This window comes from Pseudomonas glycinis (assembly GCF_054871425.1).
In genome coordinates, this window is sequence record NZ_JBTYHF010000002.1 from 341,466 (window position 1) to 397,321 (window position 55,856).

Below are 55,856 nucleotides of genomic sequence, written 5' to 3' on the forward strand. Positions count from 1 at the left end.
CCTCGGTGAATTCGGTGAAGTTCGAACGCCCATGAGCGTTGAGTTTGATCTCGGCAAAAATCTGCGTGTTCAGGCCGATCTTCTTGCGATCCAGCAAGGTCACCTGGCCGCGAATGATGCCCTCCTCCTTCATCCGCTGAATCCGCCGCCAGCACGGCGATTGCGACAGGCCCACCTGCTCGGCGATCTGCGCGCTCGACAGCGAAGCGTCTTCCTGGAGCAAGGCGAGAATCTTGCGGTCGTAGGCGTCCAGCTCGGCATGCATAACTATTCCTTAAAAACCGTGTTTTGCGAATTACTGAGCTCGATAAATCGCCCCAAGCGTCGATCATAGCCAAGAAATACCCCGCACCGAATGTAAAAATTTCTCCAGTGATTTTGGAGACTCGCCATGCCGCACCTTGAAGCCGTGAACAGCCCCGCCGCCCGCGCTGATGTCTGGAACGTCAACAACGCCCACTGCCTGGCGCAATACCAAATCCTCGCCGAGGCCGAGCCGGATCTGCTGGTGCGCGTGTTGAATCTGTTCGCCTTGCAATTTCTGACGCCGGAGCAGGTCAAGGTCCAGCGCCAGGACGATCTGCTGTCGATCGATCTGCTCATGAGCGGCCTGAGCTGGCATCGCGCGCAAGTGATCGCGGAGAAACTGCGTAACCTGATCAGCGTCTGCGCAGTGGATCTGCACAACGCCGACGCGGCGTGGCAGGCGCCCGCCCAGGCGGCCGGCTGACAAATCCGGCAACGGCTTCGTCGGGTAGTGGCCCAACGGTCAGCCGGGCCACGACTATCCTTTTGCGCATGACGCTTAAAAAGGAAAGCCGCATGTCCGTTCAATTTGTCACTCAGGACCGCTGGCTGGACCTCAACGATGTGTTACGGGAACTGGTCGCCCAAGGCTTCATCTGCCAGGACGCGGCGGAACAGGCGCTCAATGCCCGCCGTCGCCATGCTGCTCACGGGCAGATGCATCCGCTGGAATTCATCGCCAGCCAGCAACTCGACGACCTCAGCCGTCCGGGCAAACATCTGGATCTGGAAAGCCTGACCCTGTGGCTGGCGCAACAGGCCGGTCAGCCGTATTTGCGCATTGATCCGCTGAAAATCAATGTCGCGGCGATCACGCCGCTGATGTCCTACGCCTTCGCCCAGCGCCACAAGATTCTCGCCGTCGCCGTGGACCGCGACTCGGTCACCGTGGCCAGCGCTCAGCCCTACGTCAGCGGTTGGGAAGCTGACCTGACCCACGTATTGAAGCTGCCGATCAAACGGGTCGTGGCCAACCCGGTCGACATCCAGCGCTTTAGCGTCGAGTTTTTCCGGCTGGCCAAATCGGTCAGCGGTGCCAGCAATGCCGACGCCCAGGGCGGCAATCTCGGCAACTTCGAACAACTGCTGAACCTCGGCGCCAGCGATCAGGAGCCGGACGCCAACGACGCGCACATCGTCAACATCGTCGACTGGCTGTTCCAGTACGCCTTCCAGCAGCGCGCCAGCGATATCCATATCGAACCGCGCCGCGAGCACGGCACCGTGCGCTTTCGCATCGACGGCGTGTTGCACAACGTCTATCAGTTCCCGCCGCAGGTGACGATGGCGATCGTCAGCCGCCTGAAAAGCCTTGGCCGCATGAACGTCGCGGAAAAGCGCAAACCCCAGGATGGCCGGGTCAAGACCAAGACCCCGGACGGCGGCGAAGTGGAGTTGCGGCTGTCGACTTTGCCGACAGCGTTCGGCGAAAAAATGGTCATGCGGATTTTCGATCCGGAAGTGCTGCTGAAGAATTTCGACCAGTTGGGTTTCAGCGCCGAAGACCTGCGCCGCTGGCAGGATATGACCCGCCAGCCCAACGGCATCATTCTGGTCACAGGGCCGACCGGTTCGGGCAAGACCACGACCCTGTACACCACGCTGAAAAAACTGGCGACGCCGGAGGTCAACCTCTGCACCATCGAAGACCCGATCGAAATGGTCGAGCCGGCCTTCAACCAGATGCAGGTGCAGCACAACATTGAGCTGACTTTCGCCGCCGGGGTGCGCGCGCTGATGCGGCAGGACCCGGATATCATCATGATCGGCGAGATCCGCGATCTGGAAACTGCGGAAATGGCGATTCAGGCCGCGCTCACCGGGCACTTGGTCCTGTCCACACTGCACACCAACGATGCACCGAGCGCCATCAGCCGTTTGCTCGAACTCGGTGTGCCGCATTACCTGATCAAAGCCACCGTGCTCGGCGTTATGGCTCAGCGTCTGGTGCGCACGTTATGCCCGCACTGCAAGGCGCCGCTGACGCTCGAAGATGAAGACTGGCAAACCCTGACCCGGCCCTGGCAGGCGCCGCTGCCGAGCAATGCGCAACGGGCGATCGGATGCCTGGAATGCCGCGACACCGGCTATCGCGGCCGCGCCGGCGTGTACGAAATCATGCAGCTGAGCGACAGCCTCAAAGCGCTGATCACCCCGGATACCGACCTCACCGCGATCAGGCGTCAGGCCTTCAAGGAAGGCATGCGCAGCCTGCGCCTGTCCGGTGCGCAGAAAGTTGCGGCGGGGCTGACCACGGTGGAGGAAGTGCTGCGGGTGACACCGCAAAGTGAGTTGAAATAATTCAGCACGGAACTGGATCGGGGATCGGCTATCCAACGCCGTAGTCAATCCCAGGAGTCACCTCATCATGCGTCTCAAACTCGCTGTCGCCACCTTGGCCCTGCTGTCGCTTCCCGTTGGTTCGGCCATGGCGGACAGCTTTTGGCGTAACGTCATCTCCTCCGGTGCCACCACCGGCTCGACCTACCTGACCTTCAAGGATCACAAGCTGATCGTCGCCGCCCAGGACGACGCCGGCAGCTTCGTCGCCAGCGACGGCGGCATCCGTGGCCCGTACCTGGAAGCGGCGATGCAGAAAGTCCGCGCCGACAACCCTGGCCTGCAGGCTTCGGACATGGAACTGGCGAACGCGATTCTGGCGAAGAACGCCGTGGCTTCCGAGTAAGCCTCGCACCCTCAAAAATGCCGCTCGATCGAGCGGCATTTTTTTGCCCGGATTACCGCCTCACCACCATGCCTTGTGGGAGCGAGCCTGCTCGCGAAAGCGGTGAGCCAGTCACCGAAAATGCTGGCTGGACGATTGCTTTCGCGAGCAGGCTCGCTCCCACAGGGACGGTGGTGGATTTAGAGATCAGCGGTAATCCTCCACCGGGACACAGGCGCAATACAGATTGCGATCGCCGTAGACGTTATCCACCCGATTCACCGCCGGCCAATATTTGTGCAAGCGTGTGTGCGCATCCGGGGTGATGGCCTGTTCGACACTGTAGGGTCGCTCCCAGACTCCAGTGACATCGGCCAAGGTATGCGGCGCGCGTTTGAGCGGGTTGTCTTCGCCCGGCCAGTTGCCCTTCTGCACTTCATTGATCTCGGCGCGAATGCTCAGCATCGCCGCGATGAAGCGGTCGAGCTCTGCCTTGGACTCGCTCTCGGTCGGCTCGACCATCAACGTCCCTGGCACCGGGAAGGACATGGTCGGCGCGTGGAAGCCGTAATCCATCAGACGCTTGGCGACGTCCTCCTCGCTGATGCCGGTCTGCGCCTTCAGCGGGCGCAGATCAAGAATGCATTCATGCGCCACACGACCATTGCGCCCGGTGTAGAGCACCGGGAACGCGCCGGATAAATGCTGCGCCAGATAATTCGCCGCCAGAATCGCCACCTCGCTGGCGTCCGCCAGTTGCGGGCCCATCATGGCGATGTACATCCAACTGATCGGCAAAATGCTCGCGCTGCCCCACGGCGCTGCGCTGACTGCGCCGTTCTGTGCCAGCGGTCCGTCAATCGGCACCACCGGATGGTTGGCGACGAACGGCGCCAGATGCGCACGAACGCCGATCGGGCCCATGCCCGGCCCGCCGCCGCCATGGGGAATGCAGAAGGTCTTGTGCAGGTTCATGTGTGAGACGTCGGCGCCAATGTCCGCCGGTCGGGCGAGACCAACCTGGGCATTGAGATTGGCGCCATCCATATACACCTGGCCGCCGTGCTGGTGGATCACTGCGCAGATTTCGCTGATGCCTTCCTCGTAAACGCCGTGGGTCGACGGATAGGTCGCCATCAGGCACGACAACTTATTCCCGGCCTCGGCGGCTTTCATCTGCAAATCGTCCAGATCGACATTGCCCGCCTCATCGCATTCGACAATGACCACACGCATTCCGGCCATCTGCGCCGACGCTGGATTGGTCCCGTGGGCCGAGGATGGGATCAGGCAGATATCCCGTGCGCCTTCGCTCCGGCTCTCGTGATATTTGCGAATCGCCAGAAGCCCGGCGTATTCGCCCTGGGCGCCGGAGTTGGGCTGCATGCAGATCGCATCGAAACCAGTGATCGCGCAGAGCCAACGCTCAAGTTCTTCGATCATCAGTGTGTAACCGACAGCCTGCTCCCTCGGCACGAACGGGTGCAGATGGGCGAACTGCGGCCAGGTAATCGGGATCATCTCGCTGGTGGCGTTGAGCTTCATCGTGCACGAGCCCAGCGGGATCATCGATTGGTTGAGTGCCAGATCCTTGTTTTCCAGTTGCTTGAGGTAACGCAGCATCTCGGTTTCGCTGTGGTGGGCGTTGAACACCGGATGTTGCAGGTACGGCGTACTGCGCTGGAGTTCGTCGGGAATTCCCGAGGCGATGTCCTGCGCATCAAGCGCATCAACGCTCAGGCCGTGATCGGCGCCGAGCAGCACATCGAACAGCTTCGCCACGGTGTGTTCATCACAGGTCTCGTCCAGACTCAGACCGACGCGGCCGCGACCAAGAATGCGCAGGTTGATCTGCGCTGCCTGAGCACTTTCGATGATCGCCGTTTGCGCACCGCCGACCTCCAGGGTCAGGGTGTCGAAGAACTGCCTGTTGAGCCGTTTGATGCCGTTGCGCTCGAGTCCGGCGGCGAGGATACAGGTCAGGCGATGCACGCGCTGGGCGATACGCTTCAAACCCTCGGGGCCGTGATACACCGCGTAGCAACTGGCGATATTGGCCAGCAGCACCTGCGCGGTGCAGATGTTCGAATTGGCTTTCTCGCGGCGGATGTGTTGCTCGCGGGTTTGCAGGGCCATGCGCAGCGCGACGTTGCCGCGAGCATCTTTCGACACACCGATGATCCGCCCCGGAATCGCTCGTTTGTATTCCTCGCGGCTGGCGAAGAACGCCGCGTGCGGGCCGCCATAACCCATCGGCACACCGAAACGCTGGGACGAACCGAACACCACATCGGCACCCAACTCACCCGGCGGCGTCAGCACCAGCAGGCTGAGCAAATCGGTGGCGACGCAGGCCAGGGCCTGTTGTGCGTGCAGGTGGTTGATCAAGGGTTTGAGGTCGCGGATTTCGCCGTGGGTGTCGGGGTATTGCAGCAGCGCGCCGAACACCTCGTGCTGCGCCAGGTTATCCACCGCGTCGACGATCAGCTCGAAGCCGAAACCTTCGGCGCGGGTCTGTACCACGGAGAGGGTTTGCGGATGGCAATTTTCATCCAAAAAAAACAGATTGCTCTTTGACTTCGCCACGCGCTTGGCCAAAGCCATGGCTTCGGCCGCTGCGGTAGCCTCATCGAGCAGCGAGGCGTTGGCCAGTTCCAGGCCGGTAAGGTCGATGGTCAGTTGCTGAAAATTCAGCAGGGCTTCGAGCCGGCCCTGGGCGATCTCTGGTTGATATGGGGTGTACGCGGTGTACCAGCCGGGATTTTCCAGCACGTTGCGCAAGATGACGGTCGGCGTGACGGTGCCGTGATAGCCCATGCCGATCAGGCTGGTGAACAGCTGATTCTGCTCGGCATAACCGCGCAGCTTCGCCAGTGCAGCCTGTTCGTCGAGGGCCGGCGGCAGATCCAGTGCGCGATTGAAGCGAATGCCCGGCGGCACGGTCTGCTCGATCAGCTCGGCGCGACTGCCCAGGCCCAGGCTGTCGAGCATCGCCTGCTGCTCGGCGGCATCCGGGCCGAGGTGGCGGCGCAGAAAGGCTTCGGGATCGCGTAACTGGCTCAGGGACGGCGACTGGGACATGACGGGCTCTCCTGGCTGGCGCTTGGCGTCAATCGACACGGTCAAACCAGCATAGCAGGCGAATTTTCAAGATCACGCCGCCCCTGTGGGAGCGAGCCTGCTCGCGAAAGGGGTGTTTCAGAAACCTTGGCATTGACTGATATGGCGCTTTCGCGAGCAGGCTCACTCCCACAAAGGGATATTCGTCGCCCATAAAAAAGCCCCGACGAATCGGGGCTTTGGGTCATACCGGCAAGTTACTCGCCGATGGCAGCCTTGTAAGCCGCCGCATCCAGCAGCTTGTCCAGCTCGGCCTTGTCGCTTGGCTTGAGCTTGAAGATCCACGCGCCGTACGGGTCGGAGTTCAGCAGCTCAGGCGAGCCACCCAGCTCTTCGTTGATCGCGATGACTTCGCCACTGACCGGGGCGTAGATGTCGGAGGCGGCTTTCACCGACTCGACCACGCCGGATTGATCACCGGCGGCGAACACCTTGCCGACTTCGGTCAGCTCGACGAACACCACGTCGCCCAGCGCTTCCTGCGCGTGATCGCTGATGCCCACGGTGACAGTGCCGTCAGCTTCCAGACGCGCCCATTCATGACTTTCGGCAAAACGCAGTTCGGCAGGGATATCGCTCATCTTCGGTTCCTCGGAAATTGGTCAGCGGTCATGCCCGCCAGAAAAGGTTAGATCAAGGTTTTGCCATGGCGTACGAAGGTCGGTTTGACCACCCGTACCGGGTACCACTTGCCACGGATTTCCACTTCGGCGCGGTCGGCGGTTGCCATCGGAACACGCGCCAGGGCAATCGATTTGCTCAGCGTAGGAGAGAAACTACCACTGGTGATCTCCCCTTCGCCAACATCGGCGATGCGAACCACCTGGTGAGCACGCAAAACACCGCGTTCTTCCAGCACCAGACCGACCAGTTTGTGCGCCACACCGGCGGCTTTTTCCGCCTCCAGCGCCGCGCGGCCGATGAACTGCCGCGAGGCCGGCTCCCAAGCGATGCTCCAGGCCATGTTCGAGGCCAGCGGTGAAACGTCCTGATGAATGTCCTGACCGTACAGGTTCATTCCGGCCTCGACACGCAAGGTGTCGCGAGCACCGAGGCCAATCGGCGAAATGCCGGCGCCGACGAGGTCGTTGAAGAAACCCGGCGCCTGATTCGCGGGCAGGCAGATTTCCAGGCCATCCTCGCCGGTGTACCCGGTGCGCGCAATGAACCAGTCGCCGTCGATGGCGCCTTCGAAAGGTTTGAGTTGCTGGATCAGCGTGGCGCGGGACTGGGTGACCAGTTCGGCAATCTTGTGCCGGGCCTGCGGGCCCTGGATGGCGAGCATCGCCAGCTCGGCGCGCTCGTGCAGTTGCACGTCGTAGGCGCCGAGCTGGGCGTTCATCCAGGCCAGATCCTGATCGCGGGTCGAGGCGTTGAACACCAGCCGGTACGCGTCGTCGAGGCGATAGACGATCATGTCGTCGACGATGCCACCGCGCTCATTGAGCATGGTGCTGTACAACGCCCGGCCGGGGCGGTGCAGACGTTCGACGTCGTTGGCCAGCAAATGCTGGAGCCAGGCTTTGGCCTGGGCGCCGTTGACATCGATCACGGTCATATGGGAAACATCGAACACCCCGCAATCGCGGCGCACTTCGTGGTGCTCCTCGACCTGCGAGCCGTAATGCAGTGGCATGTCCCAACCGCCAAAATCGACCATCTTCGCGCCGAGCGCGAGGTGCAGGTCATACAGAGGCGTACGCTGTCCCATGGGTTTCTCCTTCCGGGCGTGGCGAGGGTGCGGACCGCCGCTATACGGCTGAAAGCCTTGATGAATAAGGCTTGCAGCCGATTCCAGCGCACGGGTCTGTCAGACGAACCGCACCGAATGCCGCGCATTGTAGCCGCATGATGTAGGACTCACTACTACGGGGGCGTTCTCAATTGGTTTCCCCACCGCGTTGTCGCCTAAAAGCGAGCCAGGCAAGGCGCAGGCCGCTGGGAATGGTATTCCCTTTTCAAGGCCTGCAACGCAGGCTGGCTCGCTTTTAGGCACAACCCGGAGGGCCCGGCCTGCTGTTGTGCAGGGCTGCGTTGCTCGAAGCTTATTTGGAACAACCAAACCACGCTTCTCGCGTCTTGCCCTGCACAACAGCAGACCCGGCGCGGTGTGGAAACCAATCGAGAACGCCCCCTAGTTTCGGTGCGCCGAACGTCGGATTAGGCCGATAACCGGCAACAGCCCGACCAGCACCAGGGTCAATGCCGGCAATGAGGCGCGCGCCCATTCGCCTTCACTGGTCATTTCAAAGATGCGCACCGCCAGCGTGTCCCAGCCAAACGGGCGCATCAGCAGGGTCGCGGGCATTTCCTTGAGCACATCGACGAACACCAGCAACGCGGCGCTCAAGGTGCCGGGCAGCAGCAGCGGCAGATACACTTTGAAAAACAGTCGCGGCCCACTGACACCCAGGCTACGTGCCGCTTCGGGCAAAGAGGGCCGTATACGCGCCAGACTGCTTTCCAGCGGCCCGTAGGCGACGGCAATGAAGCGCACCAAATAGGCCATCAGCAACGCCGCGAGGCTGCCGAGCAGCAACGGTTTGCCGGCACCACCGAGCCAGGCGGAGAGCGGAATCACCAGTTCACGATCCAGATAACTGAAGGCAAGCATGATCGACACCGCCAGCACCGAACCGGGCAAGGCGTAGCCGAGATTGGCCAGACCGACGCCGGAGTTGATGGCTGGGGTCGGCGCCAGACGCCGGGCAAATGCCAGCAACAGCGCAACGCTGACGGTGATAAGCGCCGCCATCGCGCCCAAGTACAGCGTGTGCAGAATCAGTCCGGCGTAGCGCTCATCCAGATCGAAGCGTCCGCGCTGCCAGAACCAGACGATCAGTTGCAGCACCGGGATAACGAAGGCGCAGGCGAACACAAATCCACACCAGCCTGTCGCCGCCAACGCCTTGAGCCCGCGCAGGTGATACAGCGCTTTCACCCGTGGCCGCTCGTTGCTGGCCCGATTCGCCCCGCGTGCCCGGCGCTCGCCGTACAGCACCAGCATCACTACCAGCAGCAACAGACTGGCCAGTTGCGCAGCGCTGGGCAGGCTGAAGAAGCCGTACCAGGTTTTGTAGATGGCCGTGGTGAAGGTGTCGAAGTTGAACACCGACACTGCGCCAAAATCGGCGAGGGTTTCCATCAGCGCCAGCGCCACGCCCGCGCCGATCGCCGGACGCGCCATCGGCAACGCGACCCGCCAGAACGCCTGCCACGGCGATTGCCCGAGCACCCGCGCCGCTTCCATCAGGCCTTTGCCCTGAGCCAGGAATGCGGTGCGCGCCAGCAGATAAACGTAGGGATAAAAAACCAGCACCAGCACCACGATCACCCCGCCGGTGGAACGCACTCGCGGCAGGCGCAGACCCGTGCCGAACCATTCGCGCAGCAGGGTTTGCACGGGGCCGGCGAAATCGAGCAGGCCGACGAAAACGAACGCCAGTACATACGCTGGAATGGCGAAGGGCAGCATCAGCGCCCAGTCGAGCCAGCGCCGACCGGGGAATTCACAGAGGCTGGTCAGCCACGCCAGGCTGACACCCAGCAGGGTCACGCCGACACCGACGCCGAGGATCAGCGTCAGGGTATTGCCGAGCAGTCGCTGCATCTGGGTTTGCCACAGATGCGACCAGATCTGCTGATCGATGGTCTGCCACGACAACAACAGCACGCTCAGCGGCAACAACACCAGCGCGGCGATGGCGAAGACGATGGGGTACCAGCGGCGTTGGGCGGGGTGGGCCACTTTTGGGTCTCTGGAGGGATTGGGGTGTTCTTGGATTGCGTATTTCAGGTTGGGATTGCTGCCCTCACCCTAGCCCTCTCCCGGAGGGAGAGGGAACTGACCGAGGTGCTCATGCAAACTACATCGACCTGAGATATTGAGTCGAACTCAAGTTTCGAAAGCAACACAAGTTGGCTCCCTCTCCCTCCGGGAGAGGGCTGGGGTGAGGGAGCGATCTTGAAAGATCAACAGTTACACGAAACGCCTCAGTTCCACCCCGCCCGATCCATCATCCGGATCGCCTCGGCCTGACGTTTGCCCGCCACTTCTACCGGCAAGGTATCAGCAATGAACTTTCCCCACGCCGCCACTTCTTCCGATGGCGCCACCGCCGGGTTGGCCGGGAATTCCTGGTTCACGTCGGCAAAAATCTTCTGTGCCTCAGGCGTGGTCATCCATTCGACCAGAGCCTTGGCCGCTTCCGGGTGCGGCGCATGTTTGGTCAGGCCGATGCCCGACAGGTTCACATGCACACCGCGATCGGCCTGATTCGGCCAGAACAGCTTCACCGGCAATTCAGGCTTCTGCTTGTGCAGGCGACCGTAGTAGTAGGTGTTGACGATGCCAACATCACACTGCCCGGCGTTGATCGCTTCCAGCACCGCAACGTCATCGGAGAACACGTCGGTGGACAGGTTGTTGACCCAGCCCTTGAGGATTTTCTCGGTCTTCTCGGCGCCGTGCACTTCGATCATGGTCGCGGTCAGCGACTGGTTGTAGACCTTCTTCGCCGTGCGCAGGCACAGGCGGCCTTCCCAGTTCTTGTCGGCCAGCGCTTCGTAGGTGGTCAGTTCGCCTGGCTTCACCCGCTCGGTGGAATAGGCGATGGTCCGCGCGCGCAGGCTCAGGCCGGTCCAGGCGTGGGTGGACGAGCGATATTGCAGGGGGATGTTGGTGTCGATGGTTTTCGAGGTGAATGGCTGGAGGATGCCCATCTGCTCGGCCTGCCACAGGTTGCCGGCATCGACCGTGAGCAGCAGATCGGCGGTGGCGTTTTCACCTTCGGCCTTGATGCGCTGCATCAGCGGCGCTTCCTTGTCGGTGATGAACTTGATCTTCACCCCGGTCTTGGCGGTGTAGGCATCGAATACCGGTTTGATCAGCTCATCGATACGCGACGAGTAAACCACCACCTCATCGGCGGCCTGGGCAGTGGTGCTGCCGATCAGGGTCAAGGCCAGTGCGGTCAGAAGACGCTTGGGTGCCAACATGGGAGTGGTCTCACGGTCGGGAAAGGTGGGCCAAATGATAAGGACTCACATTTACCTTCTCAATCGAACACTGGGGGAAGGCGTTACCAGATGTTGCACGACTCAAAACTGCGGTAAGTGGGCGGACGCTTTCGCGAGCAGGCTCGCTCCCACATTGAAATGCATCTCAACTGTGGGAGCGAGCCTGCTCGCGAAGCGGCCATCAGCCTCAATGAGGCGGTCAGGGCTTTGCCAGAGCTGGAAGATCCCCGGTCAGCCCCAGCGCCTCGCGCACAAACAACGCCTTCGCCTCGGGCATCTGCTCAACCAGTTTCAACCCGGCATTGCGCAACCAGCGCAGTGGCAGCGGGTCGGACTGGAACAACCGCTCGAAGCCCTCCATCGCCGCCATCAGCGCCAGATTGTGCGGCATACGCCGACGCTCGTAGCGGCTCAGCACCTTCACGTCTGCCAGTCGCTCACCGCGCTCATGCGCTTGCAGCAACACTTCCGCCAGCACCGCTGCATCGAGGAAACCAAGGTTCACACCCTGCCCCGCCAACGGGTGAATGGTGTGTGCCGCATCACCGATCAACGCCAGGCCTTCAGCGACATAACGTTTGGCGTGACGCTGACGCAGCGGCACGCACAGACGCGGGTCGGCGCTGATCACGTCACCGAGGCGCCCTTCAAACGCTCGCTCCAGCTCAGCGCAAAACGCAGCCTCTTCCAGCGCCATCAAGCGCTCGGCTTCAGCCGGTGTGGTCGACCAGACGATCGAGCACCAGTCCTGCTGACCATCACGTTCCAGCGGCAGAAACGCCAATGGCCCGTGATCGGTAAAGCGCTGCCAGGCGGTTTTGCGGTGCGGCTGGCTGCAGCGCACGCTGGTGACGATGGCGTGATGCAGATAATCCCACTCGCGAGTCGCCACCCCAGTGAGACGGCGCACCGCTGAATTGGCGCCATCGGCCGCGATCACCAGCGGCGCGCGCAAGGTGCGGCCATCAGCCAGGGTCAGCAGCCAGTCGTCGCCGGAGCGACGCATCTGCTCCAGCCGCGCATTGGCCAGCATGCCCAGGTTGCAATCATGCAAACGCTCGAGCAAAGCATCCTGCACCACGCGGTTTTCGACGATGTGGCCGAGCACATCGGCATGTACGCTGCTCGCCGAGAAATGAATCTGCCCGGTGCCGCTGCCGTCCCAGACATGCATGTCGGTGTACGGGCTGCTGCGCCGCTGGGCGATGCCGTCCCAGACACCGAGGCGCTCGAGAATGCGCTGGCTCGCCGCCGACAATGCGCTGACGCGCGGTTCGAACGCCGCTTCGGCATCGAACGGCTTCACGCTCAACGGGCTGCCGTCGAGCAACAGCACTTCCAGCCCACTGTCCTGTAGCGCCAGCGCCAGGGCGCTGCCGACCATTCCGGCTCCGACAATCAGCAGATCTGCGCGCATTTCCATGCTTTAGGCCTGTCTCGCTTGCGGCTTGAGCCGCACGTAAAGGGTTTTACCGACCCGCGCCACGAGGTTGCCGGCGCCGTCATGAATGTCGACCTGCAACTGCGGCAGGTATTTATCGCCGTTGGCGGTCTGCCGGCGGATCTCGTCGAGCAGAGTCTGGTCGATGTTGAACCGGGCGAACACCGGGCCTTTGCCCGGCGCAATGAAATCGATGTCGGCGGCCTTGTCCCAGACGATGTATTTCGGGCCGAGGTTTTCCATGAGCATCAACATGAAGAACGGGTCGACCATCGAATACAGACTGCCGCCAAACTGGGTGCCGACGTAGTTGCGGTTGTACCAGCCCAAACCCATGGACACCTGCACATCGCGAAAGTCGTCACTGATGTGCCGAACGCGCACTCCGGCGCCGAGATACGGCGGGTAGAAGGTCATTACCCAGCGCATCAATCGTGCCTTGCCGAATTTTTTGCTCAGCCACTCAAGCATCCGGACGGGTTCCCAGGCCCATCGCCTGCCGGGCGAACCAGCGTTTGGCTGGCGGCAGCAGGTCGAGGCCGAGCAGGCCGAGATTGCGCCCCAGCGACACCAGCGGCTGGGTGCTGCCGAACAGGCGCGTGACCTGATCGGAGAAGCCCACGGTCAGGTCCTGATCGAGGCGCTGCCGCTCGCGATAAGCCTGCAATGTGGCGAAGTCGCCCAGCGGCTTGTCGCTGGCCAGCAGCGCGGCAGCCAAGGCGTCGGCGTCACGCAGCGACAGGTTGAAGCCCTGGCCGGCGATCGGGTGCAGGCTGTGTGCAGCGTTGCCGAGCACGGCCAGATGCGAGCGCACCTGTTCTTCAGCCTCGATCAGTGACAGCGGATAAAGATGCCGTGCGCCGACCTGTTTCAAAGTGCCGAGGCGGTAACCGAACACGCCTTGCAGCTCGCTGAGAAAATCACGCTCGCTCAATTCAGTCAGACGCTGCGCATCCATGCCCAGCCGCGTCCACACCAGTGCGCAGCGATTGTCCGGCAACGGCAGCAGGGCCATCGGCCCCTCATCGGTAAAGCGCTCGAAGGCCATGCCGTTGTGCGCTTCACTCGGGGTGATGTTGGCGATCAGTGCGCTCTGGTTGTAAGGGCGCGTGCGCACGTTGATGCCCAACTGTTCGCGCAGCCCGGAACGGCCGCCATCGGCGAGCACCGCGAGGTCGCATTCAAGGGTGGTTTCATCGTTGAGGGTCAGACGATAGCCATCGGCCAACGGCTCCATGCGCGTGACTTCCGCCGGGCAGCGCCACGTGATCACGTCTTTGTCGAGGTGTTGCCACAGGCACTGGCCGAGCCAGGCGTTTTCCACCACGTAACCGAGCGCTGGCACACCCTCTTCCATCGCCGACAAGCGCGCGGTGGAGAAGCGGCCACGGTCGGAGACATGAATCTGTTTGATCGGCTCGGCGCGGCGGGAAATTTCCTGCCACACGCCCAGGCGCTGATAAATCTGCCGCGAGCCGAACGAAAGGGCTGAGGAGCGGGCGTCGTAGCTCGGTTGCCAGCTGTCGCCGGGGGCGAACGGTTCGATCAGGACGATCTTCCAGCCCTGCGCCTTGGCCCCGGCCTGCAACGCCAACGCCAGACTGGCGCCGACCAGACCGCCACCGATGATTGCCAGATTGACTCGACTCATGCTGCGTGTGTCCTTGCTTGTGCCATCAGCGCTTCGATCTCGGCGACGGTTTTCGGCACGCCGCTGGTGAGGATTTCACAACCGGATCGGGTCACGACCACGTCATCCTCGATACGCACGCCAATACCGCGCCATTTCTTCGCCACGTTCTGATTGTCCGCGGCGATGTAGATGCCCGGCTCCACGGTCAGCGCCATGCCGATCTCCAGCACGCGCCATTCGCCGCCGACCTTGTACTCGCCGACGTCATGCACATCCATGCCCAGCCAGTGGCCGGCACGGTGCATATAAAAAGCCTTGTAGGCTTCGCTGGCGATCAACTCGTCAACCTCGCCTTTTAGCAAACCGAGTTTCACCAGCCCTGTGGTAATCACTCGAACCGTGGCTTCGTGCGCCTGATTCCAGTGCTTGTCCGGGGCGATTTCAGCGAACGCCGCTTCCTGCGAAGCCAGCACCAACTCGTAGATCGCCTTCTGCTCCGGCGAAAACTTGCCGTTGACCGGCCACGTGCGGGTGATGTCGCTGGCGTAGCAGTCGATCTCGCAACCGGCGTCGATCAACACCAGATCGCCGTCCTTGAGCAACGCGTCATTCTGCTGGTAATGCAGGATGCAGCTGTTGCGCCCGGCGGCGACAATCGAACCGTAGGCCGGCATCTTCGCCCCGCCCTTGCGGAATTCGTAATCCAGCTCGGCTTCGAGGCTGTATTCATACAGCCCCGGACGACTGGCCTGCATCGCGCGGATATGCGCCTGCGCCGAAATCCGCGCGGCTTCGCGCATCACCTTCACTTCTGCCGCCGATTTATACAGGCGCATGTCGTGCAGCAGATGATCCAGGGCAACGAATTCATTCGGCGGCTGCGCGCCGAGGTGCGCCTTGGAGCGGATCACGTTGATCCAGTCCATCAGGTGCCGATCGAATTCGGGATTGCTGCCCATCGCCGAATACACCCGGTCGCGGCCTTCGATCAGGCCCGGGAGGATGTCGTCGATGTCGGTAATTGGAAAAGCATCGTCGGCGCCATATTCGCGGATCGCGCCTTCCTGCCCTGCGCGCAGGCCATCCCACAATTCGCGTTCGGCGTTGCGTTCACGGCAGAACAGGATGTACTCACCGTGCTCGCGACCGGGCATCAGGACGATGACGGCTTGTGGCTCGGGAAAACCGCTGAGGTACTGGAAGTCGCTGTCCTGACGATAGACATGCTCGACGTCGCGGTTGCGGATGGCCACCGCGGCGGCGGGCAGGATCGCGATGCTGTTGGGTTCCATCTGCGCCATCAGGGCCTTGCGGCGACGGCTGTATTCCGCTTTGGGGATGTGGGTCATGGGCAGATGGCTTTCCCTGGCACGCGATTAATGCAGCGAAGGTTTGGCCGCTGGCGGCACATCGGCTTTTTTGGTTTCCGAGAACAGCAGCAACGGCGCAACGCGCAGGTATTCCATGACTTCCATGTAGTCGGATTCGCCGTCTTCGGATTCTTCCAGCGCGTCCTGCACCTGAGCGATGGCGGCCAGATCCCGCAGCACTTCGTTGGCTTCGTCACTCAGTGCATAAGCACGGCGGGTCAGACCGAAACCGCTGAGGAAGCCCTGGCACCACTCGCCCAGTGCGGCGGCGCGCTCGGCCAGCGGTGCATCGTCGGTCGGCAGCAGCAGCACGACGGTGATGTCGGCGCCGGTCAGCTCGCCTTTGACCATCTCCTGCAGGCCGATCAGGGCGTTGCGGACGTTGTCCTGGATGTCGCCTTCGAGCAGTTCGGCGGCGTCGATCAGCCAGCCTTCGTGATCGAAGCCGGCCCCGGCGCAACTGCGCCCGAGCAGCACGCCGTGCAGTTCGGCAGGCGAGACGTTGTGGCCGCTGGCAGTCAGCAGGGTGGCAAAGGCTTGGTACGGGGAATTCGCAATGGTCATGGGCAGCTAGGCGCCAGACGGCGCTATGTCTAGAATGAAGGCCTTGTATCCTACATCGACAGCCCCGCCAAGACCATTAAAGGCTGTCCGCCAGTTACCACCCATCAGACGAACACGTGGACCCAATGGAAGACACCGACCTGCAAGCGCTGATGGCCAGACTCGAACTGCTGATTGGCCGAGTCGAGCAACTTAAGAGTCAAAACGCACTCTTACTAGCTCAGGAAAAAACCTGGCGCGAGGAACGCGCTCACCTCATTGAAAAAAACGAAATCGCCCGGCGTAAGGTCGAATCGATGATTTCGCGCCTCAAGGCCCTGGAGCAAGACTCATGAGTTCAAGCAATAGCGTTACCGTGCAGATCCTCGACAAAGAGTATTCGATCATCTGCCCGCCGGAAGAACGCAGCAATCTGGTCAGTGCCGCCCGCTACCTGGACGGCAAGATGCGCGAGATCCGCAGCAGCGGCAAAGTCATCGGCGCCGACCGCATTGCCGTGATGGCCGCGCTGAACATCACCCACGACCTGTTGCACAAAGAAGAGCGCCCGGACATCCAGGCCAGCGGTTCGACCCGCGAACAGGTACGCGACTTGCTCGATCGTGTCGATTTGGTCCTGGCCGACGATCAGAACACCGCCAAGGGCTGATTCGACTGACAGCTTGAGGTATACTCGCGGCACTCCCTGGGGTGCTTGCCAGTTGACGATGTCCCGGAGCCGATTCGCACTACCCTGGAAGTTGCACGTTGGGCTGGTGTGCATGTCCGCTAGACGGAAAGCCTTAAAGTCTACTGCTTCTTCCACCTTGAACTTTCGGGTTCAAGGGCTGAGTTGACAGCGGTTCATCCGGGGAGCCTGATTCGAATCCGATGTCGGTGTATGCCGACATCGGATTTTTTATGCGTACGTTTTTGCATCCACCTGCCGAAGCCGAACCATGACCGAACCCGCGCTGCTGCCCCGCCCGCAACTCCGCCGCCTGCTGCGCAAGGCGCGCCGTGCGCTGACGCCGGGCGAACAACGCCAGGCGGCCAAAGGCCTGTTCCGGCAATTGGCGCAAGACCCGCACTTTCGCCGGGCGAAACATATCTCCCTGTACTTGCCCACCGACGGTGAAATCGATCCGCGCCTGCTCCTGCGCGAAGCCCAGCGCCGCGGCAAGGCGACTTATCTGCCGGTACTCAGCGCCTGGCCACGAACGAAAATGGTCTTCCAGCGCATCCGCCCCGGCGAAAAGCTCACGCCCAATCGCTTCCGCATCCTCGAGCCCCGGGCCAATCTGGCTCGGCAACGCAAGGTCTGGGCGCTGGATCTGGTGTTGTTGCCGCTGGTGGGGTTTGACGATGTCGGCGGGCGCCTGGGCATGGGCGGGGGTTTCTATGATCGCAGCCTCGCCTATCTGGCCCGGCGCAAGAACTGGCGCAAGCCGACGCTGCTGGGCCTGGCCCATGAGTGTCAGAAGGTCGAGCGTCTGGCGCAGGCGAGCTGGGATGTGCCGTTACAAGGCACGGTCACCGACAAGGCGTGGTATTTCGCAGAGTAGACGCCGCATGGAACAGCGGCGTCGAAGAGACAGGTTCAGCGTTTGAAAGCGGTCGACTGTTGCACCTGTTGCGCCACTTCAATCGGCGCGTCGGTCTTGTTCGCCCAAAGGCTCTGCGCGTAACCGGTGGTTACCACGCCCAGGCCAAACAAAATTACCAAAGTCCATAGCAAATCCGGTTTGCGTTTCATCGATTGCCCCCCTCAAGGCACATCATCACGATGACAGCAGCGGTTTCCGTTCGTAGGCCGTGCAGCAGCGTCAAGCTTTAAAGGCCGGCATTTTGCGGCAACGTGAACCTGTGCGCAAACGCTGACGTCAACCGACTGTCGGTTTGTCATAAAATTGCCCGACAACCTGCCCAATGACCGCTTCAGGAGCACACGACATGGCCTACTGGCTGATGAAATCAGAGCCCGACGAACTCTCGATCAAGGGCCTGGAAAAGCTCGGCAAGGCGCGCTGGGACGGGGTTCGCAACTATCAGGCACGCAACTTCCTGCGGGCGATGGCGGTCGGTGACGAGTTCTTTTTCTACCATTCCAGCTGCCCCGAGCCGGGGATTGCCGGGATTGGCAAAATTATCGAAGCAGCGTATCCCGATCCGACGGCGCTGGAGCCGGACAGCCACTACTTCGATCCGAAGGCTACAGCAGAAAAAAATGCCTGGAGCGCGATTGATGTCGAGCATGTCGAGACGTTCAAACGGGTGTTGAAGCTGGATTATTTGAAACAGCAGACGGCCTTGGCGGAGCTGCCGCTGGTGCAGAAGGGCTCACGGTTGTCGGTTATGCCGGTTACACCAGAACAGTGGACGGCGGTTATCGGGCTCAAACCCTGATTCATTTATGCCGGATAAATAGCTTTCGCGAGCAGGCTCGCTCCCACAGGAACATGCAGTCCAATGTGGGAGCGAGCCTGCTCGCGAAGAGGCCAGCCCGGACAGCGAATGACTTACTGAATGATCAGGTTGTTGAACAACAGATCCTCAACCACCGGCTTGCCGGTCTCATCATTCATCACCTGCTGGGTCTGCTTCAACGCTTCCTGACGCAGCTTTTCCTTGCCTTCGATGCTGCCCATCGCCTCGGTGGTCTGCTGAGTGAACAGCGCCACCAGCTGATTGCGGATCAGCGGCTCGTTGGCCTTGACCAGTTTGGTCGCCTCTTCGCCGGTTACGCGCAGGGCCACATCGGCCTTGTAGACCTTGAGTTTGGCGGTGCCGTCGAGGCCATAGTTGCCGACGAACGGCGGGCTCAGGGTGATGTAATTGACTTTCGGCGCCTCGCCTTCTTTGGCTTCTTCGGCCAGTGCTGCCACAGGCAGAGACAGGGCCAGCAACAACATGATCCACGCTTTCACAATTCGCTCCTTATCCGGTTTGCGGCCTAGCATAACGACCCGCCGCGCAAGCACAAGCTTATGGCTGACTATCAGGGCCGGGCATGCTCGTTGACCCGTTGATTCACACACCTACACTTATCGGCCATCACTCCCAAAGGAATAGCCCTGATGAAAGCCGTGCTGTGCAAAGCCTTCGGCCCTGCCGAATCGCTGGTGCTGGAAGACGTCGCCAGCCCCGCCCTGAAGAAGAATGAAATCCTGCTGGACGTGCACGCCGCCGGAGTCAATTTCCCGGACACGCTGATCATCGAGGGCAAATACCAGTTCAAACCGCCCTTCCCGTTTTCGCCAGGCGGTGAAGCGGCGGGCGTGGTGCGCGAAGTCGGGGAAAAGGTCAGCCATCTGAAAGTCGGCGACCGGGTCATGGCGTTGACCGGTTGGGGCAGTTTTGCCGAGCAGGTGGCGGTGCCGGGCTACAACGTCCTGCCGATTCCGCCGTCGATGGACTTCAACATTGCCGCTGCATTCAGCATGACCTACGGCACCTCGATGCACGCGCTCAAGCAACGCGCCAACCTGCAACCGGGCGAAACCCTGCTGGTGCTCGGCGCGTCGGGCGGCGTCGGCCTCGCCGCGGTGGAGATCGGCAAAGCCATGGGCGCCCGCGTGATCGCCGCCGCCAGCAGCGCCGAGAAACTCGCGGTGGCCAAAGCTGCCGGCGCCGATGAGCTGATCAATTACAGCGAAGCCAGCCTCAAGGAGGAGATCAAGCGCCTCACCGACGGCCAGGGCGCCGACGTGATCTACGACCCGGTCGGCGGCGACCTGTTCGACCAAGCCATCCGCGCCATCGCCTGGAACGGCCGCCTGCTGGTGGTCGGCTTCGCCAGCGGACGCATCCCGGAACTGCCGGTCAACCTCGCCCTGCTCAAAGGCGCGGCGGTGCTCGGCGTGTTCTGGGGCTCCTTTGCCCAACGCCAGCCCCAGGACAACGCAGCCAACTTCCAGCAGCTGTTCAGCTGGTTTGCCGAGGGCAAACTCAACCCGCTGGTATCGCAGGTGTATCCGCTGAGCAATGCCGCGCAGGCGATCGATGATCTCGGCCAGCGCAAGGCTGTGGGCAAGGTTGTCGTTCAGGTTCGTTAACAACATGGAGCGATCCGGAGCAACCATCCGGATCGCTTTACCGTTGAGGTCTGCCTCTTCCATACGTCAAACCGCAGAAACCCACCCGAGCCACCATCCCCTCAGCGCCGCCTTCTTATCTCAGAGCGACATGTTCATAAAGGAACGCTCATCTGCCCAAATTTCCGCTGTTTTGCCGACGTGAAGCGATGCTATTTTCGGTAACGAAACTGTAACATTCGCATCCGCAGTCAAAACAAGAAAACTGGAGCTCTTGAATGTTTGCTTTCTTTCGTCCTGCCGCACATCAGGCTCCATTGCCTGAAGAAAAAATAGACAGCACCTACCGCCGCCTGCGCTGGCAGATCTTCGCCGGTATCTTTATCGGCTACGCCGGTTACTACCTGCTGCGCAAGAACTTCTCCCTGGCCATGCCGTACCTGATCGACGAAGGCTACAGCCGTGGCGACCTCGGCTTGGCGATGTCGGCGATCGCCATTGCTTACGGTCTGTCGAAGTTTCTCATGGGCCTGGTGTCCGACCGTTCCAACCCGCGCTTCTTCCTGCCGTTCGGTCTGCTGGTCTCGGCCGGGGTGATGTTCATTTTCGGTTTCGCGCCGTGGGCAACGTCCAGCGTGACGATGATGTTCATTCTCCTGTTCATCAACGGCTGGGCGCAGGGCATGGGCTGGCCGCCGAGCGGGCGGACCATGGTCCACTGGTGGTCGCAGAAGGAACGCGGCGGCGTGGTGTCGGTGTGGAACGTAGCGCATAACGTCGGCGGCGGTCTGATCGGCCCGCTGTTCCTGATCGGCATGGGCCTGTTCAATGACTGGCATGCGGCGTTCTACGTCCCGGCAGCGGTCGCGCTGGGCGTGGCGGTGTTCGCCTTCATCACCATGCGTGACACCCCGCAATCGGTCGGCCTGCCGCCGATCGAGCAGTACAAGAACGACTACCCGGAAGGCTACGACGCCAGCCACGAAGACGAATTCAGCGCCAAGGAAATCTTCGTCAAATACGTGCTGCGCAACAAAATGCTCTGGTACATCGCTCTGGCCAACGTTTTCGTCTACTTGCTGCGCTACGGCGTGCTGGACTGGGCGCCGACGTATCTGAAGGAAGCCAAGGGCTTCACCGTGGATAAAACCTCGTGGGCCTATTTCTTCTACGAGTGGGCGGGCATTCCGGGCACGCTGCTGTGCGGCTGGATGTCGGACAAGATCTTCCGTGGCAACCGTGGCCTGACCGGCATGGTGTTCATGGCCCTGGTGACTGTCGCGACCCTGGTTTACTGGCTCAATCCGGCCGGCAATCCGATGGTCGACATGATCGCCCTGCTGTCGATCGGCTTCCTGATCTACGGCCCGGTGATGCTGATCGGCCTGCAAGCGCTGGAACTGGCGCCGAAGAAAGCCGCCGGTACTGCAGCGGGCTTCACCGGTCTGTTCGGTTATCTGGGGGGTTCGGTCGCGGCCAGTGCGGCGATGGGCTACACCGTTGACCACTTCGGCTGGGATGGCGGTTTCGTGCTGCTGGTCGGCGCTTGCCTGCTGGCGATGGCCTTCCTTGCGCCAACGCTGTGGCACAAGCAAGTCGCCAGTCAGAGCCGTGAAGCGGTCGCCTGATCGCTGTGTGATTTACAGCGCTTGAGCCGCGCCTCCAGATTTCGATCCGGCATGGCGTGGCTGCGCAGGGCATGCGCGGTCTGCTCGACATAATCGCGAGTGGTGCCGTAGCGCCCGCTGGCGCTGGCGAACACCTGGCTGAGCACATGGTCCGGCAGGTTGCCGGCATAGCTCGGCAGGTGACGCTCCAGAACGAATCCCAAGGCCTGCACCTGAGAGCCATCTTCGAGCCGGCAATTGAGCCAGTGTGGGCGATACGAGGGAAACGGCATCTCGCGTTTCCACAGGGCATACAGCGCGGTGTCAAGATTGTCTTCCGGCAAGCGATAGGCAAAGCCACTGCATGAGCCGCCGCGATCCAGACCGAACACCAGGCCGGGCATTTCCGGCGTACCCCGATGCTCGTGGGACCACAGGTACAAGCCGCGATGGTAGCCATGCACGCGACCGCGCATGCGCTCGACTGCCGTGCATTCCGGGCGCCAGATCAGCGAACCATACGCGAACAGCCACACCGGCCCGCCCTTGTGGCGCGCCATGGTCGATTGCATGGAAGCGAGAAGTTGTTCGTGCGTCAGCTGCGGCCCAAGATCGAGCCGCGGAGGGTAAGCCAGGTTCAGAATTGCGTTTTCAATGGCGCTCATGGCGAATAGCGTTCAGCTCCCCGCGGGTGAAGAATTACTTAATAGAACGCACCGCTGTAACAATAAGGCACATATGCTTTAAGGCAAATTAAGTGCCACTGCTTAATTGCCTGATTGATATATAACCTAGCGGTATTTGCCTAATTAGATAAATACCGATCGGCTATATGCCAAGTTATAAGTATCAGGAGCGCGGCGCGTAGGCGAACACATCGGCGCGCATCTGATGCGCATCCATGCCCGCCTCGACCAGCGCGTCCAAGGTGCCGTAAACCATCGCTGGCGAACCGCTGGCATAGACGTGCAGCGCCTTCAGATCAGGGAAATCTTCGCAAACCGCCTCGTGCAGCATCCCGCAACGCCCTTCCCAGCCGCACTGGTCGCTGACCACTTTGTGCAGGAACAGATTGGGCAGCTTCAGCCATTCGTCCCAGTGCTCGATCTGATAAAAATCTTCCGGGCGGCGTACGCCCCAATACAGATGCACTGGATGCTTGAAGCCTTCGGCGCGGCAATGTTCGATCAGACTGTGAATCTGGCCCATGCCGGTGCCGGCGGCGATCAACACCAGCGGACCGTCGGGCAGCTCCGCAAGATGGGTGTCGCCAAAGGGCAGCTCGACACGCACCATCGGGTTGCGTTGCAGCTGCTCGATCAGGCTCAACGCACTGGTTTCGCGCGCCAGCACATGGATTTCCAGATCACGTCCGCCGTGGGGTGCCGAAGCCATGGAGAACGCCGACTTCTCACCGCTCTCGCGCTCGATCATCAAATATTGCCCGGCGTGATAGCGCGGCGGCTTGCCTGCTGGCGCACGCAGACGCACGCGCCAGGTGTCGCCGCCGACCTCGCGACACTCGATGACCTGACACGACAGGCTGCGCACCGGCAGTTCACCCAGCGCGAGCACGCCATCCCACAGCAGCACGCAGTCTTCCAGCGGTGCGGCGATGCAGGTGTAGAACTCGCCATGATCGCGGACTTTGCCGGCCTGCTCGACGCGGCCTTCGACCAGCAGCGCTGCACACACGTGGCAATTGCCGTTGCGGCAGCTTTGCGGGCAGTCATAGCCCAGGCGCCGCGCACCGTCGAGAATCCGCTCACCGGGCTGGATCTCGAGCACGGCTCCGGAAGGCTGCAGGGTTACACGCATCAATCTATTCCTAACTGATTCCAGATGGCATCGATCCGTTGGGTGACGGCGTCGTCCTTGACGATAACTCGGCCCCACTCGCGGGTGGTTTCACCCGGCCACTTATGGGTGGCATCCAGGCCCATTTTCGAGCCCAGGCCGGAGATCGGCGAGGCGAAGTCGAGGTAGTCGATCGGCGTGTTGTCGATCATCACCGTGTCGCGCTTGGGGTCCATGCGCGTGGTGATGGCCCAGATCACGTCGTTCCAGTCGCGGGCGTTGATATCGTCGTCAGTGACGATAACGAACTTGGTGTACATGAACTGTCGTAAAAACGACCAGACGCCGAGCATCACGCGCTTGGCATGCCCCGGATACGACTTCTTCATCGTCACCACGGCCATGCGGTACGAGCAGCCTTCCGGCGGCAGGTAGAAGTCGGTGATCTCCGGGAACTGCTTCTGCAGGATCGGCACGAACACTTCGTTCAGCGCCACGCCGAGAATCGCCGGCTCATCCGGCGGGCGGCCGGTGTAAGTGCTGTGATAGATCGGCTTTATCCGGTGGGTGATGCGCTCGACGGTGAACACCGGGAAGCTGTCGACTTCGTTGTAGTAACCGGTGTGGTCGCCATACGGGCCTTCGTCGGCCATTTCGCCGGGATGGATCACGCCTTCGAGGATGATTTCGGCGGTGGCCGGCACTTGCAGATCGTTGCCACGGCACTTGACCAGCTCGGTGCGGTTACCGCGCAAGAGCCCTGCAAAAGCATATTCCGAGAGGCTGTCCGGTACCGGCGTCACGGCACCGAGAATCGTTGCCGGATCAGCGCCAAGGGCTACGGACACCGGGAAAGGCTGACCCGGATGCTTCTCGCACCACTCGCGGAAGTCGAGAGCACCGCCACGATGGCTGAGCCAGCGCATGATCACCTTGTTGCGGCCAATCACTTGCTGGCGGTAGATACCGAGGTTCTGGCGTTCCTTGTTCGGGCCTTTGGTGACCGTCAGTCCCCAAGTGATCAGTGGGCCGACGTCGCCGGGCCAGCAGGTCTGCACCGGCAACATCGCCAGATCGACGTCGTCGCCTTCGATGACCACTTCCTGACACACCGCGTCTTTGACCACTTTCGGCGCCATCGAAATGATCTTGCGGAAGATCGGCAGTTTCGACCAGGCGTCCTTCAAGCCCTTCGGCGGCTCCGGCTCCTTGAGAAAGGCCAGCAGCTTGCCGATTTCGCGCAGTTCGCTGACCGACTCGGCGCCCATGCCCATGGCCACGCGCTCGGGGGTGCCGAACAGGTTGCCGAGCACCGGAATGTCGTAACCGGTGGGCTTCTCGAACAACAATGCCGGGCCTTTGGCCCGCAGCGTGCGGTCGCACACCTCAGTCATCTCCAGCACCGGCGAGACGGGAATCTGGATGCGTTTCAACTCTCCGCGCTGCTCAAGCTGCTGCACGAAATCCCGAAGATCCTTGAATTTCATTGACGATGGCACCCTCAAAATAGGCGTACATCCTACCTGCTCTGAGGAGCAAACAGCAGCCCGTCATTGCTCGATTGTGGCCCCCGCGCTGCGGCGAAGGCGCAGGCCTCGAACTCGGGAGTGCGCTGCCGACGCCGCAAAATCGGCCCATCAACAGATATCCGTGATGGGCGCGAGATTTTTCGGGGCAAAAAAAACGCCCCCTTGCGGGAGCGTCCTTTGTTGAAACGCCAGCGTATTACTTGCGTTTCATCGACAAGAAGAACTCGTCGTTGGTCTTGGTCGTCTTCAGCTTGTCGACCAGGAACTCGATGGCGGCCACTTCGTCCATCGGGTGCAGCAGCTTGCGCAGAATCCACATGCGCTGCAGTTCGTCGTCGGCGGTCAGCAACTCTTCGCGGCGGGTGCCGGAGCGGTTGATGTTGATGGCCGGGAACACACGCTTCTCGGCGATCTTGCGATCCAGAGGCAGTTCCATGTTGCCGGTACCCTTGAACTCTTCGTAGATCACTTCGTCCATCTTCGAACCGGTTTCAACCAGCGCGGTGGCGATAATGGTCAGCGAGCCGCCTTCTTCGATGTTACGCGCGGCACCGAAGAAACGCTTCGGCTTCTCGAGGGCGTGGGCATCGACACCACCGGTCAATACCTTGCCGGAGCTCGGGATCACGGTGTTGTAGGCACGAGCCAGACGGGTGATGGAATCGAGCAGGATCACCACGTCTTTCTTGTGCTCGACCAGGCGCTTGGCCTTCTCGATCACCATTTCAGCAACCTGCACGTGACGGGTCGGCGGCTCGTCGAAGGTCGAGGCAACCACTTCGCCGCGCACGGTGCGCTGCATTTCGGTCACTTCTTCCGGACGCTCGTCGATCAACAGCACGATCAGGTGAACTTCAGGATTGTTACGGGCGATGTTCGCTGCGATGTTCTGCAGCATGATGGTTTTACCGGCTTTCGGCGGTGCGACGATCAGACCACGCTGGCCTTTGCCGATCGGTGCGCACAGGTCGATCACGCGACCGGTCAAATCTTCGGTGGAACCGTTACCGGCTTCCATCTTCATGCGCACGGTCGGGAACAGCGGCGTCAGGTTCTCGAAGAGAATCTTGTTTTTCGCGTTCTCCGGACGATCGAAGTTGATCGTGTCGACCTTGAGCAGGGCGAAATACCGCTCGCCTTCCTTCGGAGGGCGGATCTTGCCAACGATGGTGTCACCGGTGCGCAAGTTGAAGCGGCGGATCTGGCTCGGCGAGACGTAGATGTCGTCAGGGCCGGCGAGGTAGGAAGCGTCTGCGGAGCGCAGGAAGCCGAAGCCGTCCTGGAGAATCTCCAGCACGCCATCACCGGAGATTTCCTCGCCGCTTTTCGCGTGCTTTTTCAGCAGGGAGAAAATCACGTCCTGCTTGCGCGAACGGGCCATATTTTCTATGCCCATCTGTTCGGCCAATTCGAGCAGTTCGGTAATCGGCTTTTGCTTGAGTTCAGTCAGATTCATATAGGAATGACGTAATCATTTATGGAGGGGGGGAAATTAAGCTTTTGGCTTAATGAGGCCGCGCCGCGGAGAAGGCGACAGGATCGCGAACTAATTCGAAAAGGAGTGCGTCGGCGACGGCTAGCAGGGGGCATTGGAGAAACCAGTGCGGGGCCGAATGTACCACCTGAGTTTCGGAGCGTCTAGCCCTGAATACGCAAAAAGCCCCGCGATTTGCGGGGCTTTTTTTCAGCGTTTTACTGCGACGCTCAGATGTTGGCGTCGAGGAAAGCCGCCAGTTGCGACTTCGACAGTGCGCCGACCTTGGTCGCTTCAACGTTGCCGTTCTTGAACAGCATCAGCGTCGGGATACCACGCACGCCATGCTTGGCCGGGGTTTCCTGGTTTTCGTCGATGTTCAGTTTGGCGACGGTCAGCTTGCCTTTGTAAGTCTCGGCAATCTCGTCCAGAACCGGTGCGATCATTTTGCAAGGGCCGCACCATTCAGCCCAGTAGTCGACCAGGACAGCGCCTTCGGCCTTGAGTACGTCGGCTTCGAAGCTAGCGTCGCTAACGTGTTTGATCAGATCGCTGCTCATGGAATTCTCCAGGTTGTAAGCAAAAAAACGTGGCCCATCATAGCCGCCCTTCCCTTGTTCAGGAAGCCGCAGATGATTGAGTGTTGCTATGGCCCTTGATGAGTTTGGGTATAGCTCAAGTCACGCCGTGGCGGGAGCAATGAAGGCGATTCCGGTACGCAGGGCGGCGTTGCGCACATGTTCCTGCATGGCTTTTTGCGCTGCTCCCGACGCACGGCGGGCCAGGGCACGGAGGATCTTGCGGTGTTCCTGCCAGGTTTCCATGGCGCGTTCGGCGCGGATGAACGGCAGTTTCTGGCTCTCGAGAAAAATCTCGGCGCTGGCGGTGAGGATGCTCAGCATCGCCTGATTGCCGCTGGCGAGGAGGATGCGCCGGTGAAATTCGAAGTCGAGTTTCGCCGCTGCCTCAAAGTCGCCGAGCTTCAATCGCTCGCGCATGGCCGCAACGTTGTCTTCCAGCGCATCCAGATCGAACGTGCTCAACGTCACCGCCGCCAACCCTGCTGCAAACCCTTCGAGCGCATAGCGCAATTGAAAGATATCCAGCGGCGATGCCTGCGCCGCAAACGACCAGCCTGGCGCGTTGTCGCCGCGCGACAATTCGACCGGTGACTGCACGAACACGCCTTTGCCCGGCTGAATGCTGACCACGCCCAGTGCACTGAGCGACGACAGCGCTTCACGCAACGATGCCCGACTGACGCCCAGTTGCAGCGCCAGATCCCGTTGCGACGGCAACGCATCGCCAGCGCCGAAGCCCTGTTCGGTGATCAGTTTGCGGATCGCTTGCAGCGCCACTTCGGGTACGGCGCGGGAGATCGAATTCATGATGTGCGGACGCGTCAGGGCCAAGGTGCGGCTAGTTGTAAAGCTATTCGCCGAGTCCGGCAAGTCGTGCCCCAGCGGGGTTCGGCGCGTGCAGCCGATGCGCCATCGCAGTGCGAAAACCGAGTTGACTGTTCAGACCAGTAAGACCGAACGAAGCCGCTGCTACTGCGGCCTGCCGGGGCGAAATCCGCCTGTTGGCACGGCCCATGCTCTGTCCGATCGCAGCAACCACTTCCCGCCGATCCGGAGATTGTCCATGACCCAGCGTTACAGCGCCCTCCTCGCTTCCCTGTTTGCCGGCCTGCTGCTGTGCCAGGCCCCCGCTCACGCCGACGGTCTGGACGACGTGGTCAAACGCGGCACGCTGAAAGTCGCCGTGCCCCAAGACTTCCCGCCATTCGGCTCGGTCGGCCCGGACATGAAGCCGCGCGGCCTGGATATCGACACGGCGAAACTGCTCGCTGACCAACTCAAGGTCAAACTCGAACTGACCCCGGTCAACAGCACCAACCGCATCCCGTTCCTCACCACCGGCAAGGTCGATCTGGTGATCTCCAGCCTCGGCAAAAACGCCGAGCGCGAGAAGGTCATCGACTTCTCCCGCGCCTATGCGCCGTTCTACCTCGCCGTGTTCGGTCCGCCAGACGCTGCGATCACCAGCCTCGACGACCTCAAGGGCAAGACCATCAGCGTCACCCGTGGCGCCATCGAAGACATCGAGCTGAGCAAAGTCGCCCCCGAAGGCGTGACCATCAAACGCTTCGAAGACAACAACTCGACCATCGCCGCTTACCTGGCAGGCCAGGTCGATCTGATCGCCAGCGGCAACGTGGTGATGGTGGCCATCAGCGAGAAGAACCCCAAGCGTGTACCGGCGCTGAAAGTGAAGCTCAAGGATTCCCCGGTCTACGTCGGTGTGAACAAGAACGAAGCGGCGTTGCTGGCCAAGGTCAACGACATCCTCAACACCGCCAAGGCTGACGGCGCACTGGAAAAGAACTCGCAGACCTGGCTGAAAGAGCCGCTGCCGGCCGATCTCTGATCGACTGCGCGGGAGACCTTCATGGCTTATCAGTTCGATTTTTTGCCGGTGGTGGAAAACACCGACCTGCTGCTGCGTGGCGCGCTGTTCACCCTTGAGCTGACCGCCATCGGCGCGCTGCTCGGGGTCGGCGTGGGCATTGTCGGGGCGCTGGTGCGGGCGTGGCAGATTCGCCCGTTCTCGGCGATCTTCGGCGTCTACGTCGAGTTGATCCGCAACACGCCGTTTCTGGTGCAACTGTTCTTCATCTTCTTCGGCCTGCCGTCGCTCGGCATGCAGATCTCCGAGTGGCAGGCGGCGGTGCTGGCGATGGTGATCAACCTTGGCGCCTATTCGACCGAAATCATCCGCGCCGGCATCCAGGCGATTCCGCGCGGGCAACTGGAAGCGGCTGCGGCACTGGCGATGACCCGCTTCGAAGCGTTCCGCCACGTCGTCCTGCTGCCAGCGCTGGGCAAGGTCTGGCCGGCGCTGAGCAGCCAGATCATCATCGTCATGCTCGGTTCGGCGGTGTGTTCGCAGATCGCCACGGAAGAATTGAGCTTCGCCGCCAACTTCATTCAGTCACGCAACTTCCGCGCCTTTGAAACCTACGCGCTGACAACCCTGATCTACCTGTGCATGGCGCTGCTGATCCGCCAATTGCTCAACTGGTTCGGCCGGCGGTTCATTGCGAGGAGCAGCCAATGAGCGATTTCACTTTCTGGGACATCCTGCGCAACCTGCTCACCGGTCTGCAATGGACGCTGGCGCTGTCGCTGGTGGCGTTCATTGGCGGCGGCCTCGTCGGCCTGCTGATTCTGGTGATGCGCATCTCCAAGAACACACTGCCCAGCAGCATCGCCCGCACTTGGATCGAGCTGTTTCAGGGCACGCCGCTGTTGATGCAGCTGTTTCTGGTGTTCTTCGGTGGGGCGCTGGCCGGGATCGAGATTTCGCCGTGGATGGCCGCCGCGATCGCTTTGACCTTGTTCACCAGCGCCTATCTGGCAGAGATCTGGCGCGGCTGCGTCGAGGCCATTCCCCACGGGCAGTGGGAAGCTTCGTCGAGCCTGGCGCTCAATCCGCTGGAGCAATTGCGCTACGTGATCCTGCCGCAAGCGCTGCGCATCGCCGTGGCGCCGACCGTGGGCTTCTCGGTGCAAGTGGTCAAAGGCACAGCGGTGACCTCGATCATCGGCTTCACCGAACTGACCAAGACCGGCGGCATGCTCGCCAACGCCACCTTCGAACCGTTCATGGTCTACGGCCTCGTCGCCCTCGGCTACTTCCTGCTCTGCTACCCCTTGTCCCTCAGTGCGCGCTACCTGGAAAGGAGACTGCATGCCTCTGCTTAGAATTTCCGCCCTGCATAAATACTACGGCGATCACCACGTACTCAAAGGCATCGACCTCAGCGTCGAGGAAGGCCAGGTCGTGGCGATCATCGGCCGCAGCGGCTCGGGCAAATCGACTCTGTTGCGCACACTCAACGGCCTGGAGTCGATCAACGACGGCGTGATCGAAGTCGACGGCGAATACCTCGACGCCGCCCGCGCTGATCTGCGCAGCCTGCGACAGAAGGTCGGCATGGTCTTCCAGCAGTTCAACCTGTTCCCGCACCTGACCGTCGGGGAGAACGTCATGCTCGCGCCGCAAGTGGTGCAGAAAGTACCCAAGGCCAAGGCTGCCGAACTGGCGCGGGAAATGCTCGAGCGAGTCGGGCTCGGGGAAAAATTCGATGCCTTCCCGGATCGCCTGTCCGGCGGGCAGCAACAGCGGGTGGCGATTGCCCGGGCTTTGGCGATGTCGCCGAAGGTGCTGCTGTGCGATGAAATCACTTCGGCACTGGACCCGGAACTGGTCAATGAAGTGCTCAGCGTGGTGCGGCAGTTGGCCAAGGAAGGCATGACGCTGATCATGGTCACCCACGAGATGCGCTTTGCCCGAGAGGTGGGCGACAAACTGGTGTTCATGCACCATGGCAAGGTGCATGAGGTGGGCGATCCGAAGGTATTGTTTGCCAATCCGCAGACGGCGGAGCTGGCGAACTTTATTGGCACGGTGGAGGCGACAGCCTGAAGCAGCCTCATGATCATTCCCACGCTCCGCGTCGGAATGCCTCACCGGACGCTCTGCGTCCGCTTTTGGGACGCGGAGCGTCCCGGGCTGCATTCCCACGCAGAGCGCAGGAACGATCAGGTTTGAACCATGCGCGTTGGCGCCAGCGTTTGATCGTGGCACGATGTCGGGGTTATCGACCGAGACCCCCTGACCATGCCGCAATCCCAAGCCAAGAATCTGTCCCTGATCGCCGCAATCGACCTGGGCTCCAACAGCTTTCACATGGTCGTGGCCAAGGCCCAGAACGGCGAAATCCGCATCCTTGAGCGCCTCGGCGAGAAGGTGCAACTGGCCGCCGGCATCGACGACGCGCGCCAGCTCAACGAAGAATCGATGCAGCGCGGCCTCGATTGCCTCAAGCGCTTTGCCCAACTGATCAACGGTATGCCGCTCGGTGCCGTGCGCATCGTCGGCACCAACGCCCTGCGTGAAGCGCGCAACCGTGGCGAGTTCATCCGCCGCGCCGAGGAAATTCTCGGCCACACGGTAGAAGTCATCTCCGGCCGTGAAGAAGCGCGCCTGATCTATCTCGGCGTTTCGCACACACTCGCCGATACCCCGGGCAAACGTTTGGTCGCCGACATCGGCGGCGGCAGTACTGAATTCATCATCGGCCAGCGCTTCGAGCCGTTGCTGCGCGAAAGCCTGCAAATGGGCTGCGTGAGTTTCACCCAGCGCTATTTCAAGGACGGCAAGATCACTCCGGCCCGCTACGCCCAGGCTTACACGGCGGCGCGCCTGGAAATCATGAGCATCGAGCACGCCCTGCATCGCCTGACCTGGGATGAAGCCATCGGCTCCTCCGGTACGATTCGCGCCATCGGCCTGGCCCTGAAGGCTGGCGGCCACGGCAGCGGCGAGGTCAACGCCGAAGGCCTGGCGTGGCTCAAGCGCAAACTGTTCAAGCTGGGCGACGCCGACAAGATCGATTTCGAAGGCATCAAGCCTGACCGCCGGGCGATCTTCCCGGCGGGCCTGGCGATTCTCGAAGCGATCTTCGACGCCCTCGAACTGCAACGTATGGATCATTGTGAAGGCGCGCTGCGTGAAGGTGTGCTCTACGACCTGCTCGGCCGCCATCATCACGAAGACGTGCGCGAACGCACCCTGACCTCGCTGATGGAGCGCTATCACGTCGATCTGGAACAGGCGGCGCGGGTCGAGCGCAAGGCCCTGCACGCGTTCGATCAGGTCGCCGTCGACTGGGAACTGGATGACGGCATCTGGCGCGAACTGCTCGGCTGGGCGGCGAAAGTCCACGAAGTCGGCCTCGACATCGCTCACTATCACTACCACAAGCACGGTGCCTACCTGATCGAGCACTCCGATCTGGCCGGCTTCTCCCGCGAGGATCAGCAGATGCTCGCGCTATTGGTACGCGGGCACCGGCGCAATATTCCCAAGGACAAGTTCGCCGAATTCGGCGATGACGGAATCAAGCTGATTCGCCTGTGCGTGCTGCTGCGGTTCGCCATTCTGTTCCATCACATTCGCGGAACCCAGGCGATGCCGCAGGTGGCGCTGCATGCGAGTGGCGATCATCTCGATGTGGAATTCCCGGAGAACTGGCTGGATGAAAATCAGCTGACCCAGGCGGATTTCGGGCTTGAGGCGGACTGGTTGACGCGGGTGGGGATTGTTCTCACGGTGCATTGACACTGATTGTGGCGAGGGGACTTATCCCCGCTGGCCTGCGCAGCAGGCCCGATTTTGACTCAAGGGGTCGCTTCGCGCCCAACGGGGATAAATCCCCTCGCCACAGGTCGGAATCAGTGTAGGTACAAAAAAGGCGATCCCGAGGGATCGCCTTTTTATTGGGCTGAAGGTCAGCTGCTCACCGGCAATATCGGGCTGCCCAACCGCTCCAGCAACGTCGCCTGCGCACTGCGCGGGTTCTGGTTGCCGGTTGGCGTGTTGCGAATGTAGCGGCCGTCCGACTGCAGGCTCCAGCTGTGGGTGTTGTCGGTCAGGTACAGCTCCAGCTCCTTCTTGACGCGGGTCAGCAGCTTCTTGCCTTCCACCGGGAAGCAAGTCTCGACGCGCTTGTCGAGGTTGCGCTCCATCCAGTCGGCGCTGGAAAGGAACATCTGCTCGTCGCCGCCGTTGAGGAAGTAGAACACCCGCGTGTGCTCGAGGAAGCGGCCAATGATCGAGCGCACATGAATGTTGTGCGAGACCCCGGCGATGCCCGGACGCAGGCAGCACATGCCGCGCACCACCAGATCGATGCGCACGCCGGACTGGCTGGCCTTGTACAGGGCGCGGATGATCTTCGGATCGGTCAGCGAGTTGAACTTGGCGATGATGTGCGCCGGTTTGCCTTCGAGGGCGAACTGGGTTTCGCGGGCAATCATGTCGAGCATGCCCTTCTTCAGGGTGAACGGCGCATGCAGCAGCTTTTTCATGCGCAGCGTCTTGCCCATGCCGATCAACTGGCTGAACAGTTTGCCGACGTCCTCGCACAAGGCGTCGTCGGAGGTCAGCAGGCTGTAGTCGGTGTAGAGCTTGGCATTACCGGCGTGGTAGTTGCCGGTACCGAGATGCGCATAACGGACGATCTCGCCAGCCTCACGGCGCAGGATCAGCATCATCTTGGCGTGGGTCTTGAAGCCGACCACGCCGTAGATCACCACCGCACCGGCCGCTTGCAGACGGCTGGCCAGTTGCAGGTTGGATTCCTCGTCAAAGCGCGCACGCAGCTCGATCACTGCAGTGACTTCCTTGCCGTTACGCGCGGCATCCACCAGCGCATCGACGATCTCGGAGTTGGCGCCGGAGCGGTACAGGGTTTGCCGTACGGCCAACACATGCGGGTCTTTCGCGGCCTGACGCAGCAGGTCGACCACCGGGGTGAACGACTCGAACGGGTGCAGCAGGAGGATGTCCTGCTTGCTGACCACACTGAAGATGTTTTCGCTGTTTTGCAGCAGTTTCGGGATCTGCGGGGTGAACGGCGTGTATTGCAGCTCCGGATGGCTGTCCAGACCGGTGATGCTGAACAGGCGCGTCAGGTTGACCGGGCCGTTGACCTGATACAGCTCGGTCTCGCTCAGGTTGAACTGCTTGAGCAGGTAGTCCGAGAGGTGTTTCGGGCAAGTGTCGGCGACTTCCAGACGCACCGCGTCACCGTAGCGCCGCGAGAACAACTCGCCACGCAGAGCGCGGGCCAGGTCTTCGACGTCTTCGGAATCGAGCGCCAGGTCGGCATTTCGGGTCAGACGGAACTGGTAGCAGCCTTTTACCTTCATGCCCTGGAACAGGTCATCGGCGTGGGCGTGGATCATCGACGACAGGAACACATAGTTGTCGCCGGCACCGCCGACTTCTTCCGGGACCTTGATGATCCGGGGCAGCAGACGCGGCGCCGGGATGATCGCCAGACCGGAGTCGCGCCCGAAGGCGTCGATGCCTTCGAGCTCGACGATGAAGTTCAGGCTCTTGTTCACCAGCAGCGGGAACGGGTGCGTCGGGTCGAGGCCGATCGGGGTGATGATCGGCGCGATCTCGTCGCGGAAATAGCGGCGGACCCAGGTCTTGAGCTTGGTCGTCCAGTTGCGCCGACGGATGAAGCGCACCTGATGCTTTTCCAGCTCCGGCAGAAGGATGTCGTTGAGAATCGCGTACTGGCGGTCAACGTGACCGTGGACCAGTTCGCTGATCCGCGCCAGCGCCTGATGCGGCTGCAAGCCGTCAGCGCCGGCCTGTTCGCGGGCAAAAGTGATCTGCTTTTTCAGCCCGGCGACGCGGATCTCGAAGAATTCGTCGAGGTTGCTGGAGAAGATCAGCAGGAACTTCAGACGCTCCAGCAACGGGTAGGACTCGTCCAGCGCCTGTTCCAGCACGCGGATGTTGAACTGCAATTGCGAAAGCTCGCGGTGGATGTACAGGCTGCTGTCATCCAGGCCGGGAATGGCGATCGCCGGTACCGCCACAGCGGTTTCGGCAACCGGCGCGGGTGGCGCAGGCTCCAGTTCCGGCGGGGTTTCGGTGATTTGCTCGACCACCGGCTGAGCTTCTTTTACGGCAACTTCAGTGAGTCCTTCGGTATTCATGGAATGTTCCTGGGAGGGCTATTTCTGCTCTCGTAACAATTGAGCGGCACGAACGGCAAAGTAAGTCAGGATGCCATCTGCACCGGCACGTTTAAAGGCGGTCAGTGACTCGAGGATCACCGTTTCGCTCAACCAGCCATTCTGGATAGCGGCCATGTGCATGGCGTATTCGCCACTGACCTGATAGACGAAGGTCGGCACCTTGAAGGCATCTTTGACGCGAAAAAGAATGTCCAGGTAGGGCATGCCCGGCTTGACCATGACCATGTCCGCACCTTCGGACAAGTCGGCACCGACTTCGTGCAGCGCTTCGTCACTGTTGGCCGGGTCCATCTGATAAGAAGCCTTGTTCGCCTTGCCCAGGTTCGACGCCGAACCCACAGCATCGCGGAATGGGCCGTAGTAGGCGCTGGCATACTTGGCCGAGTAGGCCATGATGCGCACGTTGACGTGACCGGCAATTTCCAGCGCCTCACGAATCGCCTGGATGCGACCGTCCATCATGTCCGATGGCGCCACCACCTGCGCGCCGGCTTCGGCGTGGGACAGCGCCTGACGCACCAGCGCATCGACAGTGATGTCGTTCTGCACGTAGCCGTCTTCGTCGAGAATGCCGTCCTGACCGTGGGTGGTGAACGGATCCAGCGCGACGTCAGTGATCACGCCCAGCTCCGGGAACCGCTCGCGCAGGGCGCGAGTGGCGCGCTGGGCGATGCCTTCGGGATTCCACGCTTCGGCAGCATCGAGGGATTTCAGCTCAGGCGGGGTGACCGGGAACAGCGCCAGCGCCGGAATGCCCAGCTCGACCCATTTCGCCGCTTCTTCAAGCAGCAGATCAATGGTCAGTCGCTCGACGCCCGGCATCGAGGCCACGGCTTCGCGGCGGTTTTCGCCGTCGAGCACGAACACCGGCAGAATCAGGTCATCGACCGTCAATACGTTTTCACGCACCAGCCGCCGCGAAAAATCATCACGACGATTGCGGCGCAGACGAGTGGCAGGGAACAGACGATTGGCGGGGGTAAAGCTCACGGCAGACTCCTGAGCCCGGGCAAACGGGCGAGCGTGACAGTTATAGACAGCCATTATGACCAACAGATGACAGTTATGTGTGCTCTGTGACAGGTAGCCGCAATCCATTGTCGATGTAGGAAATGTTCACGTCGAGACACATTTGGACACTTTCATGAATGTGCCCGAAGGGTTAGGCTGCGCGTTCATTTCGCCAGCACCCAGACAATGCTCCAACAATTTCTGCACGACTTTGGCTACTTTGCCTTGTTTCTCGGCACGTTCTTCGAAGGCGAAACCATCCTGGTGCTCGCAGGCTTCCTCGCGTTCCGTGGATACATGGACATCAACCTGGTTGTGGTCGTGGCGTTCTTCGGCAGTTATGCCGGCGATCAGCTGTGGTACTTCCTGGGCCGCAAGCACGGGCGCAAATTGCTCGCGCGCAAACCCCGCTGGCAGATGATGGGCGACCGCGCACTGGAGCACATCCGCAAACATCCGGACATCTGGGTCCTGAGCTTCCGCTTCGTTTATGGCCTGCGCACCGTGATGCCGGTGGCGATCGGCCTGTCCGGTTATCCACCGGGACGTTACCTGCTGCTCAACGGCATCGGCGCGGCGATCTGGGCCACCGCCCTGGCTGCGGCGGCTTACCACTTCGGCGCAGTGCTGGAAGGCATGCTCGGCAGCATCAAGAAGTACGAGCTGTGGGTGCTCGGCGCCTTGCTGATCCTCGGCCTGGGCCTGTGGCTGCGGCGCCGCTTCAAGAATGCGCAACTGGCGAAGAAAATCTATCAGGACGAGCTGCTCGCCAAGGCCGCCGAGGCAGAGCAGTTGCGCCAGGCCGAAGCGACCCCTCCTGCCGGGCCGAAAACGCCAGCCGAATAAGCCATTCGCTGGCGGCTGCCACGCGCAGTCCAGGCAAATAATGAACACCCCGCCGCCGTTGCGATCCATTGAGAGAGCGCTCTGTTCCCGCGCGCGTCAGCCATGCCCCTATGGCCACGCGCGACGATTTGAGGGACATTGAGCGCCATGAATCTGGAGAGAAGCCCATGAGCAAAAAAGTTGCAGTGATCCTGTCCGGCAGTGGCGTGTACGACGGCGCCGAAATCCAGGAAAGTGTCATCACCCTGCTGCGCCTCGACCAGCGCGGCGCGCAGGTGCAGTGCTTCGCGCCAAACATCGCGCAATTGCATGTGATCAACCACCTGACCGGCGAAGAAATGCCGGAATCGCGCAACGTGCTGGTGGAATCGGCGCGGATTGCCCGGGGCAACGTCACGGATATCCGCGACGCCGACGTCGAAGACTTCGATGCGCTGATCGTGCCCGGCGGTTTCGGCGCGGCGAAGAACCTGTCGAACTTCGCCATCGAAGGCGCTGGCTGCACTGTGCAACCTGAAGTGCTGGCCCTTGCCGAAGCATTTGCCGAAGCGGGCAAACCGGTCGGGCTGATCTGCATCTCCCCGGCGCTGGCAGCGAAAATCTATGGCCCGGGCGTGACCTGCACCATCGGCAACGACGCCGACACCGCTGCGGCCATGAACAAGATGGGCGCCACCCACGAAGAATGCGCCGTCACCGAAATCGTCGAAGACAAAGCGCGCAAACTGGTCACCACCCCGGCGTACATGCTGGCGCAGACCATCAGTGAAGCGGCTTCGGGGATCAACAAACTGGTCGACCGCGTGCTCGAACTGACCCACGAAAACGACGCTTGATCCCTAGCCGTAGATGAAACCAAATGTGGGAGCGAGCCTGCTCGCGAATGCGTTGTATCAGCCAACATCAGGTTGTATGACACACAGATTTCGCGAGCAGGCTCGCTCCCACAGCGATTGTGCAAGACTCAGGGCTTGCGGGTGAGCCGGGTCAGAATCCGGTCCAGCGCATTGGCAAACGCCTGCTTCTCGCGCTCGCCAAAGGGTGCCGGGCCGCCGCTCATCTGGCCCTGCTCCCTGAGATCGGTGAACAGGTTACGCACCGCCAGGCGTTCGCCCATGTTCTGCGCATCGAACTCCTTGCCGCGCGGATCCAGCGCCGCCACGCCCTTCTTTACCAGCCGATCGGCCAGCGGAATATCGCTGCAGATCACCAGTTCGCCCGGCACGGCGTGCTCGACCAGATAATCATCTGCCGCATCCGGCCCGCTCGGCACCACGATCAATTTGACGATCGCCAGCCCCGGCTTGATCTGTGGCTGCCCGGCCACCAGCACTACTTCGAACTGGCGCTTTAACGCGAATTTCACCACCAGATCCTTCGCCGCCCGTGGACAGGCGTCGGCATCGATCCATACACGCATGTTCTTGCCTCCAAAAAATTCGCGAGCAGACTCGCTCCCACAGGATACATACCGAACCTGTGGGAGCGAGCCTGCTCGCGAATATGAGCGCAGCGAATGCCTTTATGCAGCCGACACCCGACGCTTCTCCGCCACCCAACTACGCCCATACAGCACAGCAATCGCCACAATCGCCACCACCTGCGCGGTCAGCGAATAGGCATCGGCATGGATCCCCAGCCAGTCGAATTCAAAGAACGCGACCGGCCGTGTGCCGAAGATTCCCGCCTCCTGCAAGGCCTTGACGCCATGCCCGGCAAATACCACCGACAACGCGCACAACAGCGCGGCGTTGATGCTGAAGAACAGCGTCAGCGGCAGTTTCGCCGAGCCGCGCAGAATCACCCACGCCAGGCCAACCAGCAGCACCAGCGCCGTCGCACCGCCAGCCAGCACGGCGTTGTGCCCGGCAGGCCCGGCCTGCAGCCACAGGGTTTCGTAGAACAGGATCACTTCAAACAACTCGCGATAGACCGAGAAGAACGCCAGGATCGCAAAACCGAAACGACCACCGCCACCGACCAGGCTGCTCTTGATGTAATCCTGCCAGGCCGCCGCGTGACGGCGGTCATGCATCCACACGCCGAGCCATAGCACCATGACGCTGGCAAACAGCGCAGTAGCGCCTTCCAGCAACTCACGCTGCGAACCGCTGACGTCGATCACATACGCCGCCAGCGCCCAGGTGCCCAGACCTGCCAGCAGTGCCAGACCCCAGCCAACGTTGACACTGCGTACCGCTGACTGCTGACCGGTGTTGCGCAAGAAGGCGAGGATCGCCGCCAGCACCAGAATCGCTTCCAGGCCTTCACGCAAAAGAATCAACAGACCAGAGATGTAGCTCAGCGACCAGCTCAGACCATCGCTGCCCAGCAGGCCAGCAGATTCCTTGAGTTTGGCCTTGGCCGCGTCCAGACGCTGCTCGGCCTGTTCGACCGGCAGACCGTCCTGCAGCGACTGCCGGTAAGCCATCAGCGATTTTTCGGTGTCCTTGCGCACGTTGGCATCGACGTTGTCCAGCGAGCTTTCGACCAGCTCGAAGCCTTCCAGATACGCCGCTACCGACAGGTCATAGGCCTGATCATGTTCCCCGGCGCGGTAGGCCGCGAGGCTCTTGTCCAGCGTGGCGGCGGTGTAATCGAGCAACTGCGCCGGCCCGCGCTTGACCTGCGGTGGTTGCGCGCGCTGGGCACGGAACGTCGCCGCGACCTCTGCGCCCTCCGCCGCCTGTACTTCGGCCGGGGTCTGCCGGGCCAGGTCGGCGATGTTGTAGACCTTGTCGGACTTGGCGGCCGCCGCATCGGCACTGAAGCCGGCGATGTAGGTGGCCAGATCCCAGCGCTGGCGATCATCGAGCTGATCGGCAAACGCCGGCATGTCGGTGCCTTCGACGCCTTGGCCGAGGGTGCTGTAGATCGCGTACAGGCTCAAGTGATCCATGCGCACAGCGTCGCGCAGGTTGGCTGGCGCAGGGGTCAGACCTAGGCCGGCCGGGCCGTCGCCAGCGCCAGTGTCGCCGTGGCACACCGAGCAGTTCTGCGCATACAACGGCGCGCCGCGTGTCGGGTCCGGGGTGATGATCGGCGCCTGGCTGACTTCATAAGCCACCGCCAGTTTGGCCCCCAGCTGTCGGGCCTGACGGGCGACATCAACACCGTCCTGCTTCGCAGTGATGGCGGCGTGCAAAGACTCCACGCCCTGTTCCAGCGCGGCTTTTTCCGGTTTGGCCGGTAATGCAGTGATCAAGCCTTGCAGAACCTGAGTGAATTCCAGCTGCTCGCGGTATTCGCCATCGTCGATGACTTTGCCTGCCGCGACCGTTGGCGGGTAATCGGCACTGATGTAATCGAGCAGGTGCAACGCTTGCGGCGCGCCTTCCACGGTATCGGCCAGCAGCGGCAGGCTGCTCAGGGACAATAACGGGAACAGCAGCCAGGCCAGCAATCGGGACGAGGCAGTCATGAACGAATCTCAAATGGAAATGCGAAGTTACATATTGTTCACTTCGAAGACATTTCTCTCAAGCTTTGTCGGCGTTTCGCTTTGATTGGCGGGAAATACCCGGCAGACGGCATCAGCGTTTATCGCCGAGTATTGCCGCACTATCCGCTGCCGATTGAGCCTCGACACGTTCGATCAAGATCACAGCCATTTGCCATCATCCACTTTATACTGCCCGCCCCAGAGCATTTGCGCGCAAGGAATCAACCTCAATGCGGAGTCTTCCGTTCGTTTTGCTGCTTTGCGTTGCTGTTCAGTTGAGCGGTTGTGCCGCCTATCGCAACTACGATCTTGAAATGCAGCAGACCACCGAGCAAATGACCCGGGGCAATCTGACCGGGGCTCTGGCACTGGTGGAAATGAACAACCCGTGGGAAGACAAGGATCTGCTGTATTACCTGGAAAAAGGCGCGATCCTCAGCGCTGGCAGTGCCCTGCCCGACAGCCAGGACGCCTGGCGCAATGCCGACCGGATGATCTTCCAGCGCGAGGAAGCCAACCCGTCCGGCGCGATGAAATTACTGGCGCGTTTCGGTGATGAAATGGGCACGATGCTGGTCAACGACAAGCTGCGGCGCTATGAAGGCTACGATTACGAAAAGGTCATGTTGACTACGCAAATGGCCTTGAACCAGCTATCCGTCAATGACTTTGCCGGCGCCCGCGCAGACATCAGGAAAACCCACGAACGCGAAGCACTGATCGCCCGCCAGCGTGAAAAGCAATACGAAGCGGCCGAGGAACAGGCAAAAGCTCAGGGCAAGATTCCCCATTACAAAGAACTGGAAGGCTACCCGGTCGCCTTGCTTGATGCGCCGCAGGTCGTTGAGCTGAAAAACGGCTACCAAAGTGCGTTCAGCCACTATCTGGCCGGATTCACCTATGAAGCCCTCGGCGAGCGCGCCCTCGCGGCGGCCGGTTATCGTCAGGCGATCGAACTGCGGCCGGACATGCCCTTGCTGCAAAAGGCCCTGCGCAATCTCGACAAACCGCCAGCGAACGCCGATGAAAGCGATGTGTTGCTGATTATCCAGAGTGGCCTGGCCCCGGCTCGCAGCTCAGTGCAAGTGCCGATCCCGGTTCGTCTGAACGAAACGCTGGTCATCATTGCGCCCATTTCATTCCCGGTGATGGTGCCGGACGCGGTCACGCCCAACTTCAGCCATATCACCGTAGACGGTCGCAAACAGCCGTTGGTAGTGATCAACAGCGTGACTGACATGTCCATGCGCACACTGCGCGACGACATGCCGCAAATCATCTCGCGGGCGATGTTCCGCGCCAACATGGCCGCCATCGGTCAAGCGCAGGAAAACGAGCGCAACCCGGCGAAAGCCTCGTTGATCGTCACTCAGCATGATCCGTTCGAAGAAGCCGACACCCGCACATGGCGAGCGTTGCCGGACAAGACGCTGGTCGCCCGCCTGCGCTTGAAGAAAGGCCTGCATACCTTCCGTTTTACGCCTGCGTCCATCGAAATGCGCGTCGACCAGGACCGCCAGATACTGCACCTGCGGGTATTCCGGGATCAGGTCTATACCGTCGGATCAGCCTTTGTACCGAATCAAAAACCCGCGTCGCATAAACCCGCTACTGCGGAGAAGTGATGGCACCACATCTGAAAATGCACCCAAAAAGCTATTACATAGCCATCACCCCACGTTTATAATGCCGCGCCCTCGCCCAGCGAGCCGGCATCAAAAGCTCCTCACCCACGAGGAATTGGCAGGAGGCCAGCGCCGCCGTCGATAGGTCACACCAGCCCGACCAGCACACGCGGCTGCAAGTTTTGTTACTCAGGGAAGAAGTACCCATGGCATTCCGCGCTCCCATGCTGCTCGCGCTCAGCGCTGTCACGCTGTTGTCCGGCTGCGCTGCGTTTCGCAACTACGATTCCGAACTGGCCCAGACCAATCAGCAACTGGCATCCGGCAACGTCGACGCGGCGCTGACCCTGCTGGAAAAGAACAACACCGGCACCGACAAAGACCTGCTCTATTACTTCGAGAAAGGTGAACTGCTGCGCGCCAAGGGCGACCTGTCGGGCAGCCAGAACGCCTGGGGCAATGCCGATCAGGTGGTCGGTCAGTGGGAAGACGCAGTCAAGCTCGACTCGGCCAAGTACCTGGCACAGTTCGGCAGCTTCATCGTCAACGACAAGGTGCGTCGCTACGAAGGCTATGACTACGAAAAAGTCATGCTGACCACGCAGATGGCCCTGAACCTGTTGGCGGTCAACGATTTCGATGGCGCCCGCACGGCGATCAAAAAGACCCACGAACGCGAAGCGGTGATCGCCGACCTGCGCGACAAGGAATACCTCAAGAGCGAAGAAGAGGCAGAGAAAGAAGGCATCAAGACCCAGTACAAGGATTTGCAGGGTTATCCGGTGGCCAGCCTCGACGCGCCGGAAGTGGTCGGCCTGAAGAACAGCTACCAGAGTGCGTTCAGTCATTACCTGGCCGGTTTCGTTTACGAAGCTTTGGGCGAGAAGGATCTGGCCGCGCCGGGTTATCGCAAGGCTGCCGAACTGCGCCCGAACACGCCGTTGCTCGAGCAGGCGCTGGTCAATCTCGACAAGCCTTCCAAATCCGATGACAGCGACATTCTCATCGTCGTGCAGAGCGGCCTGGCCCCGGCCCGCGACTCGATTCGCGTGCCGCTGCCGCTGCCGATTTCCAACAACGTGGTGATCACTCCGCTGTCGTTCCCGATCATCAAACCGGATACCTCCACCGCGCCTTTCGCGCAGATCGGCGTCGACGGCAAGCAGGTCGACCTGACCGCGCTGAACAGCACCACCGCCATGTCCCGCCGCGCTCTGCGCGATGACATGCCGGGGATCATCGTGCGCACCACCGTGCGCGCAATCACCAAAGGCGTGGCGCAAAAGCAGATCAACGAAACCAACCCGCTGGCCGGTCTCGCCGTGGGGATTTCTTCAGCGGTGCTTGAAGGTGCCGATACCCGTACATGGCGCACCCTGCCGGACAACACCCAAGTGGTGCGTCTGCGCCTGAAAAAAGGTGAGCATCAGGTTACCCTGCCGAGCGCCGTCGGCGGCTCGGTGGTCAAGGTCACCGTCGACCAGCGTTACCAAGTGATCAGCCTGCGTGCCGTGGGCAACCAGGTATTCGCTGGCGGCATCGCTGCTCACGTAATGCCGAGCGCTGCCGCGACCAACGTCGCCAGCCTCAAACAACCTTAAGAACGGAGTCTTTGCAATGCGCTTGAAGATCATCGCCGTCGCCGCCCTCGCCTTGCTGGCCGGCTGCGCCACGCCGCCACCGCCGGAGCCGGGCAGCGCCGCGAGCAAAGTCGTGGCCATGGGCCCGCAGAAACACATCGTCGTCGGCGCCATGCGCGTGGCTCGTGAAAACGGCTTCATGACCGTCAACGTGCAGTTGAGCAACACCCTCAACAGCAACAAGATTTTCTACTACCGCTTCGCCTGGCTTGGCGCCGAAGGTTTCCCGGTTGCCGAAGAAGAAGTGTGGAAAAGCCAGATGATGTACGGCGCCCAGACCAGCTTCATTCAGGCCATCGCGCCAACTCCGAAAGCCGTGGATTTCCGTCTGGAAATCAAGACACCGTAAACCCGCCACCCTATTTCTGATTGAGAGAGCTTCTCATGTTTGCACGCTTTTCCTGCATCGCCGTCATCGCCCTGCTCGCCTCCGGTTGCGCCAACACCTCGCCGACCCTGGGCAGCAAGAACATCAGCTACGGCGACACCAAAGCGGTTGAAACCGTGACCAACGAATTCGGTTCGACCGACCTGCAAATGATCGCCGAGTCGATGACCCGCTCGCTGGCCCAGTCCGGCATCCTGCAGGGTCGTCCGGTGGTTCAGGTCTACGATGTGAAGAACAAGACCAGCGAGTACATCGATACCCGCGAAATCACCACCAGCATCAAGACTCAGTTGATGAAGACCGGTGTTGCGCGCTTCGCCAGCGACAACAATGCGATGCAGAGCCAGGTTGACCAGCTCAAGCTGCAAAACCAGAGCGGCCTGTACAAGAAAAGCACCGTGGCCAAGACCGGCAACATGGTTGCCGCCAAGTACCGCATCGAAGGCTCGATCAGCTCGATCGTCAAGCGCAGCAGCGACTACAAGGACGTCTTCTACAAATTCAGCCTGCAGTTGATCGACGTCGAAAGCGGTCTGGCCGAGTGGATGGATGAAAAAGAGATCCGCAAAACCACGGAGCGTTGATCGATGCGCACATGGATTGGCATGATGGCCCTGGCTTGCGCGTTCAGCGCGCAGGCGGCCCCGAAAGTGGCGGTGACGGATCTGGCGTATCAGGAGCGCGTGGAGCAATACATCCACATCGTTTCGGCGCAGAGCAATCACCGCGAGAGTTACTACAGCGCCAGCGGTTCTTCGAGCTACAACGAGATCGAAGCGACCACCAGCTATATCGAACAGGGCGAGTTGCGCAAATTCACCGGCGACATCAAGGGTGAAATCCTGCGTACCGGCATGTTCCAGCTGGTGCAGGGCACGCCTTATACCGCCTCATCCAAAGGCGATGTGTATGACGTGATCAAGCGCATCAAGGCCGGCAACTTCAAAGGCGCCGACTACGTGCTGTTCGGCACCGTGTCCGATATCGACTTCACCCAGGACATCAACGAGCTGGCGCACACCGACAGCTACTCGGCGGTGCTGGGCCTGACGCTGGTGGCGGATTTCAGCCTGATCAACACCAAGACCTACGAGATCACCTCGGCCTTCACGGCGATGGGCGAAGCGCAGGACACCAAACTGGTGAACCATCGCGACATCAAGATCTCGCTGAACCGTCCGCGGGTGGTGCGTGAGGTGTCCAAGGCCTTGGGCGAAGACGTGGCCGGGCAGCTGAGCATGCAGCTCGGTGGTGACGGTTATGAACAACCGCGTGAGGCGCCGCAGCGCAACAATCTGCCGCGTGATACGGCACCGGTGATTTTACGCTGAGCCGGATCTGAGGACTTTTGTGGCGAAGGGCTCTGTGGCGAGGGGATTTATCCCCGTTGGGTCGCGAAGCGGCCCTCGCTATTGATTCAAGACGATTGGGACTGCTGCGCAGTCCAACGGGGATAGATCCCCTCGCCACAAAAGCTCGCTTGCCCCGATGTCTCGGTAGAAATGAAAAAAGCGACCTCTTGAGGTCGCCTTTTTTGTGCCCGAGCGTTTTACGCCGCCGCTTTGCGCAATGTCGCCATGAACGCCGCCGCGCCAATGAACAGCCCGGCAAAGGTGCGGTTCATGCGTTTCTGCTGCTTGGGCGTGCGCAACAGGCGCAGCACCTTCGACGCCAGTCCGGTGTAACCGGCCATGACAATCAGGTCGACGAACACCATGGTCACGCCGATCACCAGATACTGAATCAGCAGCGGCGCATGGGGATTGATGAACTGCGGCAACACCGCGAGCATGAACACCAACGCCTTGGGGTTGCTGATGTTCACCAGAAAGCCGCGAAACACCAAAGCCAGCGGCTTGCCGATCGGCCGCACTGCGGCGTCATCGCTCATGTCCATGGGCAGCGCGCGCCATTGCTTGATCGCCAGGTAAACCAGATAGGCGACACCGAACCATTTGATCGCATGGAACGCTGTGGCCGAAGCGGTGAGCACAGCGCCAACACCCGCGCCGACAATCGCGATCTGCACCGCCAGACCGATCTGCAGGCCCAGTGCGTTCCAGTAGCCGCGCCAGAATCCGTATTGCAGACCGCTGGACATCGACGCGATGGCGCCCGCGCCCGGGGACAGGCTGATCACCCAGCAGGCGGCAAAAAATGCCAGCCATGTTTGAAGCTCCATCGCACACCTCGGCTGATGCTTGTGACAAGTCGTCAAAACTAATGCTGTTTGGGGCTAAAAGCAAAAGATCGCAGCCTTCGGCAGCTCCTACAGGGATCGTATTCCAAATGTAGGAGCTGCCGAAGACTGCGATCTTGCTGAAAAAGCTACTTCTCGAACCCGCTGGAAGGAAACACATCCGTCCCGCGCCAACGCCGCACCGATCGCTGGAAGAACAGACTGTTCGGCACCTGCACCATGGCGCTGCCGGTGCCGAGTTCTTCGGCCTCGACCAGCGTGGTGTAGAGCAGATTGATTGCGATCACCCGGCCTTTGACGCCAGGCTTGTCGGTGGTGTCGACCAGTTCGACCACGTCGCCGAGGCGGAACGGCCCGACGGTGAAGATGAGAATGGCGCAGAGCAGGTTCGACAGCACGCTCCACATAGCGAAGAACGCCACCGCCGCCACTGCGACAAATCCCGACAGCGCAGTCCACAGCACCGTGGCCGAAACGCCGAGGCGCTCGAGCACGAAGAGCAGCGCGCTGCCCATGATCAGCCAGCGCAACACGCCACGCAGCGGCATCAGCAACTGCGGCGGAAACGGATAGCGCTCACCGAGGCGAGTGAGGCCTTTGGCAACGAAACGCTGGGTCAGGTAACCGGCCAGCAGAATCAGCAGAATCTGCGCGGTGAACCAGAGCGGTTCGACCCACACCGCCGCAAAGGGCAGCTTGAAGGCTTCCATCAGGACAACGCCTCCAGCTCCGCCTGCATGCTTTCCAGGGTTTCCAGCGCTTCCATCCAGGCTTCTTCCAGCTCGGCTTCACGCACCTTCAATTTCGCCTGTTCGGCGAGCAGATCACGCAATTCATTTTTGCGTGCCGGCTCGTAGATATCGCTGTCACCGAGGCTGGCATCGACCTTGGCCAGTTTCTCGTGAAGCTTGCCCAGCTCGGCTTCAAGCTTGTCAGCCTCGCGCTTGTGCGGCGCCAGTTGCTGACGCAACGCTGCCGCCGCTTGGCGTTGCGCTTTCTTGTCGGTCTTGTCCGGGTTGACCGGCGTGTTGCTGACCGGCGCATTGCGCTGACGGTATTCCACCAGCCAACGTGCGTAGTCTTCGAGATCGCCATCGAACTCTTCGACCTTGCCGTCGGCAACCAGATAGAAGTTGTCGGTGGTGCTCTTGAGCAAGTGCCGATCGTGAGAAACCACCAGCACCGCACCGCTGAATTCCTGCAGGGCCATGGTCAGCGCCAGACGCATTTCCAGGTCGAGGTGGTTGGTCGGTTCGTCGAGCAGCAACAGGTTCGGCCGCTCCCAGGCGATCAGCGCGAGGGCAAGACGGGCCTTCTCGCCACCGGAGAAATTCAGCACCGGCTCATCGATGCGTGCGCCCCGGAAGTCGAAGCCGCCGAGGAAGTCGCGCAGGGTCTGCTCGCGCTCACCCGGCGCCAAACGCTGCAAGTGCAGCAACGGACTGGCCTTGGAATCCAGCGAGTCGAGCTGATGCTGGGCAAAGTAGCCGACCACGGTGTTTTCGCCACGGGTCAGGCGCCCGGCCAGCGGTTCGAGCTCGCCGGCGAGGTTCTTGATCAGCGTCGATTTACCCGCACCGTTCGGCCCAAGCAGACCGATCCGCGCACCCGGGGTCAGTTGCAGCTTGACCTTCTCGAGGATGGTCTTGTCGCCATAACCCAGGCGCGCATCGGACAGGTCGATCAGCGGACTGGAGATCTTGGTCGACTCGCGGAAGACGAAGTCGAACGGCGAATCGACGTGGGCCGCCGACAATTCTTCCATGCGCTCCAGCGCCTTGATCCGGCTCTGCGCCTGACGGGCCTTGGTCGCTTGCGCCTTGAAGCGGGCGATATAGCTTTCCATGTGCGCACGCTGCGCCTGCTGCTTCTCGTAGGCCTGTTGCTGCTGGGCCAGACGCTCGGCGCGGGCGCGTTCGAACGCGGTGTAGCCGCCCCGGTAGAGGGTCAGTTTGCGCTGATCGACATGGGCGACGTGATCGACCACTTCGTCGAGGAAATCCCGGTCGTGGGAAATCAGCAACAAGGTGCCCGGATAACTTTTCAGCCACTCTTCGAGCCAGATGATCGCGTCGAGATCCAAGTGGTTGGTCGGTTCATCGAGCAGCAGCAGATCCGACGGGCACATCAGTGCCTGCGCCAGATTCAGACGCATCCGCCAGCCACCGGAGAAATCGCCTACCTGACGGTCCATCTGCTCATTGGTGAACCCAAGACCGGCGAGCAGCTTGCGCGCCCGCGCATCGGCGGTGTAACCGTCGGCGCTGTCGAGTTCGGCGTGCAGGCGCGCCAGTGCGGTGCCGTCATGGGCCTCCTCGGCGGCGGCCAGCTCGCGTTGCACCTCGCGCAGACGCAGGTCGCCATCGAGCACATAATCGACCGCCAGGCGCTCGAGGGTGTCGACCTCCTGGCGCATGTGCGCGATGCGCCAGTCGGCCGGCAGCAGGCAGTCGCCCGAATCCGGGTGCAACTCGCCGCGCAGCAACGCGAACAGGCTGGATTTGCCGGCACCGTTGGCGCCGATAAGGCCGGCTTTGTGGCCGGCGTGCAGGGTCAGCTCGGCGTCTTCTAGCAGACGTTGCGGGCCACGCTGTAAAGTCAGGTTCTGAAGTCGGATCATAATGGCGGCGGAGTCTACCAGCTTCGCTCACAACTGGCGCGAGTAGCACGATGTCCTCTGACCTGTGGAGCTTTGCCCTTGATGTCTACGCCCGGCCGGGCGTGGAAGATGCCTGCCTGCAATTGCAAACGGCGGGCGCCAATGTCTGCCTGCTGCTCTGCGGTTTATGGCTGGAGCAGCGCGCGGTGGCGTGCGATGAACCGCGCGTACGTCTGCTCAAGGCCTTGACCGCGCCGTGGGATATCGACGTGGTGCAGCCGCTGCGAACCCTGCGCCTGCAATGGAAAACGCGGGCCGTCGACGATGCGGTGGTGGCCGGCATGCGCGAGCAGATCAAATCACTGGAGCTTGAAGCTGAGCGCACCTTGCTGTCACGGCTCGAAGGTGTGGCGCAGGAGTGGACGCGCAACGATGCAGGTTCGGTGACCTGGCTTGAGGGCTTGGCCGGCAATGCCACCAGCCTGAACCGCGACGCGCTGCAAGTGCTGCGCGTCGCGGCAACCGGCACTTAGGAAGCGCTGGTCGGGGTGCTGCTGACGTTCGACGAAGCGGCTGGCGCTGGCGCAGTCGAAGGGGTCGAGTGAGTGGCGGACGACGGTGCCGATGCAGCTGGAGCAGCCGGGGTAGCGGCAGTGGCAGGCTTGGCTGCTGGAGCGGTAGCCGGTTTGGTCGCGGCTGGCTTGGCAGCTGCAGGCTTTTTCACCGCTGGTTTTGCGGCTGGCTTGGCGGCCGGCTTTGCAGCAGCGGTCGCAGGCTTGGCAGCAGCGGGTTTCGCAGCTGGCTTGGCGGCCGGTTTCGCAGCGGTTTTTGCCGCAGGTTTTGCTGCCGATGTTGCGGCTGGTTTGGCAGCCGGTTTTACCGCCACTTTCGCAGCAGGTTTGGCGGCGGCCGGCTTGGCCGCAGTCTTGGCAGCAGGCTTCGCAGCGGCGGTCTTCGCAGCAGGTTTTGCTGCTGGTTTCGCTGCTGCTTTGGCAGCAGGTTTGGCGGCTGCGGTTTTCGCCGGTGCAGCTTTGCTCGCGGCCGGTTTTGCAGCGGCTTTGGCAGGGGTGGCTTTCACTGCTGGCTTGGCTGCAGCAGGTTTGGCTGCGGTGGTTTTAGCCGCCGGTTTTGCCGCGCTCGCCACCGGCTTCTTCGCTGCAGTTTTCGCCGCTGGTTTGGCAGCCGCTTTCACTGGCGCCTTGGCCGCTGGTTTGGCGGCGGTTTTCGCGACAGCAGGTTTCGCCGCAGCGGTCTTCGCCGGGGCTTTGCTTGCAGCAGGTTTGGCAGCGACTTTCTTCGCTGGTGCTGCTGCCGGTTTGGCCGAACGCGACGACAGAACCTTGCCCACTGCTTCCTGCACGCGGCCAACACCCTGGGCCAGTTTCAGGCTTTCCTGGGCATCGCGCTTGAGTTGCAAAATGTAGCTGCGGGTTTCGGACTGACGATCTTTCAAAGCGTCGAGCAGGTCTTCGAGTTCTTTCACGGCAGCCTTGGCTTTGTTCTGTGCCTTGGCTTTGCCGGCGGTGGCGGCGTCCTGCAATTTGGTGCGCGATTTGTGCAGTTTTTCCTGCGCCTTGCCGCGCTGCTTTTCCAGCTTGGCGAGCAGTTTTTCAGCATCAGCCAAGGCTTGCGAGCAAGCGTTTTCCAAATGCTCGAGCAGGCTGCCCGACAACTGTTGGAGTAAGTGCAACGGAGTATTTACAGGCTTCTTGGTGGCCGACATGGTTTACCTCCTGGCTGACGTGAGTGCGGCTCATACTAGACCTCTGCTGATACCGCCGCTAGGGCATGTTGACAGTATCTGCACCGTTGCGTTGCACCGAAGCCGAAATGTTCTGCGCGCGGGAAAAAGCAGTTCACCGATGCAGACGTTTGCACTGGCATAATCCCCCGCATCCCAGGTCGGAGAGTGCCCATGTCGCGCTACTTTATTTTGTCCCTCTGCGTGTTTTTTTCGGCGGCGTATGCCGATGAAAAAAACACGGCGAACGATGCTCATGATCTGGCTTACAGCCTCGGTGCCAGCCTCGGCGAACGGCTGCGTCAGGAGGTACCACAGTTGCAGATCCAGGCGCTGATCGAAGGTCTGCAACAGGCGTATCAGGGCAAGCCGCTGGCGCTGAGTGAAGCGCGTATCGAACAGATTCTGGCCGACCACGAATCGCGCAATGCCGAGCAGGCATCACGGCAATCGAGCGACGCGGCGATGGAAAACGAGCAACGCTTTCTCAGTGCGGAAAAAGCCAAACCAGGGGTGAAGGAACTGGCCGATGGCATCCTTCTGACTGAACTGGTTCCGGGCACTGGCGCCAAGGCCGGCCCGGACGGCAAAGTGCAGGTGCTGTATATCGGCAAGCTGCCGGATGGCACCGTGTTCGATCAGAACACCCAGCCGCAATGGTTCAACCTCGACAGCGTGATCGCCGGTTGGCGCACCGCCTTGCAGAACATGCCGGTGGGGGCGAAATGGCGGCTGGTGATTCCATCGGATCAAGCCTATGGCGCCGACGGTGCCGGCGACCTGATCGCGCCGTTCACGCCTCTGGTTTTCGAAGTGGAGTTGCGTGGCGCGACGAGCTGATCAGGCATAAAAAAACGGTGCGCTTTCGGGCGCACCGTTTTTCATGAAGGACGTGGATCAAGCCTGAACCGGATCTTCTGCCTTGTGTGCCGTGTGCAGCACTTCGATCAGGCAATCTTCAAGTTCAAAGCGCTCGTGCAACAAGCCGCCCAACTCCTTGAATTTCTCCGCAACGCATTTGCCTTCGTCGCACAGGTCGTTGAACGCGAGCAGCTTCTCGGTAATGACGTCGATGCGCGGATAGATGGTCTCGGCGAGTTCCAGACCGCGCTTGTCGTTGAACGCCTTGGCTTCGCCAGTCAGCTGTTCATAGATTTCGAAGTGCCCCGCCGATACGTAATCGACCAGCACGCCGCAGAATTCCTGCAAAGGCTTGCGGCTCTCGGACAGCGACTCAGGCTGCGCACCGAGCTTGTCGTAGGCGCCGATCAGCTCTTCACGCTCCTGCAACCAGCGGTCGATCAGCAGATGAACCCCACCCCAACGTTCCTGAGCATTCTGACAACTTTCGAGCATGGCGATCTCTCTTCCCTTGTGGGTCATGCTGCTCTACACCCGCGCCCCTGTTCTGATTTGACTGGTGGACGATCGGGCAGAGCGTCATCGAGCAACATAAATCCAATGACACGTGCCGGCCAGATTATGCCCGCACGCCTATGGCTTCAAGGTACGCAGGAGATAAAGTTCATACAAGTGTTTAATCCCTGACCAGCAGGTGGTGCGACGCTTCGTCGCTGACCGGTCGTTGCAGAGCGCTCCAGATCAGACGCAACAACTGATAAACCGCAAGGATCGACACGCCGACAAAAAACAGCAGGCTCCATTCCGGGATGCTCAAATCGAACAGTGTCCAGGAGATGTCCGCACAATCGGCGCCGCCGTTGAACATCCGTTGCAAGGCGCAGATCCACGGCAGGTCGCTGAACAGTGACTCCACGGTTGGCGAGCATTTGACCAGTTGCAGCATCGAATCACTCTGGATCAACACCTGCCGCCACGCAGCGGTGGTTCCCCCCAGACTGGCGCCGAGTGCAAACAGCCAGTACCACCATAAGCCAACGCGCCGGGGGCCATGCACCGCCGCCACGCCGCAGCCGATGCACAGCAATGTGAGGAACAATCGCTGCACCAGGCACAGACTGCAAGGCGTCAGGCCGACCGCGTATTCGAGGTAATAGGAAGCTCCCAGAGCAAAGGCCCCCGCAATGAAAGCCATGAAGAACAAGGAGCGTGAGCAGGCCAACGACATGGCTTTTCCGTAACAGTAGAGACAGACGGTTACGGTAGAGGAAAGCGTGTCAGCCTTTCAAGGCAAGGGCCTGCCGACAGTTCACCGCAGGTGTAGGGAAAACCCGACAGGCTCGATAGGAAACGGTGAAGCGCTCTGTAGGACTTTGTCTCCAGAGCGCGAAGAAGGGGAATTTTCGGTCATCGAAGTTCGCGAGGGAGCAAACGCCCTCGCCATTCATACCTTCGCCGCAACCGGCAAAGGCGCCGCCAGCAAGCGTTCATCCAGCAGCCCCAGACCTTCCTGGAACAACTGATTGCTGCGCTCGGTATCGCCAAGCTGTGCAAGCAGGCGGGCCAGTTCCGCACAGGTCTCCGGATTGCGCTGCACGCGCAAACTGCTTTCCAGATAGTCGCGAGCCTTGCCCCACAGACTGGTTTGCAGACACAACCGCCCGAGGGTCAGCAGCAGACTCGGGTCGGCCGGGTGCTCCTTGAGCCAGCCTTCGGCATTCTGCAACTGACGCGCAGGATCACTGCCACGAACCAGACCATAGAGCCGCGCCAGATGGCTGTCGTACTTGCGCTTGAGCGCTGTTCGCAGGACCTCTTCGGCTTCGACCTGAGCACCAAGCTGGCGCAATTGCTCGGCATAGGCCAGTACCAAAGGTGCTTCCTGACGCTGCGCCGAAGTCAGCTGTTCCCACGCCCGCTTGAGCGATTGCAGACCCACCGTACCGTCTTCTTCGCGATGCGCTGCCAAGGACAGGTTCTCACCCCAGGCGCGGCGCTCGAGTTCGGCCAGTTCCGCCGGCGGCAGGACCTTGTCCTTGCGCAACTCTGGCAGCAGACGAATCACCGCCGGCCATTCGCCACGCTGCTGATGCAGACGTTGCAATTGACGCAATGTCTGCGCGCTGCGCGGATGCCGTTCATGCATTGCCTGCAAGGTCACCAGCGCACCGTCGGTGTCGCCACGATCAGTCTGCAATTGTGCGTGACTCAGGGCGATCGCCAATTCGGCTTGCGGCTGACGCTCCAGCGCGCGTTCGAGCAAACGATCACTTTCTTCGTACTGACCTTGCTCGTTCGCCGCACGGGCGGCGCCGAGGTAATACAGCAGTGGCTGACGCTCGGCTTCCGCTGCGCGGGTCAAGTGCCGTTGCGCACTGGCCCAGCGCCCTTCAGCCAGATCCAGCTGCCCGTGTTCGATCGCCACTTGCACGCGGCGGCTGCGATTGCGCCGCGACCACGGATTGACCACGCCGGTGGAGGTCATCACCAGCTCGACCAGCACCTTGATGCCCCAGAACAGCAGCCACAGCACCGCGATCACCGCCAGGGTCGCCCACAGGCTCGATTCGTAGCGGAAGCTCTTGTACGCCACCAGCACGTAACCGGAATGCTCGGCAATCGCCAGGCCCAGCGCTGCCGTCGCGGCGATGACCAGAAACACGATTACATAGAGGCGCTTCATGGGGTCGCCTCCTGCGCAGCATTGGCGGCAGGCTTGGCGAACGGTTTCACCGATTCCTCGGCATTGACGTTACGTCGCTCCAGATATCCCTGCACCGCACTCAAGGTGCCGGCCAGATCCGGCGTCTTGACGGTGACCGGTTCCTTGCTCAGCTCGGCGACCTGTTCCAGCATGACTTTGCTTTGCGGATTGTCCGGGTTGAAATTGCCTTTGAGCACATCGCGTGCCTCGGCCAGCGCCTGGGTGTACACCGCCGCCTGACCGTTGAGCGCGGCCCACTGCGCCTGCTCCAGCGCCAGGCTCAGGGCCAGGCGCACCTGGCTCAGGCTCTGTCCGGCCAGCAGCGGTTTGACGTTTTTGTCAGCATTGAAATCGATGCGGATATAGCGCGACACCTTGTCCCACCACTGCGCCCAGCGACTGGCGCCATCGCCATCGTTGGTCAGGCCCAGCAGCGACTCGCCGCGATCCTTGTACTCCGGCGCAAGCTCCGTGAGGTCGATAACCTGATCGCGCAGCGCGCCAAGGCGCAGGAACAGCCCGGTGCGATCCGGCTGTTCGGTGCTGCGCAAGGCGACCAGGGTTTTCGCCACTTGCTCGCGCGCGGCGAAGGAGCCCGGATCGTTCTGTTCACGGAGAATCTCATCGGCGCCTTGCACCAATGCCTGGGCGCTGCTGACGTCCTGCAACGCTGAAAGGCGCAGACTAGCCAGACGCAGCAAGTGTTCGGCCTCGGCCAGACGCCAGTCCTTGCGGCTGGCGCCAAGGACGGTTTCCAGACGTTGATTGAGGCGCTGTTGATCGCCCTGCAGTTGCGTGACCAGACGCTGGCGCTCGGCGAGTTCGTCCGCACCGGGCAACTGTGCAAGACGCTCGGTCAGACGCTGTTCGTTGAGCTTCAGACTCTGCGCCTGATCGTTCAAAGCCTGCACCTGACTCGACTGTTGCTGCGTGTTGTTCTGCAGGTGGCGCACCTGCCAGACACCCCAACCACCGATGGCGACACCGGCGGCGCCGAGCAGCAGGGCGACAATCGCCAGTCCATTGCCTCGGCGCGGCTCTTTGGCCGGTGGTGGAGTTTCAACCTGGGCATCGAGCGCAGGCTGGACGTCATCTTTTGGCAAGGCTGTTTCGCTCACGTATCCATCCTTTGCATTAGAAAACGGCATGGGACATTCCCGTAACGCCGTCAGCAAAGCCGCGGCACTCGCGCCGCGGCAATCCACAACTGTTTGAGCCCCGGCGGCACGTGCCAGCTCGGCGACCCTCGGGCTCGGTACAAACAACGGCAACTGCGCGATCTTCGGCCAGGCATCGCCGGCCATCTGCCGCAGGTGCTCGAAACCCTGTCCACTGCTGACCACCAGCCCGTTCAAGCGTTCCGCTTCGATCCGCCGTGGCAGCTCGTTTGGCGGGTAGGCTGGCAGATCGCGGCGATACAACTCCAGATACTCGACACTAGCACCAAGCGCGCGCAGGCGCTCGGCGAGCAGTTCACGACCGCCCTCGCCGCGCAGGATCATCACCTGCGCGCCGGACTGGTCGAGCGCCTCGCGCAGACGCGGCAATCGCAGCAGGGCTTCACTGTCATCGCCGTCAGCCGGGAAGCTGACATCGAGACCATGCTCGCGAAGAATGCCTGCGGTCGCCGCGCC

The 55,856-nt window shown here is 61.3% G+C and carries 54 protein-coding genes, 1 other RNA gene and 1 pseudogene (2 of these 56 cut by a window edge); 24 read left to right on the forward strand and 32 right to left on the reverse strand.

The window, feature by feature from the left end:
• Positions 1–265, reverse strand: partial view of an Lrp/AsnC family transcriptional regulator gene (locus tag ACYSTU_RS05610; protein WP_258710694.1) — the 5' portion only. 200 nt of this gene lie to the left of the window's left edge; the window shows 265 of its 465 coding nt (coding positions 1–265); its start codon is at positions 263–265; its stop codon lies off the left edge, out of view.
• Positions 266–391: 126 nt separating this feature from the next.
• Here ACYSTU_RS05610 and ACYSTU_RS05615 point away from each other — a divergent pair, with 126 nt between their 5' ends.
• The 3 genes from ACYSTU_RS05615 to ACYSTU_RS05625 all read left to right on the forward strand — a co-directional run bounded on the left by ACYSTU_RS05615 (position 392) and on the right by ACYSTU_RS05625 (position 2,992).
• Positions 392–730, forward strand: coding sequence for an ACT-like domain-containing protein (locus ACYSTU_RS05615; protein WP_207807554.1), 339 nt, complete (start codon positions 392–394; stop codon positions 728–730).
• Between the two features lie 92 nt (positions 731–822).
• Positions 823–2,607 carry a type IV pilus assembly ATPase TfpB gene (gene tfpB / locus ACYSTU_RS05620; RefSeq protein ID WP_498996691.1) on the forward strand — a complete coding sequence of 595 codons (1,785 nt, stop codon included), beginning with the start codon at positions 823–825 and terminating at the stop codon, positions 2,605–2,607.
• A 64-nt stretch (positions 2,608–2,671) separates the two neighbouring features.
• Positions 2,672–2,992 (forward strand): DUF2388 domain-containing protein, encoded by a 321-nt coding sequence (locus ACYSTU_RS05625; RefSeq protein WP_172667868.1) that lies wholly within the window; start codon positions 2,672–2,674, stop codon positions 2,990–2,992.
• Positions 2,993–3,178: 186 nt separating this feature from the next.
• On the opposite strand, the gene gcvP is transcribed toward ACYSTU_RS05625, so the two are convergent.
• The 10 genes from gcvP to ACYSTU_RS05675 all read right to left on the reverse strand — a co-directional run bounded on the left by gcvP (position 3,179) and on the right by ACYSTU_RS05675 (position 16,118).
• Complete coding sequence (gene gcvP, locus ACYSTU_RS05630; protein WP_498996693.1) at positions 3,179–6,052, reverse strand: aminomethyl-transferring glycine dehydrogenase; 2,874 nt, start codon at positions 6,050–6,052, stop codon at positions 3,179–3,181.
• Between the two features lie 236 nt (positions 6,053–6,288).
• Positions 6,289–6,672, reverse strand: coding sequence for a glycine cleavage system protein GcvH (gene gcvH / locus ACYSTU_RS05635; RefSeq protein WP_024014734.1), 384 nt, complete (start codon positions 6,670–6,672; stop codon positions 6,289–6,291).
• A gap of 47 nt (positions 6,673–6,719) precedes the next feature.
• The gene (gcvT, locus tag ACYSTU_RS05640) at positions 6,720–7,802 is read right to left on the reverse strand and encodes a glycine cleavage system aminomethyltransferase GcvT (protein ID WP_130889093.1); all 1,083 of its coding nucleotides are present in this window, start codon (positions 7,800–7,802) and stop codon (positions 6,720–6,722) included.
• 423 nt (positions 7,803–8,225) lie between these two features.
• Positions 8,226–9,839, reverse strand: coding sequence for an ABC transporter permease (locus ACYSTU_RS05645; protein ID WP_498996698.1), 1,614 nt, complete (start codon positions 9,837–9,839; stop codon positions 8,226–8,228).
• A 245-nt stretch (positions 9,840–10,084) separates the two neighbouring features.
• Positions 10,085–11,089 (reverse strand): extracellular solute-binding protein, encoded by a 1,005-nt coding sequence (locus ACYSTU_RS05650; protein ID WP_498996700.1) that lies wholly within the window; start codon positions 11,087–11,089, stop codon positions 10,085–10,087.
• A 220-nt stretch (positions 11,090–11,309) separates the two neighbouring features.
• Entirely contained in the window at positions 11,310–12,527 is a 1,218-nt protein-coding gene (locus tag ACYSTU_RS05655) for a 2-octaprenyl-3-methyl-6-methoxy-1,4-benzoquinol hydroxylase (RefSeq protein WP_498997216.1), read from the reverse strand.
• 9 nt (positions 12,528–12,536) lie between these two features.
• Positions 12,537–13,022 carry a DUF4442 domain-containing protein gene (locus ACYSTU_RS05660; protein WP_122880324.1) on the reverse strand — a complete coding sequence of 162 codons (486 nt, stop codon included), beginning with the start codon at positions 13,020–13,022 and terminating at the stop codon, positions 12,537–12,539.
• Positions 13,015–14,202 (reverse strand): 2-octaprenyl-6-methoxyphenyl hydroxylase, encoded by a 1,188-nt coding sequence (ubiH, locus tag ACYSTU_RS05665; RefSeq protein ID WP_136493157.1) that lies wholly within the window; start codon positions 14,200–14,202, stop codon positions 13,015–13,017. Before ubiH ends, ACYSTU_RS05660 begins: the two co-directional genes overlap by 8 nt.
• Positions 14,199–15,533 (reverse strand): Xaa-Pro aminopeptidase, encoded by a 1,335-nt coding sequence (pepP, locus tag ACYSTU_RS05670; RefSeq protein ID WP_024014740.1) that lies wholly within the window; start codon positions 15,531–15,533, stop codon positions 14,199–14,201. Before pepP ends, ubiH begins: the two co-directional genes overlap by 4 nt.
• Before the next feature lie 27 nt (positions 15,534–15,560).
• Positions 15,561–16,118, reverse strand: coding sequence for a YecA/YgfB family protein (locus tag ACYSTU_RS05675; protein ID WP_110644472.1), 558 nt, complete (start codon positions 16,116–16,118; stop codon positions 15,561–15,563).
• Between the two features lie 125 nt (positions 16,119–16,243).
• Between ACYSTU_RS05675 and ACYSTU_RS05680 the strand changes: the two genes are divergently transcribed.
• From ACYSTU_RS05680 to ACYSTU_RS05695, 4 genes are all read left to right on the forward strand, one after another.
• A complete protein-coding gene (locus ACYSTU_RS05680; protein ID WP_007911197.1) occupies positions 16,244–16,453 on the forward strand; it encodes a TIGR02449 family protein in 210 nt (69 codons plus the stop codon).
• The gene (locus ACYSTU_RS05685; protein ID WP_016772632.1) at positions 16,450–16,767 is read left to right on the forward strand and encodes a cell division protein ZapA; all 318 of its coding nucleotides are present in this window, start codon (positions 16,450–16,452) and stop codon (positions 16,765–16,767) included. Before ACYSTU_RS05680 ends, ACYSTU_RS05685 begins: the two co-directional genes overlap by 4 nt.
• Before the next feature lie 30 nt (positions 16,768–16,797).
• Positions 16,798–16,976: non-coding RNA, 6S RNA (gene ssrS, locus ACYSTU_RS05690), on the forward strand.
• 80 nt (positions 16,977–17,056) lie between these two features.
• Positions 17,057–17,662: a 5-formyltetrahydrofolate cyclo-ligase gene (locus ACYSTU_RS05695; RefSeq protein WP_024014742.1), complete on the forward strand. Its 606-nt coding sequence runs from the start codon at positions 17,057–17,059 to the stop codon at positions 17,660–17,662.
• Between the two features lie 35 nt (positions 17,663–17,697).
• Here the strand turns inward: ACYSTU_RS05695 and ACYSTU_RS05700 are convergent, their stop codons facing one another.
• Positions 17,698–17,853, reverse strand: a complete 156-nt coding sequence (locus ACYSTU_RS05700) for a hypothetical protein (RefSeq protein ID WP_024014743.1) — start codon at positions 17,851–17,853, stop codon at positions 17,698–17,700.
• 197 nt (positions 17,854–18,050) lie between these two features.
• Between ACYSTU_RS05700 and ACYSTU_RS05705 the strand changes: the two genes are divergently transcribed.
• Positions 18,051–18,503 carry an EVE domain-containing protein gene (locus tag ACYSTU_RS05705; RefSeq protein WP_281891490.1) on the forward strand — a complete coding sequence of 151 codons (453 nt, stop codon included), beginning with the start codon at positions 18,051–18,053 and terminating at the stop codon, positions 18,501–18,503.
• Between the two features lie 113 nt (positions 18,504–18,616).
• Here the strand turns inward: ACYSTU_RS05705 and ACYSTU_RS05710 are convergent, their stop codons facing one another.
• Entirely contained in the window at positions 18,617–19,024 is a 408-nt protein-coding gene (locus ACYSTU_RS05710) for a flagellar basal body-associated protein FliL (RefSeq protein ID WP_039757432.1), read from the reverse strand.
• Between the two features lie 150 nt (positions 19,025–19,174).
• Between ACYSTU_RS05710 and ACYSTU_RS05715 the strand changes: the two genes are divergently transcribed.
• Both ACYSTU_RS05715 and glpT read left to right on the forward strand, forming a co-directional pair.
• Positions 19,175–20,152: an NADPH:quinone oxidoreductase family protein gene (locus tag ACYSTU_RS05715; protein ID WP_498996712.1), complete on the forward strand. Its 978-nt coding sequence runs from the start codon at positions 19,175–19,177 to the stop codon at positions 20,150–20,152.
• A gap of 257 nt (positions 20,153–20,409) precedes the next feature.
• Positions 20,410–21,759, forward strand: a complete 1,350-nt coding sequence (glpT, locus tag ACYSTU_RS05720; protein WP_024014747.1) for a glycerol-3-phosphate transporter — start codon at positions 20,410–20,412, stop codon at positions 21,757–21,759.
• On the opposite strand, the gene ACYSTU_RS05725 is transcribed toward glpT, so the two are convergent.
• The 6 genes from ACYSTU_RS05725 to ACYSTU_RS05750 form a co-directional block, all read right to left on the reverse strand.
• Positions 21,735–22,403 carry a gamma-glutamylcyclotransferase gene (locus tag ACYSTU_RS05725; RefSeq protein WP_122698644.1) on the reverse strand — a complete coding sequence of 223 codons (669 nt, stop codon included), beginning with the start codon at positions 22,401–22,403 and terminating at the stop codon, positions 21,735–21,737. The two genes, glpT and ACYSTU_RS05725, sit on opposite strands and share 25 nt — an antisense overlap.
• A 184-nt stretch (positions 22,404–22,587) precedes the next feature.
• Positions 22,588–23,556 (reverse strand): CDP-6-deoxy-delta-3,4-glucoseen reductase, encoded by a 969-nt coding sequence (locus tag ACYSTU_RS05730; RefSeq protein ID WP_498996717.1) that lies wholly within the window; start codon positions 23,554–23,556, stop codon positions 22,588–22,590.
• On the reverse strand, positions 23,556–25,022 hold the full coding sequence (gene ubiD, locus ACYSTU_RS05735) for a 4-hydroxy-3-polyprenylbenzoate decarboxylase (RefSeq protein ID WP_039757427.1): 1,467 nt from the start codon (positions 25,020–25,022) through the stop codon (positions 23,556–23,558). Before ubiD ends, ACYSTU_RS05730 begins: the two co-directional genes overlap by 1 nt.
• A 238-nt stretch (positions 25,023–25,260) precedes the next feature.
• On the reverse strand, positions 25,261–26,520 hold the full coding sequence (rho, locus tag ACYSTU_RS05740; protein ID WP_003229334.1) for a transcription termination factor Rho: 1,260 nt from the start codon (positions 26,518–26,520) through the stop codon (positions 25,261–25,263).
• A 248-nt stretch (positions 26,521–26,768) separates the two neighbouring features.
• Positions 26,769–27,098, reverse strand: coding sequence for a thioredoxin TrxA (gene trxA, locus ACYSTU_RS05745; protein WP_003206727.1), 330 nt, complete (start codon positions 27,096–27,098; stop codon positions 26,769–26,771).
• Positions 27,099–27,218: 120 nt separating this feature from the next.
• A complete protein-coding gene (locus ACYSTU_RS05750) occupies positions 27,219–27,926 on the reverse strand; it encodes a FadR/GntR family transcriptional regulator (protein ID WP_498996721.1) in 708 nt (235 codons plus the stop codon).
• Positions 27,927–28,182: 256 nt separating this feature from the next.
• On the opposite strand from ACYSTU_RS05750, the gene ACYSTU_RS05755 reads away from it, so the two are divergent.
• The 5 genes from ACYSTU_RS05755 (at position 28,183) to ppx (ending at position 32,727) form a co-directional block, all read left to right on the forward strand.
• Positions 28,183–28,968 carry a transporter substrate-binding domain-containing protein gene (locus ACYSTU_RS05755; RefSeq protein ID WP_016772623.1) on the forward strand — a complete coding sequence of 262 codons (786 nt, stop codon included), beginning with the start codon at positions 28,183–28,185 and terminating at the stop codon, positions 28,966–28,968.
• A 21-nt stretch (positions 28,969–28,989) separates the two neighbouring features.
• The gene (locus ACYSTU_RS05760) at positions 28,990–29,658 is read left to right on the forward strand and encodes an amino acid ABC transporter permease (RefSeq protein ID WP_016772622.1); all 669 of its coding nucleotides are present in this window, start codon (positions 28,990–28,992) and stop codon (positions 29,656–29,658) included.
• On the forward strand, positions 29,655–30,305 hold the full coding sequence (locus ACYSTU_RS05765) for an amino acid ABC transporter permease (protein WP_498996729.1): 651 nt from the start codon (positions 29,655–29,657) through the stop codon (positions 30,303–30,305). Before ACYSTU_RS05760 ends, ACYSTU_RS05765 begins: the two co-directional genes overlap by 4 nt.
• Positions 30,292–31,029, forward strand: a complete 738-nt coding sequence (locus tag ACYSTU_RS05770) for an amino acid ABC transporter ATP-binding protein (RefSeq protein WP_007911148.1) — start codon at positions 30,292–30,294, stop codon at positions 31,027–31,029. The genes ACYSTU_RS05765 and ACYSTU_RS05770 overlap by 14 nt, the downstream gene beginning before the upstream one ends.
• 195 nt (positions 31,030–31,224) lie before the next feature.
• Entirely contained in the window at positions 31,225–32,727 is a 1,503-nt protein-coding gene (gene ppx, locus ACYSTU_RS05775) for an exopolyphosphatase (RefSeq protein ID WP_076564507.1), read from the forward strand.
• Between the two features lie 170 nt (positions 32,728–32,897).
• Here the strand turns inward: ppx and ppk1 are convergent, their stop codons facing one another.
• Together ppk1 and hemB are read right to left on the reverse strand one after the other, a co-directional pair.
• Positions 32,898–35,123 (reverse strand): polyphosphate kinase 1, encoded by a 2,226-nt coding sequence (gene ppk1, locus ACYSTU_RS05780; protein WP_016772619.1) that lies wholly within the window; start codon positions 35,121–35,123, stop codon positions 32,898–32,900.
• Positions 35,124–35,141: 18 nt separating this feature from the next.
• Positions 35,142–36,155, reverse strand: coding sequence for a porphobilinogen synthase (gene hemB, locus ACYSTU_RS05785; RefSeq protein ID WP_136493160.1), 1,014 nt, complete (start codon positions 36,153–36,155; stop codon positions 35,142–35,144).
• 207 nt (positions 36,156–36,362) lie between these two features.
• Here hemB and ACYSTU_RS05790 point away from each other — a divergent pair, with 207 nt between their 5' ends.
• Positions 36,363–37,022, forward strand: a complete 660-nt coding sequence (locus ACYSTU_RS05790) for a DedA family protein (protein ID WP_110644478.1) — start codon at positions 36,363–36,365, stop codon at positions 37,020–37,022.
• A 167-nt stretch (positions 37,023–37,189) separates the two neighbouring features.
• Complete coding sequence (gene elbB, locus ACYSTU_RS05795) at positions 37,190–37,858, forward strand: isoprenoid biosynthesis glyoxalase ElbB (RefSeq protein ID WP_264364234.1); 669 nt, start codon at positions 37,190–37,192, stop codon at positions 37,856–37,858.
• A gap of 128 nt (positions 37,859–37,986) precedes the next feature.
• On the opposite strand, the gene ACYSTU_RS05800 is transcribed toward elbB, so the two are convergent.
• Both ACYSTU_RS05800 and ACYSTU_RS05805 read right to left on the reverse strand, forming a co-directional pair.
• Positions 37,987–38,442, reverse strand: coding sequence for a YaiI/YqxD family protein (locus ACYSTU_RS05800; RefSeq protein ID WP_042607095.1), 456 nt, complete (start codon positions 38,440–38,442; stop codon positions 37,987–37,989).
• Positions 38,443–38,544: 102 nt separating this feature from the next.
• Positions 38,545–40,443 carry an FTR1 family protein gene (locus tag ACYSTU_RS05805; protein ID WP_498996744.1) on the reverse strand — a complete coding sequence of 633 codons (1,899 nt, stop codon included), beginning with the start codon at positions 40,441–40,443 and terminating at the stop codon, positions 38,545–38,547.
• 251 nt (positions 40,444–40,694) lie between these two features.
• Between ACYSTU_RS05805 and ACYSTU_RS05810 the strand changes: the two genes are divergently transcribed.
• The 5 genes from ACYSTU_RS05810 to ACYSTU_RS05830 all read left to right on the forward strand — a co-directional run bounded on the left by ACYSTU_RS05810 (position 40,695) and on the right by ACYSTU_RS05830 (position 45,448).
• The gene (locus ACYSTU_RS05810; protein WP_498996747.1) at positions 40,695–42,089 is read left to right on the forward strand and encodes a COG3014 family protein; all 1,395 of its coding nucleotides are present in this window, start codon (positions 40,695–40,697) and stop codon (positions 42,087–42,089) included.
• 206 nt (positions 42,090–42,295) lie between these two features.
• Positions 42,296–43,690 carry a COG3014 family protein gene (locus ACYSTU_RS05815; protein ID WP_136493163.1) on the forward strand — a complete coding sequence of 465 codons (1,395 nt, stop codon included), beginning with the start codon at positions 42,296–42,298 and terminating at the stop codon, positions 43,688–43,690.
• A 16-nt stretch (positions 43,691–43,706) separates the two neighbouring features.
• Entirely contained in the window at positions 43,707–44,078 is a 372-nt protein-coding gene (locus ACYSTU_RS05820) for a YcfL family putative periplasmic lipoprotein (RefSeq protein WP_016772611.1), read from the forward strand.
• A 35-nt stretch (positions 44,079–44,113) separates the two neighbouring features.
• Complete coding sequence (gene lpoB, locus ACYSTU_RS05825; RefSeq protein ID WP_016772610.1) at positions 44,114–44,701, forward strand: penicillin-binding protein activator LpoB; 588 nt, start codon at positions 44,114–44,116, stop codon at positions 44,699–44,701.
• 3 nt (positions 44,702–44,704) lie between these two features.
• On the forward strand, positions 44,705–45,448 hold the full coding sequence (locus ACYSTU_RS05830) for a penicillin-binding protein activator LpoB (RefSeq protein ID WP_110599886.1): 744 nt from the start codon (positions 44,705–44,707) through the stop codon (positions 45,446–45,448).
• Between the two features lie 218 nt (positions 45,449–45,666).
• Here ACYSTU_RS05830 and rhtB read toward each other — a convergent pair whose 3' ends face one another.
• From rhtB to ACYSTU_RS05845, 3 genes are all read right to left on the reverse strand, one after another.
• Positions 45,667–46,299 carry a homoserine/homoserine lactone efflux protein gene (gene rhtB, locus ACYSTU_RS05835; RefSeq protein WP_016772608.1) on the reverse strand — a complete coding sequence of 211 codons (633 nt, stop codon included), beginning with the start codon at positions 46,297–46,299 and terminating at the stop codon, positions 45,667–45,669.
• 146 nt (positions 46,300–46,445) lie between these two features.
• Positions 46,446–47,027 carry a mechanosensitive ion channel family protein gene (locus ACYSTU_RS05840; RefSeq protein WP_024014760.1) on the reverse strand — a complete coding sequence of 194 codons (582 nt, stop codon included), beginning with the start codon at positions 47,025–47,027 and terminating at the stop codon, positions 46,446–46,448.
• Entirely contained in the window at positions 47,027–48,937 is a 1,911-nt protein-coding gene (locus ACYSTU_RS05845; protein WP_016772606.1) for an ATP-binding cassette domain-containing protein, read from the reverse strand. The genes ACYSTU_RS05840 and ACYSTU_RS05845 overlap by 1 nt, the downstream gene beginning before the upstream one ends.
• Positions 48,938–48,987: 50 nt before the next feature.
• Here ACYSTU_RS05845 and ACYSTU_RS05850 point away from each other — a divergent pair, with 50 nt between their 5' ends.
• Positions 48,988–49,449, forward strand: a complete 462-nt coding sequence (locus tag ACYSTU_RS05850; RefSeq protein WP_136493164.1) for a TIGR02444 family protein — start codon at positions 48,988–48,990, stop codon at positions 49,447–49,449.
• Here ACYSTU_RS05850 and ACYSTU_RS05855 read toward each other — a convergent pair.
• On the reverse strand, positions 49,446–50,639 hold the full coding sequence (locus ACYSTU_RS05855; protein ID WP_136493165.1) for an AlgP family protein: 1,194 nt from the start codon (positions 50,637–50,639) through the stop codon (positions 49,446–49,448). The genes ACYSTU_RS05850 and ACYSTU_RS05855 overlap by 4 nt on opposite strands.
• A 192-nt stretch (positions 50,640–50,831) precedes the next feature.
• On the opposite strand from ACYSTU_RS05855, the gene ACYSTU_RS05860 reads away from it, so the two are divergent.
• Positions 50,832–51,497 (forward strand): FKBP-type peptidyl-prolyl cis-trans isomerase, encoded by a 666-nt coding sequence (locus ACYSTU_RS05860; RefSeq protein ID WP_136493166.1) that lies wholly within the window; start codon positions 50,832–50,834, stop codon positions 51,495–51,497.
• Between the two features lie 57 nt (positions 51,498–51,554).
• Here the strand turns inward: ACYSTU_RS05860 and ACYSTU_RS05865 are convergent, their stop codons facing one another.
• From ACYSTU_RS05865 to ACYSTU_RS05885, 5 genes and pseudogenes are all read right to left on the reverse strand, one after another.
• Positions 51,555–52,013 carry an Rsd/AlgQ family anti-sigma factor gene (locus tag ACYSTU_RS05865; RefSeq protein WP_016772602.1) on the reverse strand — a complete coding sequence of 153 codons (459 nt, stop codon included), beginning with the start codon at positions 52,011–52,013 and terminating at the stop codon, positions 51,555–51,557.
• 181 nt (positions 52,014–52,194) lie between these two features.
• Positions 52,195–52,746 carry a disulfide bond formation protein B gene (locus ACYSTU_RS05870; RefSeq protein ID WP_016772601.1) on the reverse strand — a complete coding sequence of 184 codons (552 nt, stop codon included), beginning with the start codon at positions 52,744–52,746 and terminating at the stop codon, positions 52,195–52,197.
• 216 nt (positions 52,747–52,962) lie between these two features.
• A complete protein-coding gene (locus ACYSTU_RS05875; RefSeq protein ID WP_136493167.1) occupies positions 52,963–54,201 on the reverse strand; it encodes a heme biosynthesis protein HemY in 1,239 nt (412 codons plus the stop codon).
• Complete coding sequence (locus ACYSTU_RS05880; RefSeq protein ID WP_243241375.1) at positions 54,198–55,340, reverse strand: uroporphyrinogen-III C-methyltransferase; 1,143 nt, start codon at positions 55,338–55,340, stop codon at positions 54,198–54,200. Before ACYSTU_RS05880 ends, ACYSTU_RS05875 begins: the two co-directional genes overlap by 4 nt.
• A gap of 36 nt (positions 55,341–55,376) precedes the next feature.
• Positions 55,377–55,856: pseudogene (locus ACYSTU_RS05885) on the reverse strand (uroporphyrinogen-III synthase); its annotated part runs 267 nt beyond the window's last position; the annotation flags it as partial.

Bases quoted from the DNA above. Each gene is read 5' to 3' on its own strand.
- ACYSTU_RS05695 (WP_024014742.1), top strand. From the start codon at position 17,057: ATGACCGAACCCGCGCTGCTGCCCCGCCCGCAACTCCGCCGCCTGCTG.
- ACYSTU_RS05650 (WP_498996700.1), bottom strand. From the start codon at position 11,089: ATGTTGGCACCCAAGCGTCTTCTGACCGCACTGGCCTTGACCCTGATC.
- ACYSTU_RS05675 (WP_110644472.1), bottom strand. From the start codon at position 16,118: ATGACCATTGCGAATTCCCCGTACCAAGCCTTTGCCACCCTGCTGACT.
- ACYSTU_RS05855 (WP_136493165.1), bottom strand. From the start codon at position 50,639: ATGTCGGCCACCAAGAAGCCTGTAAATACTCCGTTGCACTTACTCCAA.
- ACYSTU_RS05680 (WP_007911197.1), top strand. From the start codon at position 16,244: ATGGAAGACACCGACCTGCAAGCGCTGATGGCCAGACTCGAACTGCTG.
- ACYSTU_RS05845 (WP_016772606.1), bottom strand. From the start codon at position 48,937: ATGATCCGACTTCAGAACCTGACTTTACAGCGTGGCCCGCAACGTCTG.
- ACYSTU_RS05765 (WP_498996729.1), top strand. From the start codon at position 29,655: ATGAGCGATTTCACTTTCTGGGACATCCTGCGCAACCTGCTCACCGGT.
- ACYSTU_RS05805 (WP_498996744.1), bottom strand. From the start codon at position 40,443: ATGACTGCCTCGTCCCGATTGCTGGCCTGGCTGCTGTTCCCGTTATTG.
- ACYSTU_RS05770 (WP_007911148.1), top strand. From the start codon at position 30,292: ATGCCTCTGCTTAGAATTTCCGCCCTGCATAAATACTACGGCGATCAC.
- ACYSTU_RS05800 (WP_042607095.1), bottom strand. From the start codon at position 38,442: ATGCGTGTATGGATCGATGCCGACGCCTGTCCACGGGCGGCGAAGGAT.
- gcvT (WP_130889093.1), bottom strand. From the start codon at position 7,802: ATGGGACAGCGTACGCCTCTGTATGACCTGCACCTCGCGCTCGGCGCG.
- ubiD (WP_039757427.1), bottom strand. From the start codon at position 25,022: ATGAAATTCAAGGATCTTCGGGATTTCGTGCAGCAGCTTGAGCAGCGC.
- rhtB (WP_016772608.1), bottom strand. From the start codon at position 46,299: ATGGAGCTTCAAACATGGCTGGCATTTTTTGCCGCCTGCTGGGTGATC.
- ubiH (WP_136493157.1), bottom strand. From the start codon at position 14,202: ATGAGTCGAGTCAATCTGGCAATCATCGGTGGCGGTCTGGTCGGCGCC.
- pepP (WP_024014740.1), bottom strand. From the start codon at position 15,533: ATGACCCACATCCCCAAAGCGGAATACAGCCGTCGCCGCAAGGCCCTG.
- ACYSTU_RS05685 (WP_016772632.1), top strand. From the start codon at position 16,450: ATGAGTTCAAGCAATAGCGTTACCGTGCAGATCCTCGACAAAGAGTAT.
- ppx (WP_076564507.1), top strand. From the start codon at position 31,225: ATGCCGCAATCCCAAGCCAAGAATCTGTCCCTGATCGCCGCAATCGAC.
- lpoB (WP_016772610.1), top strand. From the start codon at position 44,114: ATGTTTGCACGCTTTTCCTGCATCGCCGTCATCGCCCTGCTCGCCTCC.
- glpT (WP_024014747.1), top strand. From the start codon at position 20,410: ATGTTTGCTTTCTTTCGTCCTGCCGCACATCAGGCTCCATTGCCTGAA.
- ACYSTU_RS05875 (WP_136493167.1), bottom strand. From the start codon at position 54,201: ATGAAGCGCCTCTATGTAATCGTGTTTCTGGTCATCGCCGCGACGGCA.
- ACYSTU_RS05755 (WP_016772623.1), top strand. From the start codon at position 28,183: ATGACCCAGCGTTACAGCGCCCTCCTCGCTTCCCTGTTTGCCGGCCTG.
- ACYSTU_RS05730 (WP_498996717.1), bottom strand. From the start codon at position 23,556: ATGCGTGTAACCCTGCAGCCTTCCGGAGCCGTGCTCGAGATCCAGCCC.
- rho (WP_003229334.1), bottom strand. From the start codon at position 26,520: ATGAATCTGACTGAACTCAAGCAAAAGCCGATTACCGAACTGCTCGAA.
- ACYSTU_RS05655 (WP_498997216.1), bottom strand. From the start codon at position 12,527: ATGCGCGCAGATCTGCTGATTGTCGGAGCCGGAATGGTCGGCAGCGCC.
- ACYSTU_RS05715 (WP_498996712.1), top strand. From the start codon at position 19,175: ATGAAAGCCGTGCTGTGCAAAGCCTTCGGCCCTGCCGAATCGCTGGTG.
- ACYSTU_RS05760 (WP_016772622.1), top strand. From the start codon at position 28,990: ATGGCTTATCAGTTCGATTTTTTGCCGGTGGTGGAAAACACCGACCTG.
- ACYSTU_RS05850 (WP_136493164.1), top strand. From the start codon at position 48,988: ATGTCCTCTGACCTGTGGAGCTTTGCCCTTGATGTCTACGCCCGGCCG.
- tfpB (WP_498996691.1), top strand. From the start codon at position 823: ATGTCCGTTCAATTTGTCACTCAGGACCGCTGGCTGGACCTCAACGAT.
- trxA (WP_003206727.1), bottom strand. From the start codon at position 27,098: ATGAGCAGCGATCTGATCAAACACGTTAGCGACGCTAGCTTCGAAGCC.
- ACYSTU_RS05865 (WP_016772602.1), bottom strand. From the start codon at position 52,013: ATGCTCGAAAGTTGTCAGAATGCTCAGGAACGTTGGGGTGGGGTTCAT.
- ACYSTU_RS05660 (WP_122880324.1), bottom strand. From the start codon at position 13,022: ATGCTTGAGTGGCTGAGCAAAAAATTCGGCAAGGCACGATTGATGCGC.
- ACYSTU_RS05820 (WP_016772611.1), top strand. From the start codon at position 43,707: ATGCGCTTGAAGATCATCGCCGTCGCCGCCCTCGCCTTGCTGGCCGGC.
- ACYSTU_RS05815 (WP_136493163.1), top strand. From the start codon at position 42,296: ATGGCATTCCGCGCTCCCATGCTGCTCGCGCTCAGCGCTGTCACGCTG.
- ACYSTU_RS05790 (WP_110644478.1), top strand. From the start codon at position 36,363: ATGCTCCAACAATTTCTGCACGACTTTGGCTACTTTGCCTTGTTTCTC.
- ACYSTU_RS05870 (WP_016772601.1), bottom strand. From the start codon at position 52,746: ATGTCGTTGGCCTGCTCACGCTCCTTGTTCTTCATGGCTTTCATTGCG.
- ACYSTU_RS05615 (WP_207807554.1), top strand. From the start codon at position 392: ATGCCGCACCTTGAAGCCGTGAACAGCCCCGCCGCCCGCGCTGATGTC.
- ACYSTU_RS05750 (WP_498996721.1), bottom strand. From the start codon at position 27,926: ATGAATTCGATCTCCCGCGCCGTACCCGAAGTGGCGCTGCAAGCGATC.
- ACYSTU_RS05725 (WP_122698644.1), bottom strand. From the start codon at position 22,403: ATGAGCGCCATTGAAAACGCAATTCTGAACCTGGCTTACCCTCCGCGG.
- gcvP (WP_498996693.1), bottom strand. From the start codon at position 6,052: ATGTCCCAGTCGCCGTCCCTGAGCCAGTTACGCGATCCCGAAGCCTTT.
- ACYSTU_RS05705 (WP_281891490.1), top strand. From the start codon at position 18,051: ATGGCCTACTGGCTGATGAAATCAGAGCCCGACGAACTCTCGATCAAG.
- elbB (WP_264364234.1), top strand. From the start codon at position 37,190: ATGAGCAAAAAAGTTGCAGTGATCCTGTCCGGCAGTGGCGTGTACGAC.
- ACYSTU_RS05700 (WP_024014743.1), bottom strand. From the start codon at position 17,853: ATGAAACGCAAACCGGATTTGCTATGGACTTTGGTAATTTTGTTTGGC.
- ACYSTU_RS05830 (WP_110599886.1), top strand. From the start codon at position 44,705: ATGCGCACATGGATTGGCATGATGGCCCTGGCTTGCGCGTTCAGCGCG.
- ppk1 (WP_016772619.1), bottom strand. From the start codon at position 35,123: ATGAATACCGAAGGACTCACTGAAGTTGCCGTAAAAGAAGCTCAGCCG.
- ACYSTU_RS05810 (WP_498996747.1), top strand. From the start codon at position 40,695: ATGCGGAGTCTTCCGTTCGTTTTGCTGCTTTGCGTTGCTGTTCAGTTG.
- ACYSTU_RS05840 (WP_024014760.1), bottom strand. From the start codon at position 47,027: ATGGAAGCCTTCAAGCTGCCCTTTGCGGCGGTGTGGGTCGAACCGCTC.
- gcvH (WP_024014734.1), bottom strand. From the start codon at position 6,672: ATGAGCGATATCCCTGCCGAACTGCGTTTTGCCGAAAGTCATGAATGG.
- ACYSTU_RS05860 (WP_136493166.1), top strand. From the start codon at position 50,832: ATGTCGCGCTACTTTATTTTGTCCCTCTGCGTGTTTTTTTCGGCGGCG.